This is a genomic window from Streptomyces sp. NPDC060028 (genome assembly GCF_042736725.1).
Classification (GTDB): Bacteria; Actinomycetota; Actinomycetes; order Streptomycetales; family Streptomycetaceae; genus Streptomyces.
Window position 1 is genome coordinate 57672 of sequence record NZ_JBHWVJ010000013.1, and the last position, 57671, is coordinate 115342.

38 protein-coding genes and 7 pseudogenes (1 of these 45 only partly in view) are annotated in these 57671 nt (G+C 70.7%); 29 read left to right on the forward strand and 16 right to left on the reverse strand.

The features are described from left to right. Positions 1 to 204 precede the first annotated feature (204 nt). The 3 genes from ACFWBF_RS09700 to ACFWBF_RS09710 all read left to right on the forward strand — a co-directional run bounded on the left by ACFWBF_RS09700 (position 205) and on the right by ACFWBF_RS09710 (position 5074). Entirely contained in the window at positions 205 to 1218 is a 1014-nt protein-coding gene (locus tag ACFWBF_RS09700) for a LacI family DNA-binding transcriptional regulator (protein WP_385597829.1), read from the forward strand. Between the two features lie 170 nt (positions 1219 to 1388). Beyond that, a complete protein-coding gene (locus ACFWBF_RS09705) occupies positions 1389 to 3608 on the forward strand; it encodes a glycoside hydrolase family 3 N-terminal domain-containing protein (RefSeq protein ID WP_385597832.1) in 2220 nt (739 codons plus the stop codon). Then, the gene (locus ACFWBF_RS09710) at positions 3605 to 5074 is read left to right on the forward strand and encodes a glycoside hydrolase family 43 protein (protein ID WP_385597837.1); all 1470 of its coding nucleotides are present in this window, start codon (positions 3605 to 3607) and stop codon (positions 5072 to 5074) included. Before ACFWBF_RS09705 ends, ACFWBF_RS09710 begins: the two co-directional genes overlap by 4 nt. Positions 5075 to 5337: 263 nt before the next feature. Here the strand turns inward: ACFWBF_RS09710 and ACFWBF_RS09715 are convergent, their stop codons facing one another. After that, on the reverse strand, positions 5338 to 5706 hold the full coding sequence (locus ACFWBF_RS09715) for a substrate-binding domain-containing protein (RefSeq protein WP_385597954.1): 369 nt from the start codon (positions 5704 to 5706) through the stop codon (positions 5338 to 5340). Here ACFWBF_RS09715 and ACFWBF_RS09720 point away from each other — a divergent pair. The 5 genes and pseudogenes from ACFWBF_RS09720 to ACFWBF_RS09740 form a co-directional block, all read left to right on the forward strand. Continuing rightward, positions 5611 to 5850 (forward strand): annotated as a pseudogene (locus ACFWBF_RS09720) (glycoside hydrolase family 6 protein); the annotation flags it as partial. The gene ACFWBF_RS09715 and the pseudogene ACFWBF_RS09720 sit on opposite strands and share 96 nt — an antisense overlap. Before the next feature lie 435 nt (positions 5851 to 6285). Beyond that, positions 6286 to 7716: an endo-1,4-beta-xylanase gene (locus tag ACFWBF_RS09725; RefSeq protein ID WP_385597841.1), complete on the forward strand. Its 1431-nt coding sequence runs from the start codon at positions 6286 to 6288 to the stop codon at positions 7714 to 7716. A 94-nt stretch (positions 7717 to 7810) separates the two neighbouring features. Then, positions 7811 to 9109 (forward strand): RICIN domain-containing protein, encoded by a 1299-nt coding sequence (locus ACFWBF_RS09730; protein ID WP_385597957.1) that lies wholly within the window; start codon positions 7811 to 7813, stop codon positions 9107 to 9109. 140 nt (positions 9110 to 9249) lie between these two features. After that, the gene (locus tag ACFWBF_RS09735) at positions 9250 to 10362 is read left to right on the forward strand and encodes a glycoside hydrolase family 2 TIM barrel-domain containing protein (RefSeq protein ID WP_385597844.1); all 1113 of its coding nucleotides are present in this window, start codon (positions 9250 to 9252) and stop codon (positions 10360 to 10362) included. After that, positions 10359 to 10496, forward strand: a complete 138-nt coding sequence (locus ACFWBF_RS09740; RefSeq protein ID WP_385597847.1) for a hypothetical protein — start codon at positions 10359 to 10361, stop codon at positions 10494 to 10496. The genes ACFWBF_RS09735 and ACFWBF_RS09740 overlap by 4 nt, the downstream gene beginning before the upstream one ends. A gap of 52 nt (positions 10497 to 10548) precedes the next feature. Here the strand turns inward: ACFWBF_RS09740 and ACFWBF_RS09745 are convergent, their stop codons facing one another. Both ACFWBF_RS09745 and araD read right to left on the reverse strand, forming a co-directional pair. After that, positions 10549 to 13020 (reverse strand): glycoside hydrolase family 9 protein, encoded by a 2472-nt coding sequence (locus ACFWBF_RS09745; protein ID WP_385597851.1) that lies wholly within the window; start codon positions 13018 to 13020, stop codon positions 10549 to 10551. A gap of 362 nt (positions 13021 to 13382) precedes the next feature. Then, the gene (araD, locus tag ACFWBF_RS09750; RefSeq protein WP_385597854.1) at positions 13383 to 14120 is read right to left on the reverse strand and encodes an L-ribulose-5-phosphate 4-epimerase AraD; all 738 of its coding nucleotides are present in this window, start codon (positions 14118 to 14120) and stop codon (positions 13383 to 13385) included. A gap of 320 nt (positions 14121 to 14440) precedes the next feature. On the opposite strand from araD, the gene ACFWBF_RS09755 reads away from it, so the two are divergent. Beyond that, complete coding sequence (locus tag ACFWBF_RS09755) at positions 14441 to 15517, forward strand: LacI family DNA-binding transcriptional regulator (protein WP_385597857.1); 1077 nt, start codon at positions 14441 to 14443, stop codon at positions 15515 to 15517. A gap of 221 nt (positions 15518 to 15738) precedes the next feature. Here the strand turns inward: ACFWBF_RS09755 and ACFWBF_RS09760 are convergent, their stop codons facing one another. The 5 genes from ACFWBF_RS09760 to ACFWBF_RS09780 all read right to left on the reverse strand — a co-directional run bounded on the left by ACFWBF_RS09760 (position 15739) and on the right by ACFWBF_RS09780 (position 21751). After that, positions 15739 to 16869, reverse strand: a complete 1131-nt coding sequence (locus ACFWBF_RS09760) for an aldose epimerase family protein (protein WP_385597860.1) — start codon at positions 16867 to 16869, stop codon at positions 15739 to 15741. A gap of 107 nt (positions 16870 to 16976) precedes the next feature. Further along, positions 16977 to 17999, reverse strand: coding sequence for a galactofuranose ABC transporter, permease protein YjfF (yjfF, locus tag ACFWBF_RS09765; protein WP_385597863.1), 1023 nt, complete (start codon positions 17997 to 17999; stop codon positions 16977 to 16979). Next, entirely contained in the window at positions 17996 to 19096 is a 1101-nt protein-coding gene (locus tag ACFWBF_RS09770; RefSeq protein ID WP_385597866.1) for an ABC transporter permease, read from the reverse strand. Before ACFWBF_RS09770 ends, yjfF begins: the two co-directional genes overlap by 4 nt. Then, positions 19093 to 20658: a sugar ABC transporter ATP-binding protein gene (locus tag ACFWBF_RS09775; protein ID WP_385597869.1), complete on the reverse strand. Its 1566-nt coding sequence runs from the start codon at positions 20656 to 20658 to the stop codon at positions 19093 to 19095. The genes ACFWBF_RS09770 and ACFWBF_RS09775 overlap by 4 nt, the downstream gene beginning before the upstream one ends. A 94-nt stretch (positions 20659 to 20752) precedes the next feature. Next, entirely contained in the window at positions 20753 to 21751 is a 999-nt protein-coding gene (locus tag ACFWBF_RS09780) for an ABC transporter substrate-binding protein (RefSeq protein WP_385597872.1), read from the reverse strand. Between the two features lie 553 nt (positions 21752 to 22304). Between ACFWBF_RS09780 and ACFWBF_RS09785 the strand changes: the two genes are divergently transcribed. Continuing rightward, entirely contained in the window at positions 22305 to 23999 is a 1695-nt protein-coding gene (locus ACFWBF_RS09785) for a ribulokinase (RefSeq protein ID WP_385597875.1), read from the forward strand. Between the two features lie 82 nt (positions 24000 to 24081). Beyond that, positions 24082 to 25596, forward strand: coding sequence for an L-arabinose isomerase (araA, locus tag ACFWBF_RS09790; protein ID WP_385597878.1), 1515 nt, complete (start codon positions 24082 to 24084; stop codon positions 25594 to 25596). Positions 25597 to 25746: 150 nt separating this feature from the next. On the opposite strand, the gene ACFWBF_RS09795 is transcribed toward araA, so the two are convergent. Then, positions 25747 to 28365 carry an RICIN domain-containing protein gene (locus ACFWBF_RS09795; protein ID WP_385597881.1) on the reverse strand — a complete coding sequence of 873 codons (2619 nt, stop codon included), beginning with the start codon at positions 28363 to 28365 and terminating at the stop codon, positions 25747 to 25749. 254 nt (positions 28366 to 28619) lie between these two features. Here ACFWBF_RS09795 and ACFWBF_RS09800 point away from each other — a divergent pair, with 254 nt between their 5' ends. The 6 genes and pseudogenes from ACFWBF_RS09800 to ACFWBF_RS09825 form a co-directional block, all read left to right on the forward strand. Continuing rightward, entirely contained in the window at positions 28620 to 30176 is a 1557-nt protein-coding gene (locus tag ACFWBF_RS09800; protein WP_385597883.1) for a sigma-70 family RNA polymerase sigma factor, read from the forward strand. A 435-nt stretch (positions 30177 to 30611) separates the two neighbouring features. Continuing rightward, a complete protein-coding gene (locus ACFWBF_RS09805) occupies positions 30612 to 32816 on the forward strand; it encodes a non-reducing end alpha-L-arabinofuranosidase family hydrolase (RefSeq protein ID WP_385597886.1) in 2205 nt (734 codons plus the stop codon). A 123-nt stretch (positions 32817 to 32939) separates the two neighbouring features. Next, positions 32940 to 33143 (forward strand): annotated as a pseudogene (locus tag ACFWBF_RS09810) (ATP-binding protein); the annotation flags it as partial. An 11-nt stretch (positions 33144 to 33154) separates the two neighbouring features. Beyond that, entirely contained in the window at positions 33155 to 34180 is a 1026-nt protein-coding gene (locus tag ACFWBF_RS09815) for a non-reducing end alpha-L-arabinofuranosidase family hydrolase (RefSeq protein WP_385597889.1), read from the forward strand. Positions 34181 to 34617: 437 nt separating this feature from the next. Next, positions 34618 to 34908 (forward strand): annotated as a pseudogene (locus ACFWBF_RS09820) (beta-galactosidase); the annotation flags it as partial. A gap of 157 nt (positions 34909 to 35065) precedes the next feature. Further along, a pseudogene (locus ACFWBF_RS09825) lies at positions 35066 to 35293 on the forward strand (beta-galactosidase); the annotation flags it as partial. Positions 35294 to 35350: 57 nt separating this feature from the next. Here the strand turns inward: ACFWBF_RS09825 and ACFWBF_RS09830 are convergent. Then, positions 35351 to 35578, reverse strand: a pseudogene (locus tag ACFWBF_RS09830) (beta-galactosidase trimerization domain-containing protein); the annotation flags it as partial. Between ACFWBF_RS09830 and ACFWBF_RS09835 the strand changes: the two are divergent. Further along, positions 35574 to 35942: a GNAT family N-acetyltransferase gene (locus ACFWBF_RS09835; protein WP_385597892.1), complete on the forward strand. Its 369-nt coding sequence runs from the start codon at positions 35574 to 35576 to the stop codon at positions 35940 to 35942. The pseudogene ACFWBF_RS09830 and the gene ACFWBF_RS09835 overlap by 5 nt on opposite strands. 31 nt (positions 35943 to 35973) lie before the next feature. Here ACFWBF_RS09835 and ACFWBF_RS09840 read toward each other — a convergent pair whose 3' ends face one another. Both ACFWBF_RS09840 and xylB read right to left on the reverse strand, forming a co-directional pair. After that, positions 35974 to 37188, reverse strand: a complete 1215-nt coding sequence (locus tag ACFWBF_RS09840; protein WP_385597895.1) for an ROK family protein — start codon at positions 37186 to 37188, stop codon at positions 35974 to 35976. A gap of 14 nt (positions 37189 to 37202) precedes the next feature. Further along, positions 37203 to 38633: a xylulokinase gene (gene xylB / locus ACFWBF_RS09845; protein WP_385597898.1), complete on the reverse strand. Its 1431-nt coding sequence runs from the start codon at positions 38631 to 38633 to the stop codon at positions 37203 to 37205. A 92-nt stretch (positions 38634 to 38725) separates the two neighbouring features. Between xylB and xylA the strand changes: the two genes are divergently transcribed. The 7 genes and pseudogenes from xylA to ACFWBF_RS09880 all read left to right on the forward strand — a co-directional run bounded on the left by xylA (position 38726) and on the right by ACFWBF_RS09880 (position 46209). Next, positions 38726 to 39898: a xylose isomerase gene (gene xylA / locus ACFWBF_RS09850; protein ID WP_385597901.1), complete on the forward strand. Its 1173-nt coding sequence runs from the start codon at positions 38726 to 38728 to the stop codon at positions 39896 to 39898. A 282-nt stretch (positions 39899 to 40180) separates the two neighbouring features. Continuing rightward, positions 40181 to 40846, forward strand: coding sequence for a response regulator (locus ACFWBF_RS09855; RefSeq protein ID WP_385597904.1), 666 nt, complete (start codon positions 40181 to 40183; stop codon positions 40844 to 40846). Then, a complete protein-coding gene (locus tag ACFWBF_RS09860; RefSeq protein ID WP_385597907.1) occupies positions 40843 to 41970 on the forward strand; it encodes a sensor histidine kinase in 1128 nt (375 codons plus the stop codon). The genes ACFWBF_RS09855 and ACFWBF_RS09860 overlap by 4 nt, the downstream gene beginning before the upstream one ends. A 79-nt stretch (positions 41971 to 42049) precedes the next feature. Then, the gene (locus tag ACFWBF_RS09865; protein WP_385597910.1) at positions 42050 to 43318 is read left to right on the forward strand and encodes a cation:proton antiporter; all 1269 of its coding nucleotides are present in this window, start codon (positions 42050 to 42052) and stop codon (positions 43316 to 43318) included. 352 nt (positions 43319 to 43670) lie between these two features. Further along, positions 43671 to 43862: pseudogene (locus ACFWBF_RS09870) on the forward strand (DUF418 domain-containing protein); the annotation flags it as partial. A gap of 186 nt (positions 43863 to 44048) precedes the next feature. Further along, positions 44049 to 44288 carry a hypothetical protein gene (locus ACFWBF_RS09875; protein WP_385597913.1) on the forward strand — a complete coding sequence of 80 codons (240 nt, stop codon included), beginning with the start codon at positions 44049 to 44051 and terminating at the stop codon, positions 44286 to 44288. A gap of 133 nt (positions 44289 to 44421) precedes the next feature. Beyond that, a complete protein-coding gene (locus ACFWBF_RS09880) occupies positions 44422 to 46209 on the forward strand; it encodes an ABC transporter ATP-binding protein (RefSeq protein ID WP_385597916.1) in 1788 nt (595 codons plus the stop codon). 70 nt (positions 46210 to 46279) lie between these two features. On the opposite strand, the pseudogene yicI reads toward ACFWBF_RS09880, so the two are convergent. Then, positions 46280 to 47911: pseudogene (gene yicI, locus ACFWBF_RS09885) on the reverse strand (alpha-xylosidase); the annotation flags it as partial. Between the two features lie 267 nt (positions 47912 to 48178). Here yicI and ACFWBF_RS09890 point away from each other — a divergent pair. From ACFWBF_RS09890 to ACFWBF_RS09900, 3 genes are all read left to right on the forward strand, one after another. Continuing rightward, positions 48179 to 49084, forward strand: a complete 906-nt coding sequence (locus ACFWBF_RS09890; RefSeq protein WP_385597919.1) for an expansin EXLX1 family cellulose-binding protein — start codon at positions 48179 to 48181, stop codon at positions 49082 to 49084. Positions 49085 to 49209: 125 nt separating this feature from the next. Further along, a complete protein-coding gene (locus tag ACFWBF_RS09895) occupies positions 49210 to 49743 on the forward strand; it encodes a SigE family RNA polymerase sigma factor (RefSeq protein WP_385597922.1) in 534 nt (177 codons plus the stop codon). After that, positions 49740 to 50582, forward strand: a complete 843-nt coding sequence (locus tag ACFWBF_RS09900; protein ID WP_385597925.1) for a hypothetical protein — start codon at positions 49740 to 49742, stop codon at positions 50580 to 50582. Before ACFWBF_RS09895 ends, ACFWBF_RS09900 begins: the two co-directional genes overlap by 4 nt. Positions 50583 to 50697: 115 nt before the next feature. On the opposite strand, the gene ACFWBF_RS09905 is transcribed toward ACFWBF_RS09900, so the two are convergent. From ACFWBF_RS09905 to ACFWBF_RS09915, 3 genes are read right to left on the reverse strand one after another with little or no spacing between them, the layout of a single operon-like run. Continuing rightward, positions 50698 to 51609, reverse strand: coding sequence for a DUF4436 family protein (locus tag ACFWBF_RS09905; protein WP_385597928.1), 912 nt, complete (start codon positions 51607 to 51609; stop codon positions 50698 to 50700). A gap of 38 nt (positions 51610 to 51647) precedes the next feature. Beyond that, on the reverse strand, positions 51648 to 53255 hold the full coding sequence (locus ACFWBF_RS09910; protein ID WP_385597931.1) for an alpha/beta fold hydrolase: 1608 nt from the start codon (positions 53253 to 53255) through the stop codon (positions 51648 to 51650). 12 nt (positions 53256 to 53267) lie between these two features. After that, positions 53268 to 54818 (reverse strand): alpha/beta fold hydrolase, encoded by a 1551-nt coding sequence (locus ACFWBF_RS09915; RefSeq protein WP_385597934.1) that lies wholly within the window; start codon positions 54816 to 54818, stop codon positions 53268 to 53270. A 737-nt stretch (positions 54819 to 55555) separates the two neighbouring features. On the opposite strand from ACFWBF_RS09915, the gene lanKC reads away from it, so the two are divergent. Beyond that, positions 55556 to 57671: the 5' portion of a class III lanthionine synthetase LanKC gene (gene lanKC, locus ACFWBF_RS09920; protein ID WP_385597937.1), read on the forward strand. Its footprint extends 506 nt past the window's final position; the window shows 2116 of its 2622 coding nt (coding positions 1–2116); its start codon is at positions 55556 to 55558; its stop codon lies off the right edge, out of view.

The window sequence follows — 57671 nt, forward strand, 5'->3', positions numbered from 1 at the left end:
GCGCTCGAAAACATTTCGCAACACTCTCGAATTCTGTGCTGCCATAAACTAGGAACGCAGGGCTTCTCGGTCAAGACCTCTCACCGATATATCCACCAACAGCGGCTTCTCTAGTGCTTGACAAGCAGGTCGCGCCGACCGGAAACTCTTCGAAAGTTTGCGATACCTGTCGTCAGCCCAAGGCGTCCGTGCAGAGGAGAGAAGTTGAGCGAGCAGCGTCCGACCCTGGCCGTCATCGCCGCGGAGGCAGGGGTCTCCCAGGCCACCGTGTCCAAGGTGATCAACGGTCGCTCCGACGTCGCACCCTCGACGCGCGAACGGATCGAGAGCCTGCTGCGATCTCACAACTACCTCCACCCCGGCCGGCAGGGCAGGGCCCGCAGGTCGGGCCTGGTCGACTTGATCATCGGCGGTCTGGACAGCGCGTGGGCGGTGGAGATACTGCGCGGCGTCGAGGCCGAGTGCGCCCAGCGGAGCGTCGGCACCGTCGTGTCGCTCGTCCCGCCGGGCGAGGCCACGCCGTCGAGCTGGGCCGCACTGCCGGTCCTGCACCACAGCGACGGCGTCATCCTCGTCACCGCCTCGGTCACCCAGGCCCAGCGCGCCCAGGTCGAACAGGCCGGGGTGGCGCTGGTCGTCATCGACCCGATCGACCTGCCGGGCAACGGTGTTCCGAGCATCGGCGCGACCAACTGGGCGGGCGGCCTCGCCGCCACGGAGCACCTGCTGGAGCTGGGGCACCGCCGGATCGCCACGATCGGCGGGCGCAAGGAGATGCTCTGCAGCCAGGCCCGCATCGACGGGTACCGGGCCGCGCTGGAGCGGGCCGGGATCGAGGTCGACCGCGACCTGATCCGGTTCGGCGACTTCCAGCACGAGGGCGGGTTCCAGCGCGCCCAGGAACTGCTCGCCCTCCCCGAGCCGCCGACCGCCATCTTCGCCGGGAGCGACCAGCAGGCGATGGGCGTCTATGAAGCCGCCCGGCAGGGCGGCTTGAGCATCCCGCAGGACCTCAGCGTGGTCGGCTTCGACGACCTGCCGATGTGCGAATGGCTGTCACCACCGCTGACGACGGTGCGCCAGCCGCTGGAGGAGATGGGTCGGCTCGCCGCCCGCACCCTTTTCCAGCTCCTGGACGGCCAGCCCCTGGTCAGCCCCCGGATGGAGCTCTCCACCGAGCTCAAGGTCCGGCTCTCCACCGCCCTGCCCCGTCTCTAGTGCTGTGACCGGCAAGGTTCACCGTGTCACGGCGCCCGGCACGGCACCTCGCCGTGTTGTCGGGCCGCCCGAGTACGTCCAGTACAAGCGGCGGCCCTCCGCCTTGCGATGCACCGCACGGAACACCGCGACCCGGCAAACCTTCCCGGCCACAGCACTAGGAGAACTCCTTGACCGAGCCCTGGCGTGACCCCCTGCTGCCCGTATCCGTGCGAGTTGCCGATCTGTTGAAACGGATGACGCTGGAAGAGAAGGCGGGTCAGCTCACCGGCTTCTGGGCGCTGCCTTCGGATCCGGGAACACCGGTCGCGCCGATGGAGGACGATTCCGGCGAGTCCGCGCCCGGCCTCGACGACATCGTCGCCCACGGGCTCGGCCAGCTCACCCGGGTGTACGGCACCGCGCCGATCACCGCGGAAGCCGGCATGGCGCGGCTCGCCTCGCTCCAGCAGCAGGTGACCGGATCCGGCCGGTTCGGGATACCGGCGGTCGCTCACGAGGAGTGCCTGACCGGGTTCATGACGTTGGGGGCGACGGTCTTCCCCGCGCCGCTGGCCTGGGGCGCATCCTTCGACCCCGGGCTCGTGCGCCAGATGGCCGCCGCCATCGGCGCGGGGATGCGGCGGGTCGGCGTCCACCAAGGGCTGGCTCCGGTACTCGACGTGGTCCGCGACTACCGGTGGGGCAGGACCGAGGAGTGCATCGGCGAGGATCCCTATCTCGTCGGAGCGATCGGCACCGCCTATGTGCAGGGCTTGGAAGGCGCCGGGATCGTGGCGACGCTCAAGCACTTCGCCGGGTACTCGGCCTCGCGCGGCGGCCGGAACATGGCTCCCGTCGCCTCGGGGCCGCGCGAGTTCGCCGACGTGCTGGTCGAGCCTTTCGTACGGGCACTGCGCGAGGGAGGCGCCCGGTCGGTGATGAACAGTTACACCGACGTGGACGGTGTCCCGGTGGCCGCCGACGAACGGCTGCTGACCGAACTGCTCCGGGGTGAGCTCGGTTTCAGCGGTGTGGTCGTCGCCGACTACTACGCGGTCTCTTTCCTGGAGACCCGGCACGGCGTCACCGGATCGCGCGGCGCGGCCGGCGCGCTGGCGTTGACCGCCGGAATCGACGTCGAGCTGCCCACGGCCCGCTGCTACGGCGAGCCGCTGACCGAACTCGTGCGGTCGGGAAGCGTACCCGAGGAGCTCATCGACCGGGCCGCGGAACGGGTCCTGGTGCAGAAGGCCGAGCTCGGCCTGCTCGACCCCGACTGGGAACCCGTCACGCCCGAGCCGGTCGACCTCGACCCGCCGGAGAACCGGGCACTGGCCAGGCTCCTGGCCGAACGGTCCACCGTGCTGCTCGCCAACGACGGCACCCTGCCGCTGCAACCGTGCCGGGTCGCGATCAGCGGGCCGTACGCCGACGACCCTCGCTCCTTCCTCGGCTGCTATTCCTTCCCCAACCACGTCGCGCTGCCCGGCGACCTCGGGCTGGAGATCCCGACGCTCGGCGAGGCGCTCACCGCTGCCGGGTTCACGGTCACCGCGGACGATCCGGACGTGAACGTGCTGGTGCTCGGGGACCGGGCGGGCATGTTCGGCCGGGGCACCTCCGGAGAGGGCTGCGACGCCGACACCCTCGACCTGCCCGGCGACCAGGCCGCACTCGCCTCCGCCGTTCTGGACTCCGAGGTGCCGACCGTCCTGGTCCTCGTCTCCGGACGGCCCTACGCGCTCGGCACGCTGGCCGAGCGCGCAGCGGCCGTGGTGCAGGTCTTCTTCCCCGGCGAGGAGGGCGGGACGGCGCTGGCCCGGATCATCAGCGGGGCCGCGGAACCGTCCGGGCGGCTGCCCGTCTCCATCCCCCGCCGGGTCGGCGGCCAGCCCGGCACCTACCTGCACGCCAGGCTCGGCGGGCACACCGACTGGAGCTCGGCGGACCCGACCCCGCTGTTCCCCTTCGGACACGGGCTGAGCTGGACCAGTTTCACCTGCTCGGAGCTCTCGGTGGATCCCGTCGCCGCGACGGACGGGGCCGTCGCCGTTTCGGTCACCGCACGCAACGTCGGCGAGGTGACCGGGACCGAGGTGGTCCAGCTGTACCTCTCCGACCCCGTGGCGTCCGTCGTCCGGCCGCAGCGGTGGCTCGCCGGATTCGCCAGGGTCGAGCTGCAGCCGGGCGCGGCCGCCCGGATCACCTTCTCCGTCCATGCCGACCGGACCTCCTTCACCGGGCTCGACCTGCGCAGAAGAGTGGAGCCCGGGGAGATCGGCGTGGCCGTCGGACGGTCCAGCGGCGATCTTCCGCTCCAGGGCTCCTTCACTTTGGAGGGCCCCGTACGCCACCCGGCGGCCGACCGGGTGCTGTCCGTGCCGGTCGAGATCGTCCCGGTTCCATGACCGGGGTCTTCGGTGATCCCGTGCTGCCCGGGTTCCGGCCCGACCCGTCCGTCTGCCGAGTGGGAGCGGACTACTACCTGGTGACGTCCAGCTTCGAATGGTTCCCAGGCCTTCCCGTGTTCCACAGCCGCGATCTCGTGAACTGGCGGCGCATCGGCTCCGCGCTCGACCGGGCGTCTCAGCTCGACCTCAACGGGTGCGAGCCCTCACGGGGCCTGTTCGCACCGACGATCCGGCACCATGACGGGGTCTTCCATCTCGTCTGCACGCTGATGGACGGCCCCGGCCATTTCGTCGTCACGGCGACCGACCCGGCGGGGCCGTGGTCGCAGCCGCACTGGCTGGACGGCGAGGGCTTCGACCCGTCGCTGTTCTTCGACGACGGACCGGACGACAGCGACGGCCGGGCCTGGTTCACCGCCGCCCGCGTACTGGACGAGGCCGCCGGCCGCACCGAGATCTGGATGCGCGAATACCTTCCCCGCGAACGACGGCTTACGGGACCCGAGCACGTCCTGTGGTCGGGAAGCCACCCGGGCGCCCGATGGGCGGAAGCCCCGCACCTCTACAAGATCGACGGCACCTATCTTCTGCTCACCGCCGAGGGCGGCACCGACGTGGACCACAGCGTGGTGGCCGCCCGCGCCGACCGCGTGACCGGCCCCTACGAGAGCGCCCCCGGCAACCCGGTGCTACCAGCCGCCAAGGGACCGGTCACCTGCACCGGGCACGCCGACCTCGTCCAAACCCCGTACGGCGACTGGCGGGCCGTCCTCCTGGGCGTCCGCCCGGGCTCCGCCCTCGGCCGCGAGACCTTCCTCAGCCGGATCACCTGGGACGACGGCTGGCCGGTCTTCTCCCCCGTCGTCCACACCGACCTTCGCCGCCCCCTCCACGACGGCTTCGACACCCTCTCCGCCGACTGGAGCACCCTGCGCACCCCGCCCGCGCGGTTCTGGACCACCGGCGACGGGCTCCGCCTCCAGCTCCGCCCCGAACGCCTCGGCGAACGCACCACCCCGTCCCTCCTGGCCCGCCCCCAGGAACAACCCGACTGTGACGTCTCCACCGAACTGCACTTCACCCCCGCCGCACCGGACGAACAGGCGGGCCTCGCCGTAGTCCTCGACGACGACACCCATCTCCTCTTCCTTCGCACCGCGGAAGGACTCAGCCTCCGCCGCGGGCCCGAGGTCCTGGCCGGCGTTCCCGTCCCCCCGGGCCCCGTTCGCCTCGGAGTCCGCATCCGCGGCTTCAGCCACACCTTCGCCTACGCGGCACCCGGCGGTGCCTGGCAGGACCTGACCACCGTCGAAGCCACCTTCCTCACCCCGCTGTTCACCAGCATCCAGCTCGGCCTCTACGCCACCTCCAACGGCCGCCCCTCCACCACCCAAGCCCACTACACGTGGTTCGACGTCACGTACCCGGGCCGACAGGAACCGCCGGGACACCAGCGTCGATGATGCCCGCGGTCCGTCCCGGATCCCGGTCGGCGTCCCGGCGGACCAGTCCGCCATCTGCCGGTGGCAGCAGCCTCGCGGAGCCGATACGGAGAACCACCTCCTCAGCGTCTGACCCGCGCCCCGCCCTGACCCGGAACCGCCCTGCCCCGAACTTTGGGGCCCCGGTACGGGGCCGTGCGTGACCCTGCCGGAAGCGCCCACCGATCAGGCCGACGCGGGCAGACCGGGGGCGGACTCGCGCACGGTCAGGCGGGTCGGGAGGATCAGCGGCTGGGGCGGTTTCCTTCGATGGCACTGACCAGCATCCTGGCCCTCTCCTGCCCCAGCGCCCGCACCGGCTGATGGACCGTGGTCAGCGGCGGGCTGGTGTGCCGGGCGCTCGCCAGGTCATTGAAGCCGATCACCGCGATGTCCCCGGGCACCCGGAGCCCCCGTTCCCGCAAGGTGCGCAGAGCGCCGATGGCCATCGCGTCGGAGGCCGCGAACACCGCATCGGGATCAGCAGCGGCGACCCGCAAACCTGGTGCAACGCTCCCGGTCGCGGCATCGGCGACCGGCCGACCGCGAACACCGGCGTCCCGCTCGTCGACGCCTACGTGTGGATCAAGACCGTCGGACAGTCCGACGGCCAGTGCAACCGCAGCATCCCGGGCGGCACCATCGACCCGGAGTACGGGATCGTCGATCCCGCGGCCGGCGTGTGGTGGCCGGAGCAGGCCAAGTCCCTCGTCAAGAACGCCAACCCCGCACTGGAGTTCCACACGGTCCTACGCTGACCGGCCCCCGTGATCGACGTGGCCGGCGCCCGCCCTGGCCTCCGTCCTGCGCACCGCGGCCCATTGCACGCGCAGTCCCGGCTCCCGGAAGTTTATGGCGGGATTGGTTGCCCGAAAGTGAATGCGATGGATGTCCAGGGGACAACACGAGTCTCGAAATACTTTCGGTGAGGATCGCGCAATGGAAAGCGGCAACGGGGCTGCATCGAGGGAGGGTTCTCGAAATTCTTTCGAAACTCTTGACATGTTTCGGCGGGGTTTCCAGACTGAGGCCCGAGGCGGTGCCGCCCGTCTGTGTCCGGGTGCCGGGTGCCGGCCTTGGATCTTTACGCCCTTGTGGTGAGCGTCCTTTGTCAATGGACGCGGGCGTCGTTCACGCGGATTCACTCTGCCGCGCTCCAATCCTTCCGTGATTCCTGTCCTGGAGGCTCTTTCATGGGCTCAAATGCCATTCCCCCACCCACCGTCCGCCGGAAGATCGGCCGTCTTCGTACGGCCCTGGTCGTCGGCGTCCTCGGTTCGGCCGCCGTGCTGGTGGCTCCGCTGACCTCACATGCCGCCGAGAGCACGCTCGGTGGCGCGGCGGCGCAGAGCGGCCGTTACTTCGGCACCGCCATCGCCTCGGGCAGGCTCAACGACTCGGCGTACACGACGATCGCCGGCCGCGAGTTCAACTCGGTGACGCCCGAGAACGAGATGAAGATCGACGCCACCGAACCCCAGCAGGGCCAGTTCAACTTCACCGCCGGTGACCGCGTCTACAACTGGGCGGTGCAGAACGGCAAGCAGGTACGCGGCCACACCCTGGCCTGGCACTCCCAGCAGCCCGGCTGGATGCAGAGCCTCAGCGGCGGCACGCTGCGCCAGGCGATGACCAACCACATCAACGGCGTGATGGCCCACTACAAGGGCAAGATCGTCCAGTGGGACGTCGTGAACGAGGCCTTTGCCGACGGCAGCTCGGGGGCCCGGCGCGACTCCAACCTGCAGCGCACCGGCAACGACTGGATCGAGGTCGCCTTCCGCACCGCGCGCGCCGCCGACCCGGCCGCCAAGCTCTGCTACAACGACTACAACGTCGAGAACTGGACCTGGGCCAAGACCCAGGCCGTGTACGCCATGGTCCGAGACTTCAAGCAGCGCGGCGTGCCGATCGACTGCGTCGGCTTCCAGTCCCACTTCAACAACGACAGCCCCTACAACAGCAACTTCCGCACGACCCTGCAGAGCTTCGCCGCCCTAGGCGTCGACGTGGCCGTCACCGAACTCGACATCCAGGGCGCCTCGGCCACGACCTACGCCAACGTGACCAACGACTGCCTGGCCGTCCCGCGCTGCCTCGGCATCACCGTCTGGGGTGTGCGCGACACCGACTCCTGGCGATCGGAGCAATCGCCGCTGCTGTTCGACGGCAACGGCAGCAAGAAGCCCGCCTACACCTCCGTGCTCAACGCACTCAACGCCACCTCCCCTACCCCTTCGCCCGGTTCTGGACAGATCAAGGGCGTCGGGTCAGGCCGCTGCCTGGACGTGCCCGGTGCCAGCACCACCGACGGCACCCAGCTCAACCTGTGGGACTGCAACAACCGCACCAACCAGCAGTGGTCGTACACCGCCGGAGGCGAGCTCAGGGTCTACGGCAACAAGTGCCTGGACGCCGCCGGCACCGGCAACGGCGCCAAAGTCCAGATCTACAGCTGCTGGGGTGGCGACAACCAGAAATGGCGCCTCAACTCCGACGGATCCATCGTCGGCGTCCAGTCCGGCCTCTGCCTTGACGCCGCCGCCAACGGCACCGCCAACGGCACCCTGATCCAGCTCTACTCCTGCTCGAACGGCAGCAACCAACGCTGGACCCGCACCTGACCTGCCCCAGCGAAAGGGTGAACCGATGAAGACCCACGGTGCGGCTTCCCCCGCCCCTCCACAAAGCCATCGCTGGTGGTCCCGGTTCGCCGCCGTGGTGGCGGCGACCCTCGCGATCGGCATGCTCGTCGCCGTGAAGCCGACGCCCGCCGAGGCGGCGACCGTGGACACCAATGCCTGGTACGTCCTGGTCAATCGCAACAGCGGCAAGGCGCTGGACGTCTATGGCGTGTCCACCGCCGACGGCGCGCGGGTCACCCAGTGGACGCGCAGCGACGGAGCCAACCAGCAGTGGCAGTTCGTGGATTCCGGCGGCGGCTTCTACCGGCTCAAGGCCCGGCATTCGGGCAAGGTTCTCGACGTGGCCGGCGCCTCGACCGCCGACGGTGCCGCGATCGCGCAGTGGGCCGACGGCAACGGGGCCAACCAGCAGTTCCGCCTGGCCGACTCCGACGCAGGCCACGTCCGGTTGATCAACCGCAACAGCGGCAAGGCCGTGGAGGTACAGGGCGGCTCCACCGGCGACGGCGGCAACGTCGTCCAGTACACCGACTGGGGCGGCGGCAACCAGCAATGGCAGATGATCAAGCTGTCGTCCGGCGGCAGCGGATGCGGCAGCGCCCCGACCCTGGCGAGCGGTACGCACACGATCCAGAGCAGCGGTAAGAGCCGCAGCTTCATCCTCAGGGTTCCCGCCAACTACACCAACAGCCGGCCCTACCGGCTGATCTTCGCGTTCCACTGGCGGGGCGGAACCGCCGGCGAAGTCGCCTCGGGCGGAACGAGCGGGAACGCCTGGTCCTACTACGGCCAACAGGAACAATCGGACAACACCGCGATCCTCGTCGCCCCCCAGGGCCTCGGCAACGGCTGGGCCAATTCCGGCGGTGAGGACATCACCTTCGTCGATGGCATGATCCGGCGGATCGAGGGCGGTCTCTGCGTCAACACGGCGCAGCGTTTCGCCACGGGTTTCAGCTGGGGCGGCGGTATGAGCTACGCGCTCGCATGCACCCGGGCGAACGTCTTCAGGGCTGTCGCGGTCATCTCCGGCGGCGAGATCAGCGGGTGCAACGGCGGCGCCCTGCCCATCGCCTATTTCGCAATCCACGGCGTCAGCGACTCCGTCCTCGACATTGCGCAAGGACGCTCCCTACGCGACAGATTCGTCAGCAACAACGGCTGCACTCCCCAGAGCCCGCGCGAGCCTACGCCGGGCAGCCGGACGCACATCACCACCACCTACTCGGGCTGCCGTGCCGGGTACCCGGTCCAATGGGCCGCGTTCGACGGGGGCCACATGCCCGGTCCGGTCGACGGCTCCCCCGACGAGAGCGGCGTCGCGACCTGGACCAAGGGAGAGATCTGGAGGTTCTTCGCACAGTTCCAGTGACACACCCGCACCATGGAGTGGAGCCAGGGTGACCTGGCTCCACTCCAACAGACGGTCGGCGGGAACCAGGCGGGAGCGGCTGAACCCGCAGCCCGCCGAATGGAGCGGGACCCGCCGACGAGGCCGACGCGGACGCGCCGGTGCGGATCGGCATCCCGGTCCTCGGGATCCACGACCAGCCGGTCGGGGCCGAGTTCGCCTTCGCGGCGGTACGGCCCTGGAGCGCGGAGGATCCGCAGCTCTACGAGGCGTACCTGGCCACCGGCAGCGAGCGGGTCCGGATCCGGTTCGGGTTCCGTAGCGTGGCCGTCGACGAGGCCGGGGTGCTCCGGGTCAACGGCCGCCGGGTGGTGCTGCGCGGGGTGAACCGGCACGAGTTCGACCCCGATCACGGCCGTGCGCTCTCGCTCGAAACCATGCGCCGCGACGTGGAGTTGATGAAGCAGCACAACGTCAACGCGGTGCGCACCGCGCACTACCCGCCGCACCCCGCGTTTCTCGACCTGTGCGACGAGCTCGGCCTGCGGGTCATGGTCGAGTGCGACCTCGAGACCCACGGCTTCGAGTACGCCGACCCAGAGCGCTGGCAGCGCAACCCCTCCGACGACCCCCGCTGGCACGACGCCTACCTGGACCGCATCGAGCGGACCGTGGAACGGGACAAGAACCACCCGAGCGTCATCCTGTGGTCGCTCGGCAACGAGGCGGGGGACGGCCGCAACCTTCGGGCCATGTCCGAGTGGGTTCGGCGGCGCGACCCGTCCCGCCCGATTCACTACGAGGGCGACCGGCTCGGCGAGTACACCGACGTCCACGGCGAGATGTACCGCCCGCCCGCCGCCGTCGCCCGGATCGGCCGGGGACAACTGCTGCCGGGCGAGGTCTCCTACCCCGCCCGCGCCGGCTCCGGCGACCCCGCGGACGATCCGCGCAACCGCAAGCCCTTCCTGCTCACCGAGTTCGCCCACCAGGGACTGCGCACCCGTGACGCCCAGGGGCGCGAGTTCTTCTGCTACGGCGGCGACTTCGGCGAGGACCTGCACGACGGCAACTTCATCTGCGACGGCCTGGTCCTCCCCGACCGCACCCCCTCCCCCGGTCTCCTGGAGTACGCGAAGGTGATCGCCCCCGTCCGAATCGGCCCCGGCCCGGAGGCGGACACCCTCGCGGTGGAGAACCGCTACGAGGTGCTGGACCTGTCCCATCTGCGGTTCACCTGGTCGCTGGCCCGCGAAGGGGTCCGGGCCCGGTGATCCACCTCCACACCGACCACGCCGTCCAGGGCCTCGGCAGCGCCGCTGTCGGACCCGGTGTCCTGCCTCAGTACCGGCTCGAACTCGCGTCGGCGGACTTCGCGTTCATCCTGACTCCCCTACAGCGGAGCTGAGAGCACCGAGCGGTCCGCCGCACCAGAGTTCCTGGTGCGGCGGGCCACTCGTTCAGGAGCAGAGTGCCCCGTTGAGCGTGTAGCGCGCCGGGAGCGCGTTGGTACCCGAATACGTCGCCTGGAAGCCGAAGCTCACGCTGCCGCCGGGCGCCAGCGTGCCGTTCCACCCGGCGTCCCGGGCGGTGACCGTGCTGCCCGACTGGCTCACCGTGGCGTTCCAGGCGTTGCTGATCCGCTGATCACCCGTGAAGCTCCAGCCGAGGGTCCACCCGGAGATCGCCGAGGTTCCGGTGTTCCTCACGGTCACCGTCGCCGTGAAGCCGTTGCCCCAGGCGTTGTCGATCCGGTACGCCACCGTGCAGGGGGCCGCCGACGCGTCGTCGTCCGCCTCCGTCGCCGTGAACGTCGCCGGCCGCACGCCAGGACCACCGACCGTGAAAGTCGCGCTGCCCGACAACACGTCGGCATCCTGCGCGGCCGATACCGAAACCTGCTGCGCCGTCGCCCAGTTGGCCGGCGTGAACACCAGGGTCGCGGCTGCGGACAGGTCCTGGTCACCGGAGCTCCGGGCCACCGTCAGTGTGACGTTCTGCGCGGGCGCGGCCGACAGGCGCACGCCCGTCGGCGCCGAACCGCCCTCCGGGACCGTCACGGCCGCCGGTGTCACCTGGACCTCGGGCATCCCCGGGGTGCCGCGCCGCTCAGCCGCGAATGCCGCCAGCCAGGCCAGTGAGGCGTTCCAGTTGATGGCCACCTCGTTGGTGGAGTACGAGCCGATGTCGTCCACGTAGCACGCCGCCGGTGCGCAGCCCGCGAGCTTCTCCTTGGCCACCGGGTCCTCCAGCCCCGCGTTCGGGCCGCCCGCGAAGGAACCCGCCGGCGGGTGCGGCAGCGAGGAGTCGTTCTGGTGCGACCAGAACCGGTGGTGCTGGTTCTCGGAGGAGCGCTCGCCGTAGCCGGTGACGTAGGAGAGGTCGAGCGCGTTGCGGCCGAGCAGGTAGTCCAGGGACTCCAGCGCCCCGGCGCGGTACCGCTGTTGACCGGTGAGCTCGTACGCCACGGCCAGCACCATCGCGTTGTTGGTGACGGAGCTGTTGGAGCCCCACACGTACCCGGTGGCGGGGAGCGACACCGGGTAGCCCTGGCCGGCCATGGTGGACAGGTGGCCATCGGCGGCCGCGGTCAGCAGGCCACGCAGCCGGGCCGTGTCGTCAGCGGGCAGGGCCACGCCGGGGACGGTGGCGAGGGTGATCCGGCCGAGCGTCGCGGTGCCGCCCCACCAGAACCCGTCGACGGGCTTGGTGTGGTGCGGAGAGGAGGTGACGGCGTCCCGGTACTGTGACTCTCCGGTGGTGGCCAGGAGTTCCGCCGCCGCCCAGTAGAACTCGTCGGAGACGTCGGCGTCCTCGTACGCACCGCCGCCGGTGTTGTCGGTCGCCAGGGCGAGCACGTTCGGGTTGGCCTTGGCAGCCGTCCAGGCGCGGCGGGCCGCGTCCAGGCAGCGCGCGGCGAACGCGGCGTCGTACGGCGCGTACACCCGGGCGCACTGCGCGGCCGAGGCCGCCAGGTTCAGCGTCGAGGCGGTCGACGGCTTGTGCAACTCACGCTGCTCGGCGTCGGCTTCGGGCCGAGTCGGCAGGGCGGTCCACTTGGCGTCGTGCAACTTGTGGAAGGCCATCCCGGCCATCGGCTTCCCGGCCGGGACCTGCATCCGCAGCAGGAACTCCAGCTCCCAGCGGGCCTCGTCCAGCACGTCCGGCGTCCCGTTGCCGCGCTCCGGCACCCGCAGCGTCGCATCGCCGAGCGCCGCGTCGCCGCCCGAACGGCGGGCCCGCTCGAAGGAGTTGACCATTTCCCAGACGGAGATGCCGCCGTTGACCACGTACTTGCCGTGGTCGCCCGCGTCGTACCAGCCGCCACGCACGTCCAGTTGGTAGTCGCACACCCCGGCCTGGCAGGGCACACCGGTGTCGCCCTTGTTCGGGGCGACGCCCAGGTGCCCGGCGGGACGGGCGTAGGCACTGCCTCCCGCCAGGGCTGCGTCGATCGCAATACCGCTGCGCTGCTGGTAGAAGAACGACATGCTGTCGGCGCGCAGTCCGTCGTACAGCGATGCGGAGATGTCGAAGGGGTGGCTGGTCTGGCCGCCGACGCCCAGGGTGTAGCCGGTGCCGGTGCCGGTGTACGCGCCGAAGTCCACCAGGTGCGTGGACTGGCCGGACGCCTGGTCGGCGCCGCGCACCGTGGTGGTGCCCGAGGCGGCCACCGTGCCGGAGGCGTCGCGCAGTTGCCAGGCGAGCGGAGCGGTCGCGGAGCTGGCCACGGTGGCCCGCTTGGGGCCGTCGGGCAGGTAGCCGAGCTGGTTGACGCGGACGGGCGTGTCGGCAGCGGCGGCCACTGTGGCGGCAGCCGCGACCGGAACGGTCAGGGCGGCCGTGGACAGGCCGCCGACGGCCAGCGCGAAGCCGGCGAGCACGGCGGCCGCGCGACGTGGCACGCCGCGGGCGGAGGTGACAGGAGGCACGGGTGGAGCCTTCCTTGGTGGGTGGGGGACAAAAAGTGGGAGCGCTCCCAATCAAGCCAGCAGCCGGACTGCCCCGTCAAGACGCTTGGTTGCACGGGTAGTTGACCTGCCTTTTTGGCGCGACATCGACGTGCGTCCGGGACGGTGTCGGCCGTCGCGGTGCGGACGCGGGACGGTCGCGCCGGCCGCTGCGGTGCGTCGGCGCCGGCCAGGCGGCCGGCTCCCGGGCAAGGTCGCACCCCGGCACGGTGCCGACGCAGGCGATCCGGCCCCCGCCGCTGCGGCGGATGGTGAGGGCGGCCCGGCATCGGAACACCGAGGCGCAGCAGCCGCCGGCCGCGTCGCCGAGGCGGTGCGCGGCCTCAGGCGCCCGGGGCGTGCGGGGTGTTGCCGTAATACGCGTCCGGGCCGTGCTTACGGGTGAAGTGCCGCTCCAGCAGATGCCTCGGTGGTTCGGAGGTGTCCCCGAGGCGGGACCCCAGCGCCAGCGTGTGCAACGCCATCTCCGCCACGGCCTCGCAGACGACGGCGTTCTCCAGCGCAGCCTTCGCGGTGGCGCCCCAGGTGAAGGGGCCGTGTCGTGAGACGAGCGCTCCGGGGACCTCGTCGGCCCGACGGGGGTCGCCGTCGAGCCGGGCGACGATCACCTGTCCGGTGTTGTACTCGTAGTCCTGCGCGCACTGCTCGGCGGTGAGATCCGCCGTCACGGGGACGGGCCCGTTGAAGGTGTCGGCGTGTGTCGTGCCGAGCACGGGGATCGGGCGGCGCGCCTGGGCGAAGGCGACGGCGTGCGCCGAGTGCGTGTGGGTGACGCCGCCGATGGAGGGGAAGGCCCGGTAGAGGCACCGATGGGTTTCGGTGTCGGTGGACGGCCTCAGGTGCCCGTCGACGATCCGCCCGTCCTCCAGTGCCACCGCAACCAGGTCCTCCTCGGTGAGGTCGGCGTAGGAGACCCCGGATGGCTTGATGACGAAGACGCCGGCGTCTCGGTCCACTCCGCTGACGTTTCCCCAGGTGAGGGTGGCCAGACCGGCCTCGGGGATGCGCAGGTTGGCCGCGAGGACCTCGCGACGGAGGTCCTTGAGGATGGTCTTGCTCACTACGCTCTCACCGTCTCTCCGACATCCGCGGCAGTTTCTCGGGACCGGTGTCCGGCAGGCCCCGCAGTCGCGCATGAGTGGGCTGGACCGATCGGGGGCACGCGCTAGGCATGGCGGCTGCGCGACCGCAGCTGTCCCGGTCGAATTGTGAACGCTAACACGCTGAAATCTCAAGAGGCACGAGAAGATTGCTGCCCACAACATGCGGTCATCGCTGCATAATGTGAACGCCAACATCAATACCCCGTCGACAATCTCCCGATCGGCCCGAGACGTGTGCGGGCCTCGGCTGGTTCGGCACCTTGAGGGAAGGCCGCTCGATGAGGAAAGGAAGAGAGTTGACCCAGCTCCCAGACGTCTCGCGAGCGCCCACGATGACGGATGTCGCGCGCGTCGCCGGCGTGTCCCATCAGACCGTTTCACGGGTGCTCAGTGACCACCCGAACGTCAGCGCCAAGACCCGGGCCGCCGTGACACAGGTCATCGAGCAGCTGGGCTACCGCCGTAACTCGGCAGCCCGGGCCCTGGTCACCCGCCGGACCCACACGCTGGGCGTCATCGCGGTGAACACCACTCTGCACGGGCCCGCCAGCACCGTGGCGGGCGTTCAAGAGGCGGCTCGGGACCGCGGCTATCTGACGTCCGCCGTCACGCTTCGGACCGCCACGCAGACAGCTCTCGCCGAAGCCATGCAGCACCTCGCCGGGTGGGGCGTGGAGGGGATCGTCGCCGTCACTCCCCAACGCGATGCGGTGAGGGCCCTGGCGGCATTGGAAGCACCGTGCCCGGTCGTCACCGTGGAAGGCGGCCACACCCTGGACCTGCCAGGGGTGTCGCTGGACCAGAACCTCGGCGCTCGCATGATCACGGAACATCTTCTCGCGTCGGGCCACGCCACCGTATGGCATGTCGCGGGCCCTCCCGACTGGCTCGAGAGCGAGGCCCGCACGCAGGGGTGGGAGGACGCGCTACGAGAGGCCGGCGCCGAGGTGCCACCCCTGCTGCGCGGCGACTGGAGTCCGCTGTCGGGATACCAGGCCGGCCAGCAGCTCGCGGGCCGGGTCCGGGCTTCACGAGGGCGGGGAGCGGACCTCACCGCTGTGTTCGTCGCCAACGACCAGATGGCCCTCGGTGTGCTACGGGCCTTGCGGGAAGCGGGCCTGAGCACGCCAGAGGACGTGGCGGTCGCCGGCTTCGACGACATCCCCGAGGCGGAGTTCTTCCCGCCCCCGCTGACGACAATCCGTCAGGACTTCGCCTCGCTCGGCCGCGACAGCATCGGGCTGCTCCTGGACCACATCGAAGGCCGGACTGACGACTCGACGCACCTGGTGGTGGCGCCCGAGCTCATCGTGCGCGCCAGTACGGCCCGCAGGAGCTCTCCCCCCGGTAAATGACCCCCACCGCGCCCAGGGCCCTCCCCGTGACGAGCGGGGCCCCGGGCACCAACAGCACTTCGTACGGGGAAGGTGCCGGAGGCGTTCGCCGAGGGCGCGCCCCCGCAGTACGGCGACCCGGGCAAACGTGCGGGCGAAGCGGTCGGCGGAGGAGATCTTCGCGGCTCAGGATGGGCAGGCGACGACCGTACCGACCGCGGAGGCGGCCGGCGCCGCCCCTCTCAGGCAGTGACCGTGGTGAAACTGTGGATCGTGGTGGACCGGTACAGCTCACCCGGGCGCAGGAGGACCGTCGGGTAGTCGGGACGGTTCGGGGAGTCGGGGAAGTGCTGGGTTTCCAGCGCGACCCCCGCGTAGGCATGGTAGGGCCTGCCTCCCTTGCCCGTGATGTCACCGGTCAGGCCTTGGGCGGTGTAGACCTGGATGCCCGGTTCCGTTGTGAGCACGTCCATGCGGCGGCCGGATGCAGGGGCGTACAACACGGCGGCCTTCCGAGGACGGGCTCGCCGGGCGCCGTCGAGGACCCAGTTGTGGTCGAAGCCGCCACCGGCGAGAGCCAGTTGCGCATCCGTATGGGTCAGGACGTCGGAGAGCCGCCGGTGCCGGCGAAGGTCGAACGGGGTGCCGCTGACCGGGCGGTGAGGGCCGTCGGGGATCAACTCGGCGTCGACGGGGGTGTAGAGGGGGGCCGCTACCTGGAGGTGGTGGGCCAGGACGTTGCCGCGGCCCTCTCCTTCGAGGTTCCAGTAGGCGTGGTTGGTGAGGTTGACGATCGTCGGCGCGTCGGCGACCGCCTGGTACGACAGGGTCAAGTTGTCATCCCGGTCCAGCGTGTAGGTGACGCGGACGTTCAGGGCACCGGGGAATCCCTGGTCGCCGTCGGGGCTGTGCAGGAACAGGCGGACACCGGTGTGGTGCGCGGAGTGGAAGGGTTCGCACCGCCACACGCGCTGGTCGAACCCGTCGGGACCGCCGTGCAGCGTGTGCCCGTTCTCCTGGGTGGCGAGCCGGTGGGTGACGCCGTCGACGACGAGCCGGCCGCGCGCGATGCGGTTGGCGTAACGGCCCACCGTCGCACCGAAGTAGCGTGCCGAACCCTCGGAGGTGGCGGGGTCCTGGGCGGCGAGCACCACATCGGCAGTGTGGCCCCAGCGGTCCGGCAGGATCAGGGAGTGGAGGCGGGCTCCGCGCGTGTGGACCTCCGCGCGGGCCCGGCCGGGGAAGCCGAACCGCCACCTCTCCCCCGTTCCTTCATCGGCCATGCGCAGGGGACGGCCCGCCGCGGACAGGCGGGGGCCGGGAGTCTGCCTGGGATCAGCGGCCTGGCCGGTAGATTCGTATGCGTGTTCCATGACGGTGTTCCCTGGAAGTCGGTCCATCGGAGAGCATGCCGGGAAGCAAGGTGTGATCGCGGCACTCGAACGCTGTGGCAGGGGCTGACAGGCAGAGCAGCCGGGAATCAGTCGGCGGCTGGGCGGCGGCCGCTCATCAGACGTTGCAGCACGATGAACACGAGCAGCAGGGCGCCGATGACGATCCGGGTCCACCAGGAGCTGAGCGTGCCCTGGAAGTTGACGACCGTCTGGATCATGCCGAGGACGAGCACGCCGAGGGCGGTGCCCAGGACGAAGCCGGAACCTCCGGTCAGCAGCGTGCCGCCGATCACGGTGGCGGCGATCGCGTCGAGTTCCATGCCCATGGCGTGGAGGGCGTAGCCGGAGAGCATGTAGAAGGTCAGCAGTAGGCCGCCGAGTGTGGAGCACAGGCCGCTGACGGCGTACACGGCGATCTTGGTGGAGCCCGCCGGAAGACCCATCAGGCGTGCGGAGGACTCACTGCCGCCCAGCGCGTACACGTTGCGGCCGAAGCGCGTGTGGTGCAGTACGACGAAGGCGACCACCAGCACGGCCAAGGCGATGACCACCGGGATCGAGACGAACAGTCCCCCCGGGCCGTACAGCCGGGTCTGCGCGATTCCCGCCGTGGTGGGGTCGCTGATCGTGATGGATTCGGTGCTGATCGTGTAGCAGAGCCCGCGGGCGAGGAACATGCCGGCCAGGGTGACGATGAACGGCTGGATCTCGAAGGTGTGGATGATCCAGCCCATGAGCGCCCCGCTCGCGGCGCCGACCAGCAGGACCAGTGGAATGACGGTGGCCAGGGGCCAGCCGTGCGACTCGACGAGCCAGGCGGTGAGCATGGTCGACAGGGCCACCATGGAGCCGACGGACAGGTCGATGCCGCCGGTGAGGATGACGAAGGTCGCCCCGACGGCGACGACCAGGAGGAATCCGTTGTCGATCAGCAGGTTCAGCACGACTTGCGCGGAGAGGAAGCCCTCGTAGCGCACCGATCCGACGCTGAACATGACGACCAGCAGGACGGCCGTGACGATCAGTGGGATACGGGTGCGGGTGCGCGGGGACACGGCCGCGAAGGGGCGGGTGAGCCCAGCGGCGGCGCTCGCGATGCCGGTACTCATGCGCGTACCTCCTGCTGCTGCGGGGCGGCGCCCGCCGTGGTGTGGGAGCGGGGAGTGGTCGTCCTGCGGCGGCGCAGGACCTTGGCCCGGAAGACCGGGGACTGCACGAGGCAGACGACGATGACGACGAAGGCCTTGAAGACGAGAGTGGTCTCGGGTGGGACGCCGAGGGTGTAAACGGTGGTGGACAGGGTCTGGATGATCAGGGCGCCCAGGACGGTGCCGCCGAGGGAGAAGCGTCCGCCGGTCAGGGCGGTGCCGCCGACGACGACGGCGAGGATCGCGTCGAGTTCGATCCACAGGCCGGCGTTGTTGCCGTCGGCGCTGGAGACGTTGGAACTGATCATCAGCCCGGCGATGGCGGCGCACAGCGCGCTGAAGACGTAGACCAGGGCGAGCAGACCGCCGGCGCGGATGCCGACCAGGCGGCTGGCCGCGGGGTTGCCGCCCACGGACTCGATCAGCATGCCGAGTGCGCTGCGACGGGTGATGAAGGCGGTGAGCGCGACGAGGGCGGCTGCCAGGAGGACGGCGAACGGGAAGGTCAGCCAGTAGCCGCCTCCGATCATCTTGTAGGGGGCGCTGGTCACCGTGATGATCTGGCCGCCGGTGATCAGCTGGGCGACGCCCCGGCCCGCGACCATGAGGATCAAGGTGGCCACGATGGGCTGCACTCCCAGCCCGGACACCAGGAAGCCGTTGGCGAGGCCCAGCACGAGCGCGACGCCGAGTGCGAGGGCGACGGCCGTGAGCATGGTGGCGACGCTGCCGGGATGTGCGGCGGTGGAGATGTGCCCGCAGGCGAGGGCGCCGGCGATGGCGACGGTGGAACCCACCGAGAGGTCGATGCCGCGGGTGGCGATGACGAGGGTCATGCCGAGCGCCACCAGGGTGAGGGGCGCACCGAACTGGAGGATGTCGATGAGGCTGCCGTAGAGGTGGCCGTCGCGTACGCGGACGGAGAAGAAGTCGTGGTGGAACGCGAGGTTGCCGAGGAGCAGGGCCAGCAGGATGAGCGTCGGCCACAGCAGGCGGTGGCCGGCCAGCCGTCTCCCGATTCCGCCGACCGCCTTGGACTTGGCAGGCTGGGGGGTCATGAGTCCGCTCCGGTGGCGATGGTGGTGAGGATGCGTTCGGGCGTGACGCTGTCGTCGTTCGTGAGGGTGGCCACCATGCGGTGGTCGCGGAGCACGGCGATGTGGTGGCTCAGGCGCAGGACCTCTTCGAGTTCCGCCGAGATGAAGAGCACGGCGGTGCCTTCGCCCGCCAGGCGGGCCACGAGTTTCTGGATCTCCGCCTTGGCCCCGATGTCGATGCCCCGGGTGGGTTCGTCGAGGATCAAGAGCCGGGGTTCGGTCAGCAGCCAACGCGCGAGGAGGACCTTTTGCTGGTTGCCTCCGCTGAGGTGGCGTACCTGCGCTTCAGGGTCGGCGGGGCGGATGTCCAGGGCTTCGATCCAGTGCCGTGCCAGTTCGTCCTGTTTCGCACGGGCCAGCGGCCTGGTCCAGCCGCGGGCGGCCTGCAGAGCGAGGATGATGTTCTCGCGGACCGTGAGCTCGCCCACCAGCCCCTCGGACTTGCGGTTCTCGGAGCAGAACGCGATGCCTCGGGCGATGGCGTGGCGGGGGGTGCGCAAGAGTACCTTCTTGCCCTCGATGCTCACTTCTCCGCCGTCCGCGCTGTCCGCGCCGAACAGGAGGCGCGCCACCTCGGTGCGGCCTGAGCCCAGGAGGCCGGCCAGCCCGATGACCTCGCCGGCATGGATGTCGAGGTCGTACGGTTCGATCGAGCCGGTGCGGGTCAGTTGTCGTGCCTGGAGGAACGGCTCGCTGGTCTCCCGTTCGGCCGCTTCCTCGTGGGCACGTTCGGACAGCTGGTCGAGGGTGGCCAGTTCGCCGCCGATCATGCGCTGTACCAGCGTCACCGGAGTGAGTTCACCGATGGGGTACTCGCCTTCCAGCCAGCCGTTGCGCAGGACGGTGACGCGGTCGCAGAGATCGAATACCTGGTCGAGGAAGTGCGTGACGAACAGGATGGCCGCACCGCGGTCCCGCAGGCGCCGCACCAGCGTGAAGAGCTGGGCGACCTCCTCGCGATCCAGGCTGGAGGTGGGTTCGTCCAGGACGAGCACCTTCGCCGAGACGTCCACCGCCCGGACGATGGCGACCAGCTGCTGCACCGCCAGGGAGTGCGAACCGAGCAGACTGGTGACGTCCAGGTCGAGGTCCAGTCCCGTCAGCAGCTCTGCCGCCCGCTGCCGCATCGCGGACCAGTGGATGAGACCGAACCGGCGCGGTTCGCGCCCGATGAGGATGTTCTCGGCGACCGAGATGTTCGGGCAGAGGTTGACCTCCTGGTAGACGGTGCTGATTCCGGCCTGCTGCGCCTGGAGGGGGTCGCCGAACCTGTGGGGCCGGCCGTCGACGAGGACGGTGCCGCCGTCGGCGGGGTGGACACCGGTGAGCACCTTGATCAAGGTGGACTTCCCGGCGCCGTTCTCGCCCATCAGGGCGTGCACCTCACCGGGGAAGAGCCGCAGGGCGACTCCGTCGAGGGCGAGCACGCCCGGGAACTGCATGCGGATGCCCTGGGCTTCCAGGACCGGCCGCGGCTGCGGGCCGCCGACGTCCGTGGGCCGCGGGGTGGACGGGGATGCCATCCGCCCTCCTCTCATGGGTGGGGTGGTGGAGCGGGCTCCGGACGGTGGAGGAGGCACCGGGGCCGGGCCTCCTCCCGCACCGGAACGTGCGGTTTCAGTAGTTCCGGGACGGCAGCGCGGCCGCGGCCTTGTCCTGCGGGAAGACACCCTCCGCGGTCTCGACCCGAGCCGGCACGCTCTCCCCGGCCGCGACCTTCTTGGTCAGCTCCATCAGCTGGTCACCGAGCAGCGGGTTGCACTCCACCACCACGTTGATCTTGCCCTCGGTCATCGCGACGAAGGCGTCCTTGATCCCGTCCACCGAGATCACCTTGATGTCCGTCCCGGGCTTCTTGCCGGACTCCTCGATGGCCTGGATGGCGCCGAGGGCCATGTCGTCGTTGTGGGCGTAGAGGACGTCGATGTCCTTCTGCGACTTCAGGAACGCCTGCATGACCTCCTTGCCCTTGGCGCGGGTGAAGTCGCCCGACTGCGAGGCAACGATCTTGAACTTGCCGTCGGCACGGATGACGTCGGCGAAGCCGGCCTTGCGGTCGTTGGCGGGTGCGGAGCCCGTGGTGCCCTGGAGCTCGACGATGTTGACCGGGCTCTGCTCGTTCGCGTACGCGCCGGTCAGCCACTCGCCCGCGGACTTGCCCTCCTTGACGAAGTCCGAGCCCAGGAAGGTCTTGTAGAGGGAGGTGTCCTTGGTGTCCACGGCGCGGTCGGTGAGGATGACGGGGATGCCTGCGTCCTTGGCCTCCTTCAGCACCGTGTCCCAGCCGGACTCCACGACCGGCGAGAAGGCGATGACGTCGACCTTCTGCTGGATGAAGTTGCGGATCGCCTTGATCTGGTTCTCCTGCTTCTGCTGCGCGTCGGAGAACTTGAGGGTGATCCCGGCCTTCTTCGCCGCCTCCTGGACGGACTTCGTGTTGGCGGTACGCCAACCGCTCTCGGCGCCGACCTGGGCGAAGCCGAGGGTGATCGTGCCCTTGGAGCCTCCCTTGGCTGCCGAGGAGGGGCCCGGGGTGGGGCTCTTGGTCGAGCAGGCGGTCAACGCCGAGGAGGCGAGAAGGGCGGCGGTGAGGACGAGAACTGCTCTGCGGGCCATGTCGAGTGTCCTTTCAGGGTGTACGGAGAAGGCGCCGCACGGCCGGGGCCGGGCTTTGCCCAAGAGGGGTCCCAGGGGTGCCGCGCTGCGCGACGGCCGGGGCGGGCGGCGTCGGGTCGGGCGGCGGGGCGGGGCGGGGTCGGCAGACGAGGGATCCCCTTGGGGCGGGGGCGCTGTCGCATTGTGAGCGCTAACAAGCCGTGTTCTCAACCCCCTTGCGCGCGTTACCTGTCCGTTACCGCGTCGGGTGCGGCAAGGAGGCGGACTCCCCCCTCTTCGCGTCGCCATCGACTCCGGCCCCGCCACCGGAACGGTGCCCCAACCCGCGCCGCGTCGAAGGCAGATCCACTCGGGCCGCCCGAGGTCTACGGAGGTCACTGCGCTGCCGGAGCTCACATACGACTCGCGCGGACCTCTTGCCGATCGACATTGTTAGCGCTCACACTACGAGGGGACCACCCGCCCGGCCGCCAGGATCGCGGCGGGCAACTCCGCCTGCCGGGCCGCCTGCCGCGCCGCCTGCTGCCCCACGGCTCCTTCGAAAGGCACTCTGTTGACGTCACCCCATCACCTTGCGCCCACCCCGTATTCCGAGGAATCGGAGCAGTACACGGTCGGCGTCGACTTCGGCACACTGTCGGGCCGCGCCGTGGTGGTGCGGGTTCGCGACGGTCAGGAGCTGGCCGCGGCGGTCCACGCCTACCAGCACGGAGTCATCGACCGGCAGCTGCCGCACGGCGGTGCGCAGCTGCCTCCGGACTGGGCCCTGCAACACCCCCAGGACTGGCGGGACGTACTGCGCCGCGCCGTCCCGGAGGCCGTGGCGGCGGCCGGGATCGACCCTGCCGCGGTGATCGGCATCGCCACCGACTTCACCGCGTGCACCGTCCTGCCCACGCTGGCCGACGGGACTCCCCTCGCCGAGACGGAGCTCGCCGGACGACCGCACGCGTGGCCCAAGCTCTGGAAGCACCACGCGGCCCAGTCGCATGCCGACCGCATCAACGAACTCGCCCACGCCCGCGGGGAGAAATGGATCGCCCGCTACGGCGGCCGGATCTCCGCCGAGTGGCAGTTCGCGAAGGCACTCCAGGTCTTGGAGGAGGATCCGCTCGTCTACGAAACCTGCGCGCGGTGGATCGAGGCCGCCGACTGGATCGTGTGGCAGCTCACCGGAACCGAGTCCCGCAACGCCTGTACCGCCGGATACAAGGGCATCCACCAGGACGGCGCGTACCCGAGCGAGGAGTACCTGGCCGCGCTGAACCCCCGGTTCGCCGACTTCGCGCGCACCCGCCTCGAATTCCCCCTCTCCGCGCTGGGCTCACGAGTGGGCTCGCTCAGTACCGAGGCAGCAGCTTGGACAGGCCTGCGCCCCGGCATCGCCGTGGCCGCGGGCAACGTCGACGCCCACGTCACCGCAGCGGCGGCCCAGGCCGTCGAGGACGGTCAACTGCTCGCCATCATGGGCACCTCCACCTGCCACGTCGTGAACACCCCCGTCCTCGCCGACGTCCCCGGCATCTGCGGTGTCGTGGGCGGTGGGATCGTCGAGGGAACCTACGGCTACGAGGCCGGCCAGAGCGCGGTCGGTGACATCTTCGCCTGGGTACTGGACCAGGGCGTCCCGTCGGACTACCTCGCCGAGGCCGCCGACCGCGGCGAGGACCTGCACACCCTGCTGACCCGGAAAGCCGCCCGTCAGCCGGTCGGCGGCCACGGACTGGTCGCCCTCGACTGGCTGAACGGCAACCGTTCGGTCCTCGTCGACCACCACCTCTCCGGAGTCATCGTGGGTCTCACCCTCGCGACGCGCCCCGAGGACGTCTACCGCGCGCTGCTCGAAGCCACCGCGTTCGGCACCCGCGTCATCGTGGAGGCCCTGGAGGCGGGCGGCGTACCGGTGCACGAGTTCATCGTCGCCGGCGGACTGCCCAAGAACGAACTGCTGATGCAGATCTACTCCGACGTGCTACGCCGCCCCGTCTCCCTCGCCGCGTCCGACCAGGGCCCCGCCCTCGGGTCGGCCATCCACGCCGCCGTGGCCGCCGGCGCGCACACCGACGTACGAGCGGCCACCGCCGCCATGGGCCGCCGACGGCCCGCCGTCTACACGCCCGACGCCTCCCGGGCCGACGCCTACGACGCCCTCTTCGCCGAGTACCGGCTCCTGCACGACCACTTCGCCTCCGGCGGCCTGCTGCACCGCCTGAGGAACATGCGCGACACGACCCACACCGCGGGCTGACCCCGCCCCGCCGTTCGTTCCCGCTTCCCCACCCGCCCGCCGCCCTCGCCACCGTCGCGGGACGTCACCTTCAGGAGTCCATGTGCCCAGCCGAGCAGCATCCCCCACCCAGGAAATCTGGTTCCTCACCGGCAGCCAAGGCCTGTACGGGGAGGAGACGCTGAAGCAGGTCGCCGACCAGTCGCGGCAGATCGCCACCGCGCTGACCGACACCTCCGGCATTCCCGTGCGCGTGGTGTGGAAGCCGGTACTGACCGACGCCGACGCCATCCGCCGGGTGTGCCTCGACGCGAACGCCGACGACCGGTGCATCGGGCTCATCGCCTGGATGCACACCTTCTCGCCGGCCAAGATGTGGATCGCCGGACTGGACGCGCTGCGCAAGCCGTTGCTGCACCTCCACACCCAGTCGAACGTGGCCCTGCCCTGGGACACCATCGACATGGACTTCATGAACCTCAACCAAGCCGCCCACGGAGACCGCGAGTTCGGGCACATCCAGGCCCGTGTCGGCGTACCCCGCAAGACCGTGGCCGGCCACGTCACCGACCCGGTGACGACCGCACGCGTCGCGATCTGGGCGCGGGCGGCGGCCGCACGATCCGAACTGGCCACCCTCAAGGTCGCCCGCTTCGGCGACAACATGCGCGACGTGGCCGTCACCGAGGGCGACAAGGTCGAGGCCCAGCTGCGCTTCGGCGTCTCCGTCAACACCTACGGCGTCAACGACCTGGTGGAGGTCGTCGACAGCGCGGACGAGACCGAGGTGACGTCCCTCGTCGAGGAGTACGCGGACCTGTACCACCTGGCGCCGGAACTGCGAACGGGAGGCGATCGGCACGACTCGCTGCGTTACGCGGCCCGCATCGAAGCCGGCCTGCGCACCTTCCTCGCAACGGGCGGCTTCGGGGCCTTCACCACCAACTTCGAGGACCTGGGCGGACTGCGCCAGCTGCCCGGCCTCGCGGTCCAGCGGCTCATGGCCCAGGGGCACGGCTTCGGAGGAGAGGGCGACTGGAAGACCGCCGTCCTGCTGCGCGCCCTCAAGGTGGCCGCCACCGGCCTCCCGGGCGGCACCTCCTTCATGGAGGACTACACCTACGACCTGACAGCGGGCAACCAGCTCATCCTCGGCGCGCACATGCTGGAAGTCTGCCCCACCATCGCGGCCGCCAGGCCCAGCTGCGAGATCCACCCCCTCGGCATCGGCGGGCGGGAGGACCCGGTGCGCCTGGTGTTCGACGCGGCCCCCGGCCCGGCCGTGGTGGTCGGGCTCGCCGACCTCGGCGACCGCTTCCGCCTGATCGCCAACGACATCGACGTGGTGGCACCCCCTCACCCGCTGCCCGCCCTGCCCGTCGCCCGCGCGGTCTGGCGGCCCCGCCCCGACCTGCGGACCTCCACCGAATCCTGGCTGACGGCCGGAGGACCGCACCACACCGTCCTCAGCACCGCCCTCACCTGCGACCACCTCGACGACCTGGCGGAAATGCTCCGCCTGGAACTCGCCCTCATCGATGAGACCACCACCCCGAAGCAGTTCCGGCGCGAGCTCCGCTGGAACCAGGCGTACTACCGGCTGGCACGGGGACTGTGAACCACCCCAGGCCGGTCCCGAGCCACGGGCCGCACCCTGCGGGATCCGGGGCCCGCCCGTGGGCATGAAGGAAGCGGGCGGGCCCCGGACGGGGTGGGCGCGTGCACACGGTGGTGCAGGCGCTCCTGCGGCACCGCTCGGGCGTCGGGGTCAGGACGGGTCGCCGTACTGGAGGCCGCGTCCGTTGGTGCCGACATAGACGCGCCCGTAGGTGTCGGGGTCGCCGGTGATGACGCCGACGCCGCCGATGCTGCCCCACTGGTGGGCGTCGTCGTTGACGCGTAGCCAGGTGGCGCCCTTGTCGGTGGAGCGGAAGACTCCGGTGACGTCCTTGACGGTGCCGATCAGGTACAGGGCCTGATAATCGGCGCCCGGCGCGGCCTTGCCGAAGCCGAGCGCGGAGGCGGACTGCACCGTTTTGAGCGTGGTGAAGGTGCGGCCGCCGTCGGTGGAGTGCAGCAGTCCCGTGCCGCCGCCGGAGATCCACAGGTCTCCGGCGATGCCGGGGACGGCCGTGAGCCGGCCGGCGGGCAGGTTGGTGGCACGGGCGGTGAAGGTCGCGCCGCCGTCGGTGCTGGCGTAGAGCGCGCCGTCGGCCAGTGAGTAGAAGGTCTTGGCCGAGGAGCGGTCGGCGACGACCACGGCGCCGGTGCCCAGGCCGCTGACCTTCGACCAGCTCGCCCCCTTGTCGGTCGAGCGGTACGGGGCCTGACCGGCCTCGGTCCAGACGATCGCGGAGCCGTCCGCCCCGAGCGCTACATGGCCGCTGTCGGCGCTGCCCACCGGCTCTGACGTGAAGCCGTTCCAGCTGCTGCCGCCGTCGGTGGAGTAGGCGCCGTCCTTCGTGCCGCCACGGCCGACGCGGACCATCAGCGCAGGGTTGGACTGGGCGAAATCGATGTCGGTGCTGGTGATCATCATCGGGTTGTCCAGCCGCCCGGCGGGCACCTTCGTCAGGGAGTCGTGGCGGAAGCCGCCCAGGTCGCCCATGCCGGTGATGACGGTGGCGCCGCCGGGCGGGGCGATCGCGTCCATCAGCGAGGTCTCCTCCAGCCCTCGGGACCCCACGATCCAGTGGCTGGTGCCGCCGTTGTCGGTGGCGGTGGCGTCCTTGCTGCGCCAGATGCCGCTGCCGGTGCCGTACAGCACGTGCCCGGAGTTGAAGGGGTCGATGGCCAGGGCGGTCATCCAGTGCCCGATGCCGGTACCGACGTAAGGCGCGCCGGAGGCGTCCCGCTCCGATTTCGCGGCCTGTGCCTTCCAGGTCGCGCCGCCGTCGGTGCTCCGGTACAGCTCGTCCTGGGGCCACCAGCGGTGAAGGGTGGTGACCATCACCGTGGACGGCTTCTGCGGGTCGACGGCCAGACCGGAGAACCCGTAGTTGCCCTGGGACGGGGAGACGTTCTTCCATGCCCCGCCGGCCGGCGTGTACTTCCACACCGAACCCGCCGTCGCGTCGCCGATTGAGTTGGCGTAGGTCAGGTACAGCGAGCCGTCACCGGAGACCACGCCGTGCTGCGGCATCTCGCCGGTGGGCTGCCCGGAGACGGCCTGCCAGGTGCTGCCGCCGTCGGTGGAGCGGTACAGGGAGGTGGACTTGTCGGCGACGCCGACGTAGACCGTCCTGCTGCCGGCCGGGCCGTACGTCACGAAGGCGATGCCCGCGCCGCTGCTCGCCCCGTCCTTGACGGGGAACGAGGAGACCTGGCTCCAGGTCACGCCGTGGTCGGTACTGCGCCACAGGCCGTTCTTGCGGGTACCCAGCAGCAGGGTGCCGTTGTCCGAGGGGTTGATCGCCAGCCGCTCGCCCGCCCCGCGGCCGTGTTCGTTGGCGCCCAGCTTGAACGGCAGAGCGGTGCGCTGGAAGGTGCGGCCCCGGTCCGTGGAGCGCAGCATCTCCGCGTTGCCGGCCCAGTCGTTGGTGTAGGTGCCCGCCGCGACATAGAGCCGGTTGGGGTCGACGGGGTCGGTGGCCAGCGAATCGATGCCCAGCAGGTTCCAGTCCTTCTCGCCGGCCCAGTCGGTCAGCGGGATCCACTGCTCGGCCGCGGAGTCCCAGCGGTAGGCGCCGCCCATGTCGGTGCGCGCGTACAGCAGGCCCTTGTCGCGGGGGTTGAACACCAGCCCGGTGACGTAACCGCCGCCCATCACCTGGGCGTTGTTCCACACATACGGTCCGGCCCCGGCCGCCTGGGCCTTGGCCGCTTTCACCAGCTTCCACTGCTGGTTCGTGCTGCCCTTGCCCTGGAACTGGATGACTGCCGCGCCGTCGGCCGTGGAGTCCCCGGAGACGTCCAGGACCCGGCCGCTCCTGCGGGAGGTGAAGGTGACGGCGTCGGAACCGCTCACCTCGTCGATCCGCCACTCCTGGGACGTGGAGGAGCTGTCGGTCTGCTGCTCGGCGGCGGCGGCCTGGGCGGTGGAATCGCCCGCCATGCCCAGCACTTTGCCGCTGTTGCGGTTCACCAGCTCGTAGTAGCCGTCCCCGCTGGGTCTCAGCTTCCATTGCTGATTGGCGGTGTTCTGGTCGGTCCACTGCTGGATGCGGGTGCCGTCGGCGGTGGAGAAGCCGTTGACGTCCAGCACCTTGCCGCTGCGTACGGAAACCAGCCGGTAGTAGGCATCGCCGTCGACCGTCGCGGCCTGTGAGTCCTCCTGCACGAACAGGAGATACGGCACGAGGACGGCGGGCACGCCGACCAGCAGACCGGTCGCGGTCCAGCGACGGCGGTGACGCCCGCGGCGCCCGCCGTTCGTGGGGTTGTTCATGGGGGGTGTTCTCCTTGCATGCCACCAGAGGAAAGTGGATCCGGCGACCGAAACGGCCGGATCCGACTCCTTGTGGTCACAGGCCCCGCAAAGGGTTGCCCTGAGCCGGGAGCTTTTTTCACGCGCGGTACCGGGCCCTCCAAGTCGGCGCGGGCCAGTCCGGTGATCCAAGGCACAGGCTTTGGCCGCATACCCTTGCCGACGCCAAGGTGCGGCGCCGTACTCGGCGGATCGCTCCCCTGAGGGAGGTTGGAATGGGACTCATGGATGCGGACCACGCGGGGCTGGTCGTCGCGGCGCAGGCCGGTGACGATCGAGCGCGCGAGGAGCTGATCGCCGCGTACCTGCCGTTGCTCTACAACATCGTCGGGCGAGCGCTGAGCGGACATGCCGACGTTGACGACGTGGTCCAGGAAACCCTGCTGCGCGTGGTGCGGGACCTGCCTGCCCTGCGTTCCCCGGAGAGCTTCCGGTCCTGGCTGGTGTCGATCACGCTCCGCCAGATCAACACCCACTGGCACCGGCAACGCGCCTTCGCCGACCGGACCACGGTCATCGACGAGGCACTCCAGATACCGGACGCCGACGCCGAACCTGAGGACCTGACGATCCTGCGTCTGCACGTGTCGGACGAGCGCCGTCAGGTTGTCGAAGCCGGCCGGTGGCTCGACCCGGACCATCGGGTGCTGCTGTCGCTGTGGTGGCAGGAATGCGCCGGCTCGCTGAGCCGTGACGACATGGCCGCCGCGACGGGGCTCACTGTCGCCCACGTCGGAGTACGCCTGCAACGCATGCGCGAGCAGCTGGAACTGAGCCGGACGATCGTCGCCGCGCTGGAGGCCGACCCGCGCTGTCCGCAGTTGGACGAGACCGTCGTCGGCTGGGACGGTCTCCGTGCATCGGTGTGGCGCAAGCGGATCGCGCGGCACACCCGCGGCTGCCCGGTCTGCATGGCGACTACGACACAACGGGTTTCGGCCGAACTGCTACTCCTCAGCGTCGTGCCGCTGGCCGTCCCGGCCGGACTCATCGCCGCGCTGGCCGCCAAGGGCCTGCTGTCGGGTAAGGCCGCGAGCGCCGCCGGGCTGGCCATGGCACCCGTCGCCGTCGGCACGGCGACGGGGGGAGGCAGTCTGCACAGCGCGCTGATCGGCAAACTCCACGCGGTGACCGCTCATCCGCTGGTGAGCCTCGCCACCGGCGCCGTGCTCATCGCCGGGACCGCCACCTACGCGACCTGGCCCGAACCGGCGCACCGGGTGCCCGGCGTCATCGCCGCTCCGACGGTCGGCAATCCCACGCCGACACCGTCGCGCACCACCACGTCGGCCGGACCGTCCCCGGTGAGTCCGTCCGCCGCAGGCACTGTTCCGCTGGGCGCACAGTCGCTGGAGTCCGTGGACGAGCCCGCCCTGTACCTCACGTACGCCGACGACTTCGCGACGCTCGGCCGAGTCTCGGCGTCCAGCAGCGTGCAGACACGGCAGCGGGTCACCTTCACGGTCATCGGGGGGTTGGCCGACACACGGTGCGTCACCTTCCGCGCCGCCGACGGCCGCTATCTGCGCCATCGTGACCTGCGGCTACGACTGAGCACCAACGACGGCAGCGAACTGTTCCGTGAAGACGCCACCTTCTGTCCGCACCCCGGGTCGGTCACCGGGTCGGTAACCCTGCACGCGCACAACTATCCCGGATCGGTCCTCCGCCACCGCGACGGTGGCATCTGGCTCGATGGCTCCGACGGCACTCGGGCCTTCGCCGGCCAGGCTTCCTTCATCATGCGCAGGGCCTGGGCCACCGCTCCTTGATCCGCCACGGCAACCGACCGCGGGGCTTGGCATAACGTTTTTTGCCTGCGAGATGCATCACTGAGCAATCGTGCGGACGGCGCGACTTTTTTGTTACGAGACCGCGAGTTCGGAGGCCTCCATAGCGTGGGGTGCCCTTCCCGCCGCTCACCATGCGTGCCGGCTTGGGAGGTTCCCCGACTTCCCCCGTCGACGCATCTCCTGAAGAAGGCCCTCCCATGACGCGACACACGAACACGGCACCCAGGGTGACCCGCGCCCCCCGAGGAGAATCATGAAGGGCCTGCACCGGCTCGGCCGGCGTCGCCGGACATTGACGATAGGGCTGTCGGCCGCGGCGCTGGTGGCCGGAGTCGTGCGCTCCTCCCCAGCTCCGCCGGAGCCGCGAACCTGGGTACGCAGGCGGCCCCCTCGGGCAGGTACTTCGGCACCGCCGTGGCCTCCGGCAGGCTCGGCGACTCGACGTACGCCGCGATCTCGGACCGGGAGTTCAACATGATCACCCCGGAGAACGAGATGAAGTGGGACGCCATCGAACCGTCCCGCGGCAATTTCAACTTCGGCCCCGCCGACCAGATCGTCAACCATGCGGTGGCACACGGCCAGCGCATGCGCGGCCACACCACGGTCTGGCACTCGCAGCTCCCGTCCTGGGTCAGCTCCATCGGCGACGCGAACACGCTGCGCAGCGTGATGAACAACCACATCACCACCGAGATGACCCACTACAAGGGCAAGATCTACGCCTGGGACGTGGTCAACGAGGCGTTCGCCGACGGCTCCACCCAGCACCGCGGCTCGGTGTTCCAGAACGTGCTGGGCAACGGCTTCATCGAGGAAGCGTTCCGCACCGCCCGGGCGGCCGACTCCTCGGCCAAGCTCTGCTACAACGACTACAACATCGAGAACTGGTCGGACGCCAAGACCCAGGGCGTCTACAACATGGTCAAGGACTTCAAGTCCCGCGGCGTACCCATCGACTGCGTCGGGTTCCAGAGCCACTTCAGCGCCGGCGGCCCGCCGTCCAGCTTCCAGACCACCCTGTCCAACTTCGCCGCCCTGGGCGTTGACGTCCAGATCACCGAGCTGGACATCGCCGGCGCCTCTTCCACCCACTACGCCAACGCGGTCAAGGCCTGCCTGGCCGTGGGTCGGTGCACCGGCATCACGGTATGGGGCATCCGCGACAGCGACTCCTGGCGCAGCGGCGACAGCCCCCTGCTGTTCGACAACAACGGCAACCCCAAGGCCGCCCACACCGCCGTGGTGAACGCGCTCAAGGCCGCCCCCGGTGCCACCGGCGGGACCGGTACCGGAGCGATCAAGGGCGTCCCCTCCGGTCGGTGCATCGACATCAACGGCTCCACCACCGCCAACGGCACCCAGGCGCAGCTGTGGGACTGCAACGGCCAGGCCAACCAGCGCTGGACCTACACCTCCGGCAAGCAGCTGATGATCTACGGCAACAAGTGCCTGGACGCCAAGTCAAAGGGCACCAGCAACGGCACCGCTGTGGTCATCGAGGACTGCGACGGCAGCGCCGGCCAGCAGTGGAACGTCAACACCAACGGCACGATCGCCGGCGTCCAGTCCGGGCTGTGCCTCGACGCCGTCGGCGCGGCCACCGCCAACCGCACCAAGATCCAGCTGTACTCCTGCTGGACCGGCACCAACCAGCAGTGGACCGGCCTGTCCGGAACGTCGACCCCGACAACGCCCACGCCGACGCCGGGCAGCACGTGTGCACTTCCGTCCACGTACCGGTGGACGTCGACGGGTGCGCTGGCGCAGCCGGCGAACGGGTGGGGCTCGGTGAAGGACTTCACCAACGTCGTGTACAACGGCAAGCACCTGGTCTACGCGTCGAACACCTCGGGATCTTCGTACGGCTCGATGATGTTCAGCCCCTTCGCGAACTGGCCGGACATGGCGTCGGCCGGCCAGACCGGGATGAGCCAGACCGCGGTGGCGCCCACGCTGTTCTACTTCGCGCCCAAGAAGATCTGGGTGCTGGCGTACCAGTGGGGTGCGTGGCCCTTCATCTACCGCACGTCGAGCGACCCCACCAACCCCAACGGCTGGTCCGCGCCGCAGCCGCTGTTCACCGGCAGCATCCCGGGCGCCGCCCCGATCGACCAGACCCTGATCGCCGACGACCAGAACATGTACCTGTTCTTCGCCGGTGACAACGGCAAGATCTACCGGGCGAGCATGCCGATCGGGAACTTCCCGGGCAACTTCGGCTCGACGTACACGACGGTCATGAGCGACACCGTGAAGAACCTCTTCGAGGCGCCGCAGGTCTACAAGGTTCAGGGCCAGAACCAGTACCTCATGATCGTTGAGGCTCGGGGTGCGAATGAGCAGCGCTACTTCCGCTCGTTCACGGCCTCCAGCCTGAACGGTTCGTGGACCCCGCAGGCCGCCAGCGAAAGCAACCCCTTCGCGGGCAAGGCCAACAGCGGTGCCACCTGGACCAACGACGTCAGCCACGGTGACCTGGTCCGCAACAACCCCGACCAGACCATGACCATCGACCCCTGCAACCTGCAGTTCCTCTACCAGGGCAAGTCCCCCACCGCGGGCGGCCCCTACGACCAACTCCCGTACCGGCCGGGGCTCCTCACCCTGCGGCGCTGACCTGCCCGATCCACGCTGATCGTGATTCGGGGCGAACCGAGGAACCCCAGCCGTGCGTCGGCTGGGGTTCTTCCCTGGAGCCGTAGACCTTTGCGCGGGCATGCGTACCCGGCCCGGGGGTCGCCGATCAGGCTGCGGCTGGTTCGCGATACTTCCCTGTTCTGGGAGGTCTGCGACGCGAGCAACACCGCTCCGCACCTACGCCGGGCCCGCGCCTTCGACGAGGGCGGCCGGGGCCTGTTGCTCGTCGCCCAGCACACCCAGGGCTGGGGCACCCGGCAGACCACCAGCGGCAGGACCATCTGGTGTGCGCAGGCCCTTCCGTAGCCGAGCCGCGCGTGGATCACCAGCCTGTCGGCAGCAGCGCGCTGCCGTCGACCTTCCGGTGGTCCTCCAGAGGCGTCCTCGCCGGTCCGAAGCCGGACGCCCGGCACGCGGACGTGGCGGCGATCAAGGACTTCTCGATCGTGCGTTACAACAACCAGTGGCTGACCTTCGCGACCACCCCCAGCCCGTCCGGCTGGGGTCTGGCGCAGTTCAGCTTCAGCGACGCCGCACTCGCCGACGCCTCACTGACCCGCTACCGGCCCAACGTCGTGACCCTGGAGATCGGCACCAACGACCTCAACGGGAGCTACCAGCCCGCCACGGCCGCCGCCCGGCTCAAGTCGCTGGTCAACCAGATCACCGCCGCCGCCCCTGACGCGACCGTCCTCGTGGCCTCCCTGGTCGTGTCCACCAGCGGCTCGGAGGAGCAGTACCGTGCCGCGTACAACCAGGCCGTCCCCCAGATCGTGAGCGAGGCACAGGCCGCGGGCAAACACGTCGCGTACGTGGACATGAGCAGCCTGACCACGGCCGACCTGGCCGACACCCTCCATCCCAACGACACGGGCTACCAGAAGATGGCAGACGCCTTCCACCGCGGCGTCCAGGCCGTGGACGCCGCCGGATGGCTGAAGAACCCGGCCCCCGCCGCCGCACGCGTGGAGTCCGGCATCAGCGGCAAGTGCCTGGACGTCAACGGCGCCGGCACCGCCGACGGGACCGCTGCCCAGATCTGGGGCTGCAGCGGCGGCGCCAACCAGCTCTGGTCCGCCTACACCGACGGCACCCTGCGCTCCATGGGCAAGTGCCTCGACGCCGCCGGCGGGGGCACCGCCAACGGCACCAAAGTGCAGATCTGGGCCTGCCACGGCGGCGCCAACCAGGTCTGGCAGCCCTACAACGGCGGCTACCGCAACTCCGCCTCCGGCCGCTGCCTCGACGACCCGGGGTTCTCCACGACCGACGGCACGCAGCTCCACCTGTGGGACTGCCAAGGCAGCTCCAACCAGAAGTGGACCACGCTGACCGCCGGATGACCCCCACTCCCGGGAGATCGGCGCGTGGTCGTACAGCGGACCTCGCGCCGTCCAGCGTGTTCCGAACCCGGGTGTGGAGCTGGATCTGAAGCATGGATGTCGAAGCGCTTCGACACCGCTTAACATCCTGATGGGTCGTCAATAGTCGTTAGAGGTACCCCTCTCCTGGCGGAGACCTCGTTTCATACGAAACTTGTCCGTTACTTTTTGTCGCCTGAAGTGCAGCGCTTCGACAGCCGTCACAGGAAGGCCGTCGCCGAGCGCTGCGTCCATCGACTCTGACGCTTCGCCAGAAGACGACTCGACTCTCCGTACCCGAGGAGCCAATGGTCATGACGACTCGCAGCATCAGCGACCGCCTGGGTGGCCTGGCCTTCGGCGGGGACTACAACCCCGAGCAGTGGGACGAGCCGGTCTGGAAGGAGGACGACGAGCTCATGCGCCGGGCCAGGGTCAACCTGGCCACGGTGGGCGTCTTCTCGTGGGCCCTGCTCGAACCGGAGGAGGGACGCTACGACTTCACCTGGCTCGACGCCCACATCGACCGCCTGCACGCGAACGGCGTGGCCGTCGACCTGGCCACCCCGACCGCTTCCCCGCCGCCCTGGCTCACCCTGGCCCACCCCGTTGCGCTGGCGGTCCGGGCCGACGGCACCCGCCTCGTCCACGGCAGCCGCGACACGTACTGCCTCGCCTCCCCCGCCTACCGCAGCGCGGCCCGCCGGATCGCCTCCGCGCTCGCCGAGCGGTACGGCGACCACCCCGCCCTCGCCCTGTGGCACGTGCACACGAGTACGGCACGCTCTGCTGGTGCGACCACGCGGCCGCCGCGTTCCGGGTCTGCCGCCGCGCGCGACGCAGTACCACAAGAACCCCGGCCAGACAGTGGACTTCCACCGCTTCTGGGGCGACGAGATCATCGCCGCGTACTGCGAACAGCGCGACGCGATCCGCGCGCACAGCGACCGCCCTGTGACGACGAACCTGATGCTGCCCTACTACCTGAGGCTCAACCTGTGGGCCTTCGCACGTGAGCTCGACGTCGTCACCTCCGACCAGTATCCGTCCGAACCGGGCCTGGACTCCTCCGCCCACGTCGCCTTCTACGCCGACCGCTCCCGCTCCCTCGCCGGCGGCCGCCCGTGGCTGCTGATGGAACAGGGAACCAGTCGCCTGCCAGAGGGCTCGGTGCCAGGCGCGCAGGATGTCCGGGTAGTCCACCTGGTCGGACGGGCGGCCGTCCTGGGCGCCCGCCCATCAGGCGTTCCAGTCGTGCAGGACCGCGATGTCCGCGGTGATGTTCCGGCCGGTCACCTCGGAGGCGATCCGCTCCAGCTCCGCGCCGAGCTGCTTGACCTCCTGGTAGGTACGGCCCTCCTCCCCGGCATGGCTGATGACCTGTCACCTTGAACCGGAGCTCATCGAGGTGCCGGCCGGTTACACGCTCACCCGTTGGACCCGGGGCGGCGTCAGCCGGGTGCTGGTCCGCACGCGCGACGGGCACTTCGCCGCCCGTGGACAGATCGCCCATGTCGGCGACCACGTCGTGGTCGACCAGGTCGAGAGCGCCGCCGAGCACCGGCGCAAGGGCCTCGGCCGCCTGGTGATGCGCACGCTGCGGAGCACCGCGTACGAGGCCGGCGCGAGGACGGGCGTCCTGGTCGGCACGCCCGAGGGCCGGGCGCTCTACTCCTCGCTGGGCTGGACCGTGTGCTCCCCGATGACGAGTCTCTGGTACGAGCCGTCGGATGCCGCCCAGTGAGCTGAGTCTGATGCACCGGACCGCCACAGCACTAGGAGCGGTCAGGCAGGCGGGTGGGATCGGCGATGATCCGCCGGACGGTCGACCATGCCGCGCCCAGCACCGGTCCGCGCCGCCCCAGGGCGGAGGGTCGGACCGCCTCCGGGGTCCAGGGTCTTACGGTGATCCGGTCGGCGAGTTCGGCGCGTATGGACGGGAGGAGCCAGTCGGCGAGTTCGGCGTAGGCGCCGCCCAGAACGAGGCCGTCCGGGTCGATCAGGTTCACCGCCGAGGTGAGGGCAAGGCCCAGCGCCCGTCCCGCACGGTCCAGGGCGCGCAGGGTCGCCGCGTCCCCGGCACCTGCCCGCTCGGCCAGCAGGGCCACCGGGTCGCCGACGTGCGCGAGCCCGGCCTCGCGCAGCACGGCCGCTTCGCCCGCGTACTGCTCCAGGCAGCCGCGTGCCCCGCAGGCGCAGCGGGCGCCCTCCGGGTGGACGGGCAGGTGGCCGAGTTCGCCCGCGAAGCCGCGGGCGCCCCGGAACAGTTGCCCGCCGACGACCAGTGCGGCACCGATTCCGGCCTCGGCGGAGACGTGTACGAAGGTCTCGGCGGGGTGTCCCTGGTGCCACTGCTCGGCCAGCGCCCCGAGGTTTGCCTCGTTCTCCGGCTCGGGCACGGTGTCGGGGTCGGGCCAGTGGTCGGCGGGGCGGACGGCTTGCCAGCCGAGGTTGGGGGCGTTCGCGACCAGCCCGCTCGGCTCGTTCGGCACCACCCCGGGCACGGCCAGTACACGGCCCGCGACGCGCAGGCCGAGGGCGGCGGCCTCGGACTCCGCCTCGGCGCCCAGGGCGGCGGCCTCCGCCAGCACCTGCCCGGCCGGCCGGCCCGCGTTGGCCCGCTCCACCCGACGCCAGACCCGGGGTTCACCGCGCAGGTCCACGACGCACGCGGCGAGATGGGTGACGCCGACCTCCAGGCCGAGGCCCGCGGGACCCCGGTCGCTCAGCTCCAGCGCCCGTCCGGGGCGGCCGACCCGTCCGCTGGGCGCGGTGTCCGTCTCGGTCAGCGCTCCGCGACCGATGAGCTCGTCGACCATGGAGGAGACGGCCGGCCTGGTCAGGCCCGTGTGCGCGGCGACGTCCGCCCGGGAGAGCGGGCCGTGCGCGGCGACCGCGCCGATCACCACCGCGAGGTTCTGCCGACGCATCCCCTGCTGCGAGGCGGGCACGGCCTCCACGCCCCCGCTCGCCCTGCCGATCCCCGCCATTGAGCCGACCCTCCCTATCGTTCTGCCGGCGGGAGCTCCTGCAAGGCCCGCGCCCGCCGCAGCGTACTGGTGATCCGTTCGAGCGTGTCCTCGTCACGGGTCACGGGTTCCAGCACCCGGCCCTCGGCGGTCCCCCAACGCCGGGCGACGGCGTCGGCAGGCTCACCCGTGAGCAGTGCGGCGGCCTGGGCGGCGGCCCCGAGCGCGACCAGTTCCCGGGCCTCGGGCACCTGGACCGCTCGGCCGGACAGTCGCAGGACGGTCCGCTGCCAGGCCCTGCCGCGGGCTCCGCCGCCGATCAGCAGCAGCGGTTCGTCGAGGGCGGGGCTCTCGCCTCCGGCGCGCAGCACGTCGTCCAGGGCCGCGAGCAGGGCCTGGGCGGCGCCGTCGTAGGCGGCCTGGAGCAGCTGGCCCGGCGTGGTGTCGTGGCGCAGGCCGTGGACCAGGCCGGAAGCGCCCGGGAGGTCCGGAGTGCGCTCGCCGTCCAGATAGGGAAGCACCACCACCGTGCCGCCTGCCTCGACGTCCTCGCGGTCGCGGCCGACGAGGGCGGCGAAGCGGTCGACGGCGAGGGTGCAGTTGAGCGTGCAGGCGAGCGGCAGCCAGCCGCCGAGGGCATCGGCGAAGCCGGCGACGGTTCCGCTCGGGTCGGCGGGCCGGGTCCGGCCGACGGCGTAGACGGTACCGGAGGTACCGAGGCTCAGCACCGGCCGTCCAGGGGTCAGGCCCAGCCCGAGGGCGGCGGCCATGTTGTCACCGGTCCCGGTGGCCACCAGCGCGCCCTCGCGCAGGGGCATCCCGGCCCGGACGGCGCCCGCCCGGGCGCCCGGCGGGAGGACCTGTGGCAGCAGCCCGGGGTCGAGGCCGATCCGGCCGAGGACGTCCTGGTCGTAGCCGTCCGGGCCCCACCAGCCGGTTCCCGACGCGTCACCGCGGTCCGTCACCGCCTCGCCGGTCAGCCGCTCCGTCAGGAAGTCGTGGGGAAGCCGGACAGCCGCGACGCGGTCGGCGGCGGCACGCTCGTTCGCGTGCAACCAGGCCCACTTGGCGGAGGTGAAGGCGGCCGTCGGGACGCTGCCGGTGCGGCGGGCGAGCTCTGCCGGGCCGAACGCGGCTCCGAGTTCGGCGGCCTGTGGGGCGGAGCGGACGTCGTTCCACAGCAGCGCCGGGCGCACCGGCCGGCCGGCCGTGTCGAGGGTGACCAGGCCGTGCTGCTGGCCGGCGATCGAGCAGGCGGCGGCGCGATCCGCCCAGCCGGTGCCCGCCACGGCCTCGCCGAGCGCCGCCCACCACTGTTCGGGGTCGCTCTCGCGTCCGGCGCCCGCGCTGACGGCGTGCGAGGCACGGCCCTCGCCCAGGACGGCGCCGGTTTCCAGGTCGACGGCGAGGGCCTTGGTGGACTGGGTCGAGCTGTCGACACCGATCACGACACGCTGAGCAGACATGCGTTCCTCCGGTGGGGTTCCTTCTGGCGTCGCGGCATACTAATTTGTTTTTCGTCATTACAAATAGACCTCGGCCTGATCCGGAGCGCCTCATGAGCAGCGACCCGCTCGTCCCCACCCCCGCGCACAGGTTCACCTTCGGCCTGTGGACCGTCGGCTGGCAGGGCCGGGACCCCTTCGGCGACGCCACCCGATCCGCCCTCGACCCGGTCGAGACCGTGGAGCGGCTGGCCGAACTCGGCGCCTACGGCGTCACGTTCCACGACGACGACCTGATCCCCTTCGCCGCCGGCGACACCGCCCGCGAGCAGGCGGTCAAGCGGTTCCGCACCGCACTCGACACGGCCGGGCTGAAGGTGCCGATGGCCACCACCAACCTCTTCACCCACCCGGTGTTCAAGGACGGCGCCTTCACCGCCAACGACCGTGACGTCCGCCGGTACGCGCTGCGCAAGACGATCCGCAACATCGACCTGGCCGTGGAACTCGGTGCCTCGGTCTACGTCGCCTGGGGCGGCCGCGAGGGCGCGGAGTCGGGCGCGGCCAAGGACGTGCGCCTCGCCCTCGACCGGCTGAAGGAGGCCTTCGACCTGCTGGGCGAGTACGTCGAGAACCAGGGTTACGACCTGCGCTTCGCGATCGAACCCAAGCCCAACGAGCCGCGCGGCGACATCCTGCTGCCCACGATCGGCCACGCCCTGGCGTTCATCAACGAGTTGGACCGGCCCGAACGGGTCGGCCTCAACCCGGAGGTCGGCCACGAGCAGATGGCCGGGCTGAACTTCCCCCACGGCATCGCCCAGGCCCTGTGGCACGGCAAGCTGTTCCACATCGACCTCAACGGCCAGACCGGCATCAAGTACGACCAGGACCTGCGCTTCGGCGCGGGCGATCTGCGCCAGGCCTTCTGGCTGGTCGACCTGCTGGAGTCGGCCGGCTACGACGGCCCCCGTCACTTCGACTTCAAGCCGCCGCGCACCGAGGACGCCGCCGGCGTCTGGGTCTCGGCGGCCAGCTGCATGCGCAACTACCTGCTCCTGGCGGAGCGTTCCCGCGCCTTCCGGTCCGATCCGGAGGTCCAGGCCGCGCTCGCCGCCTCCCGACTGCCCGAACTCGCCCTCCCCACCGCCGAGGACGGCCTGGCCGGGCTACTGGCCGACCCGTCCGCCTTCGACGAGTTCGACGTCGATGCCGCCGCCCGCCGCGGCATGGCCTTCGAACAGCTGGACCAGCTCGCCCTCGAACACCTCCTCGGCGCCCGCTGAGCCGGTGTGCCCCTGAGTCGGGCCGTGCCGCCCCACGACCCGGCTCCGCTACGCCCGGACACCGGCAACAACACCGCGACGGTAGCCACCCGCATCGCCTGATCCGGGACTGACCCGAACCCTGCCGGTCGGCGCGGTGTCGGACACGTACCGCTGCCTCCGCCGACTGGCGGGAATGGGCCCCCCGACCGGCTGGAACCGGGCGCGCGACCTCTCCGGATCCGGTGGGGGACCTTAGGGTCGAGCAGGACAGGGATCGATTGACGACGGGGTGCGACGCACGTGATTCGGGTAGTGGTGGTGGATGACGAGGCGCTGGTCCGATCCGGTTTCGGCCTCATCCTGGGCGCGGCACACGACATCGAGGTCGTCGCCACGGCGACGGGCGGGGACGCCCTCGACACGGTGCGGGAACACCGTCCCGATGTCGTCCTCCTCGACATCCGGATGCCGGACGTGGACGGCCTCACGGTTCTGGCTCAGCTGCGCGCCCTGCCCGCTTCCCCCGCTGTGGCGATGCTCACCACTTTCGACACCGACGAGTACGTCCTCACGGCCCTCCACTCGGGCGCGGCCGGCTTCCTCCTCAAGGACACCGAGCCGGATCAACTGGCCCAACTCGTCAGGACGTTGGCCGCCGGCGGCGTGGTGATGTCCCCCAAAGCCTCCCGGAGCCTGCTGCGCACGCATCCTGCTGCCGGGCCTGCGGCCGTGGACGAGGAAGCGGCCCGCGTGAAGCGGCTGAGCGACCGGGAGCGGGACGTGCTCGTGCTGCTGGCGCAAGGTTTGTCCAACGCCGACATCGGAACCCGTCTGCATCTGGGCACCGGCACTGTCAAGGACCATGTCAGCGCCATCCTCACCAAACTGCGGGTGACCGGCCGGGTCCAGGCGGCGCTGCTCGCCCAGCGAGCCGGGCTGCTGGATGCCGGCCAGGAAGGCCGATGAGCGCCGCGCCCGAGAGGAAGCGGCTGTGGAACCGGGTACCACCACCTGCGCGGGATGCCGGTCTGGTCGCCCTCGCCGCGCTGGACGCATGGCTCAGCCTCTGGAACGGCACCCCGCTCGGCCTCGCACTCGCCGCGATCGCCTGCGGCGCCCTGGCCCTACGTCGGCGGTTCCCGCTGGCCGTCTTCCTGCTCACCCTGCCGGCCACCCTGTTCCAGGACATCCTGGTCGCCCCGGTCGCCGCCCTGTACACCCTGGCCGAACGCTCGCGTGACCGTCGCCTGCTCGGCGTATGCGCCTTCTTGTCCGCGATCGCCATGGCGGTGCAGCCTCCGCTGAACGGTGACCCGTCGAGCAGCCGGGCATGGACGCTGATCTTCTTGCTGTACAACCTGGCGACGGCCACCGCGCCGGTCCTCCTGGGGCAACTGGTCCAGGCACGAAGGGACTTGGCACGGCGTCTGGTGGAGATCGAGGAAGCGCGGGAGCACGAGCGCGAGCTGCACGCACAGGCCGTCCTGGCCCGAGAACGCGCCCAGCTGGCCCGCGAGATGCACGATGTCGTCTCCCACCAGGTCAGCCTGATCGCGATTCAGGCCGGAGGCATGCAAGTGGCGGCCAAGGACGCCGGCAGCAGGGAAGCAGCGCGCACCATCCGCTCCCTGAGCGTGGATACGCTCGACGAGCTGCGCACCATGGTCACACTGCTGCGCGCCTCCGGCGGAGCCGCGACGGAACTCACCCCGCAGCCCACCCTCGCCGACCTGCGCAAACTGGTGGCGTCCAGCGGCATCGAAGCGGAGCTCACGGGCGATCTCCCAACCTCTGTGGGCACACCCGCCCAGCGCGCTCTGTACCGCACGGTGCAGGAAGCGCTGACCAACGTCCGCAAACACGCCCCCGGAGCCACGGCGACCGTCGAGCTGTGGCACGACGGCGACGACGTCGGCGTGACGGTCACCAACAGCCCGCCGTCCCGCCCCTCCCTGCCCCTGCCCGGCGCACACCAGGGCCTGTTGGGCCTCAAGGAGCGCGCCGACATCCTGCACGGCACCTTCGAGTCCGGCCCGACCGGCGAGGGCGGCTACCGGGTCCGGATATGCATCCCCTCCCGCACAGACTGACGCGCGCACCGCGCCGACGCGAACCGGGCCGACTCCCTCTTCCCTCTGTTCTTGCCGTTGTCCCGAAACCGGAATCCACATGATCTCCACCTTGATCGTGATTACTGCTGCGGCCGCCGGGTGGTCGCTCGTCGCCGGATGGCTGGAGCAGCGGCACGTCAGGGCCCCTCTGGTGCTGGTCCTCGCGGGGATCATCACCGGGATGTGCACCCAGAGCGAGATCGCCGCCACCTTGAACTCCCAGATCGCCCAGCACGCGGCCGAGGTCATCCTGGCGGTCCTGCTCTTCGTTGACGCGACCGAACTGCCGGGCGGACGACTGTTCGGCAGCGACCCCGGCGCGGCCGCCCGGGCACTGCTGGTGGCGCTGCCCCTGAGCCTGGCCGCGCTGGTCCTGCTCGGCTCGCTGCTGCTGCCCGGGCTGCCCGCGGTGCTCCTGCTGCTGATCGCATGCATCGTCGTCCCGACCGACTTCGCCCCGGCCGAGACACTGGTACGCGACACGCGCATCGCCGCACGGGTACGCAACGTCCTCAACGTGGAGAGCGGCTACAACGACGGGATCGTGTCGCCCGTCTTCCTGTTCGCGCTGATCCTGGCCGGTTCGACCTCACAAGCCCACACGCCCATGCAGGCACTCGGCACGGCCGTTCCGTTCGCCGCGAAGGCACTCGCCGTCGGCATCACGCTGGGGCCGCTGCTCGGGTGGCTGATGAACTCGGCCGACCGTAAGAACTGGATGACCGCACAGTCACGCCGGATCCTCGTGCTGCTCGCACCCCTGCTCGCCTACACGGTGACCGTGGCGGTCGGCGGCAACGGCTTCGTGGCCTCCTTCGTCTGCGGAATCGCCTTCCGTTACGTCCGCCAGGCCCCGACCCGGCAACACGACGCCCAAGCCCCCGACGCCTCGGACTTCCGGCTGATCGAGGACACCAACTCGATCATGACCATGTGCATGTGGTTCTTCTTCGGAAACGCCGTGGTGCTCACGCTGGACGGCGGCGTTGACTGGCCCACCGTCGCGCTGTGCGTCGCCGCCCTCACCGTCGTACGCATCGTTCCGATCCTGCTCGCCTTCCTCGGCTCGGACTTCACCTGGCGCGAACGGCTCATGCTGGGAGCCCTCGGACCACGCGGCACCACCTCGATCGTGTTCGGACTGATCGCCTTCAACGCCCTCCCCGACGGGCCCTACGCGGATGCTGCCCTGTACGCCATGACACTCACCGTCCTCGGCAGCGTTCTGCTCCACGGCGTCGGCTCGACCCCCTTCGCCCGCCTGCTCACGCGCCCCTCGGCTCCGTCTTCCCCCAAGGCCACAACCGCGGAGCGGAAACGGCCATGACCCGGCGCGAGGCTGAGACAGAGCCTGGGCCCCGCCCCCCTCCAGCCGGCGCAGCCACTGGCTGGTCGTATGCCCCGGCCCCTCGGACCGCCACCCGGCGGGGCGCGGCCACCCGGGCATGACCACGCTGCTCAGTACTCCGCCGGACGCGGAGGTATCCCGGCACCTCCGACCCGCCAGGGGCCGCTCTCCCTCCACCAGTGCTGCGCACGGGCCGCCGCCTGGTTCCTGACCCGGTGGACGCCCAAGACCTGCTCCTCGACGTCCTCGGCATACTGACACCCGGCAGCGCAGCATCGTCGTACTGCGCCACTGGGCGCAGCTGAGCATCGAGGAGACCGCGCAACTGCCCGTCGGCCACTTCGTCGCGCAGTCCGTGCTGCCCATGCCCGGCGGGACCGACCCCCAGCAGTCCTGGGTGCCGCTGCTCGTGTTCATCCTCGGGGCGATCGTGTTCGCCGCGATCTGGTCCCGCTTCTTCCGCCGCGGACCGCTGGAGTTCCTGCTCAACGCCGCTACCAAGCCGGCGAAGTACATCCGATGAGAACCGGCCGGGGTGCCTCGCCTGCATCTCCCGCCCCGGCCTGGACGGCACACCCGTCCTGAGAGTGGCTCAGTCCCTGTCAGTGGGCATACCAGCCACTTGGGGGGTCTGCCCCAGCCACCTGGGGGGCGGGGTCCGGATGAGTGCCGGATACGCGTGGGCCTGCCGCTCGACCAGCCTGGACGCATGGACGACAAGCGAGTGGACCGAGAAGGCCGCGCACCGGCCCCGGCCGCCCCCGGCACGCAATCCTGCAAGGGGTGCGCGACGGGCAGGTGCTTGCCGCAGGGACATCTCAAGGGCGGCTGGGAAGCCGGCCTCATCGTTTTCCTCGCGACGGCCGGAGTCCTGGCCGTCGTCCGGCCTGATCTGTACGCCGGCCTGGTCCATCACGCCGGGGCGATCTCCGCAGGGCTGTCCGGCTGAGCCAGCACTTCGACCCCCCTTGACGCGCGGGCACGACCTGGTGCTCAGCTCAGCGCCGCGACCGCAGTGACCGGACCACCGGACGACCGGACGACCGGACGACCGGACGACCGGACGACAAAAGGACCCGACCATGACCGCGACCGACCCGTCGGCCGCCGACTCCGCACGCCTGACCGCCTCGGAGACGTTCAAGGCGATATACACCTATTTCCGACCGCACCGAAAAGCCGTCGCGCTCGCCGCCCTGCTCACCCTGATCGGGGCCACTGGCGGCCTGCTACAGCCCTTGGCCACGAAGGTCCTCGTGGACCGGCTGTCATCCGGCGAGACGATCGCCGGGATCCTCCTCGCCCTCACCGCACTCGTGGTGGTGGGCACGGCGATGGGGGCCCTCGGGGTCTACACGCTCGAACGGACCGCAGAGTCCGTCGTGCTGGCCGCCCGCCGCACCCTCGTCGGGCGACTGCTGCGACTGCGTCTCACGGAGGTCGAGCGGACCCAGCCGGGCGACCTGATGTCCCGGGTCACCTCCGACACCACGCTCCTGCGCGCCGTCACGACCCAGGCGATCGTCAACGGTGCCACCGGTGCCGTGACCCTGGCCGCGGCCGTCGTCATGATGGCGCTCATGGACGCCGTGCTGCTCGGCGTCACCCTGGGGGTCATCGTGCTGAGCGGCGGGGCCGTGGCCCTGATGATGCCCAGGATCGCGCGGGCCACCGAGCGTTCGCAGGAGGCGGTCGGGGAGGTGTCCTCCGTTCTTGAGCGGATGTTCGGCGCGCTGCGGACGGTCAAGGCGTCAGGTGCCGAACAGCGCGAGACCGCGCTCGCCGACGCGGCGCTGCGGCGGGCCTGGCGGCACGGCGTGACGAGTGCGAAGTGGGAGTCGTTGGCGGAGGCGTCGGTCGGTCTGGCCGTGCAGCTGTCCTTCCTCGCGGTACTCGGCGTCGGCGGGGCACGCGTGGCCTCCGGGGCGATCCCCGTGTCCACCCTGATCGCCTTCCTGCTCTACCTCTTCTTCCTCATCGAGCCGGTGGACAGGCTGACCGAGGCAGCCTCCAAGTACCAGGAGGGATCAGCGGCCATCGCCCGCATCGCCCAAGTGGAGCGGCTTGAAACCGAGCCCCTGGAACAGGAGCACCCCGAGCGGCCCGGGACATCGGCGGCGGCCGACGGCCCGGCGTCGGTCCGCTTCGAGGACGTGAGCTTCCGCTACCGCGATGACCTTCCGCCCGTCCACCACCAGGTCGACTTCGAGGTGCGGAGCGCCGGGATGACGGCTTTCGTCGGCCCCTCGGGGGCGGGCAAGTCGACCGTCTTCGCGCTGATCGAGCGGTTCTACGAGACGACCGGAGGCCGGGTCCTGGTCGACGGCAAGGACGTCCGGGACTGGTCGCTGCCGGAGCTGCGGGGCGCCATCGGATACGTGGAGCAGGACACGCCGGTCCTGGCCGGGACCCTGCGGGAGAACCTGGTCTTCGCGGCGCCCGACGCCACCGACCAGGACGTCCGCGACGTCCTGGCCCAGGCGAAGCTGGACACGCTTGTCGAGCGCCTGCCGGACGGCCTGGCAACCCCGGTCGGACACCGCGGCACCAAGCTGTCGGGCGGCGAACGGCAACGCATCGCCATCGCCCGCGCCCTGCTGCGCAAACCCCGGCTGCTGCTCCTGGACGAGGCGACCTCGCAGCTCGACGCCGTCAACGAACTGGCGGTACGCGACGTCATCACGCAGGCCGCCCAAACGACCACCGTCCTCGTCGTGGCACACCGTCTCTCAACGGTGACCCACGCCGACCGGATCGTGGTGATGGACGCAGGACGCGTACGCGCGGTGGGCACCCATACGGAACTGCTCGACCAAGACAGCCTCTACGCACGCCTGGCGGCCACCCAGTTCCTGGGGCCGACACGGTGACCCCGCACCGTACGACGGGCGGCGCGAGGGGCTGCCCGCAGCCGGGCGAGACGAGGAGCGGCCGCCCGGCTCAGGCCGGGCAGGCGACGCCGGTCTCCAGGGTGCCGGCTGGCTGGACGTGGACGGTTCCGGACGGCCCGCCGAACCGGAGCTGCCAGAGATGCGGGCTGTCGGTGGTCACGTGGAGGCGGTCGCCCCGGCGGCGCAGGTGGAAACGGGCCACCTCGCCGGGGCCGTCGCAGCGCGGGATCACCACGGTGCGCTCGGCGCCGTCGGCGAAGGCGTGTACCCGCAGTTCGACACCGTCCACCCAGGCGGACACCGGGCGCTGGTCGTCGGCGGCGAGCGGGATGACGGAGTCGGGGCGGGCCAGCAGCGGCAGGGTGTGGAAACCGTGCTGTTCGCGGACCCAGCGGGGACCGGTGATCTGAGCGCCGGTCAGAACGTTCGTCCACGTCCCTTCCGGCACGTAGTACTCGACCGTGCCGTCGTCGGTGAAGACCGGGGCGACGAGCAGGTCGTCTCCGAGCAGGTACTGCCGCTCGAGCGCGGCGGCGGCGGGGTCGTCGGGGAATTCCAGCACCATGGCGCGCATGACGGGGATGCCGGTGGTGTGGGCCTGTTGGGCGGCGCGCTGGAGGTAAGGGGCGAGGCGGTGCTTGAGCAGGGTGAACTCCCGGGTGACCTCGACGGCCTCCTCCCCGTAGTCCCACGGGACGCGGTAGGACTTGCTGCCGTGCAGGCGGCTGTGCGAGGAGAGGAGACCGAACTGCACCCAGCGCTTGAAGACGGTGGGGGTCGGAGTCCCCTCGAAGCCGCCGATGTCGTGGCTCCAGAAACCGAAGCCGGAAAGGCCGAGGGAGAGCCCGCCGCGCAGCGACTCGGCCATGGCGTTGAAGTGCGATTCGCAGTCGCCGCCCCAGTGCACGGGGTACTGCTGGCCGCCGGCGGTGGCGGAGCGGGCGAAGAGCAGTGCCTCGCCCTCGCCGCGTTCCGCCCGCAGCAGGTCGAAGACGGCCTGGTTGTAGAGGTGGGTGTAGTAGTTGTGCATCCGCTCGGGGTCGGAGCCGTCGTGCCAGACGACGTCCGTGGGGATGCGCTCGCCGAAGTCGGTCTTGAAGCAGTCCACGCCCTGGTTGAGCAGCGTCTTCAGCTTGCCGGTGTACCAGTCGCGGGCGGCCGGGTTGGTGAAGTCCACCAGAGCCATGCCGGGCTGCCACAGGTCCCACTGCCACACGCTGCCGTCCGGGCGCCGCACCAGGTAGCCCTCGCGCATGCCTTCCTCGAACATCACCGACTTCTGCGCGATGTACGGGTTGATCCAGGCGGAGATCCGCAGTCCCCGCTGCTTGAGGCGGGTGAGCGTGCCGGCCGGGTCGGGGAAGGTGTCGCAGTCCCATGCGAAGTCGCACCACTGGTAGCCGCGCATCCAGAAGCAGTCGAAGTGGAAGACGCTCAGCGGGATGCCGCGCTCGGCCATGCCGGCGACGAAGCGGTTGACGGTGGCCTCGTCGTAGTCGGTGGTGAAGGAGGTGGTCAGCCACAGGCCCAGCGCCCAGGCCGGGGGCAGGGCGGGGCGGCCGGTGAGCGCGGTGTAGCGCTCCAGGATCTGCTTCGGGGTCGGGCCGTGGACGACGAAGTACTCAAGCGACTGGTCCTCGACGCTGAACTGCACGTGACCGACCGACTCGGAGCCGATCTCGGCGCGTCTCCGCGCGGCATCCGTGCCGCCCGGCCCTTTTCCCCGCACTCCCCCGCCATGCCCCAGCCGTAGCCGTGGCCGTGGCCGTGGCCGTGGCCGTGGCCGTGGCGCCGACCGTGTGCCGCGCGCGACTCCCGGCGGGAATCCGCGGCAACCTTTTCGCATCCTGCGGCAACCAAGCAGTGCACCTCGACTCGAATCTTCGAACGGACGGACATGCACACTGCACGGCAGGCCGCGCGGCAGCGCAGACGTAGGCACAGGCTGATGATGGGAACGGCGGTGATGCTGACCGCCGCGGGCGTCCTCTTCTGCCTGGTGACGGCCGTGCTCCCCGGCCACGAGGCCGAGGCCGGGGCCGACGTGGCGGCCCCCGCCGCCACCCAGGTGGGAGCCACGTCCCCGGCCCCGACGAGCCCCGCGCCCCCGACGGAGAGCTCGCCTGCCGCGGAAACCCCGACCGCGGCCGCCAGTACGACCACCGCGGCGCCCCAGCCCTTGGCGAAGACAACCCCACAGTCGGCATCCACCACCACCGGCACCACCACGGCACCTTCGGCAGGACGCATCCAGCCCGAGACCACCTACAAGGGCGTCGCCACCGCCTACGCCGCCGGCGACGGCAACGGCGCCTGCCTGTTCGGCCCGAGCGACGACCTCATGATCGCGGCGATGAACACCACCGACTACGAGTCGTCCAGGGCGTGCGGCGCGTACGTGCGCGTCCGCGCCGCGAACGGCGTTTCGATCACGGTCCGGATCACCAACGAATGCCCGCTGCCCTGCGCACCCGGACAACTGGACCTCAGCGAACAGGCCTTCGCGAAGCTGGCCGATCCCAAGGTCGGCCGTATCCCGATCACCTGGAGCCTGCTGAGCCCCCACGCGTCCGGCGCACTCTCCATCCGGTACAAGACCGGTTCCAGCCCCCACTGGTGCGGCATCCAGGTGATCGATCACCGGAATCCGGTCGCGCGGCTGGAGGTACGCACCGAGAACGGCTGGCGGAGACTGCCGCGTACCGAATACAACTACTTCCTCTCCGCCGACGGCAGTGGGTGCGGCGGCGCGATGAGGATCACCGACATCTACGGAGAGCAACTGACGGTCGACGGGACCTCGCTGCTACCGAACGTCGCACAACGGACCCGGGTCCAGTTCGCCCCGCACTGATACCGCACCGCGGCCGGGCGGCGGCTCCGGTGGGGCGGATCGCAGCGCTCCGGGTCGTACCGGGCGCTGGTACGCTGCCGCCCGGATGTTAACGCACACATTTGCGGAAGGGGCGACCGTCGGACATGGTCCTCGATGACGCGTCCGCGGAATTCCACGACTTCTTCGAACGCCACTACGCCGAACTCGCCCGGTTCGCCCATCTCCTGACGGGCGAGGCGGACGGCGGCGACGATCTGGCCGCGGACGCCCTGATCGCACTGTGGCAGCGCTGGGACCGGCTGCGCCAGGCCGAGTACCCACTCGCCTACGCCCGCGGCGTGGTCGCCAACCTGGCACGGTCACGGATCCGCAGCGCGGTTCGCGAGCGCCGCCGGATCGCCCTGTTCTGGTCCCGCGGTGCGGAGCCGTTGGACGGTCCGGACGTGGCCGCCGTGGTGGACGTGCGCACTGCTCTCGCCCGGTTGCCGTTCCGGAAGCGGACGTGCGTGGTCCTGCGGCACGCCTTCGACCTGTCGGAGAAGGACACCGCTCTGGCGCTCGGAATATCGGTCGGTACGGTGAAGAGCCAGACCTCGAAGGGGATGGCCGAACTGGAACGGATGCTCGGCAGCACTGGAGCGGCCGGGGAACTCTTGGCGGGGAGGAGGAGCCGTTGAACGAGGAACTCACCGGGCGGCTGCGCACAGCCGCCGAGGCCCACCAGCCCGACCGCGCCCGGATCCTGGCACGCGTGGAACGCGGCATGTCCGGCGCCCCCGACCGCCACCGCGAGTCGTCCGGCGCGGGGCCCTGGCCCAGGGTCGCGCTCGCCTCCCTCGCCGCGGCCGGGATTCTGGCGGTCGGTGGTTTCGCCGTCGCCGCCATCGTCCAGTCCCCGCCCGCCCGGCCGGACCTCCCGGCCACCCCCGCCGCGCCGTCCACGCCGTCCACGCCATCCGCGTCGTCCACGCCGTCCGCGCCGTCCGCGTCCGGGACTCCCCACTCCACGCCGTCGGTGCCCGCCACCGGCGGCCCGACCGCGCCGGACCGCCCGTCCTCGACGAGCCCCAGCCCTGCGGTGTCAGGCGGCGCGGGCTCGGCCCGGCCCGGCGGCACGCGCGTCCAGGACGGACCTCTGTGGTCGGCCGGCTCCTTGGACCCGGGCAGCAACACTTACTGGGCGCAGAGCGACATCACCCTCAAGACCACCCAGCCGCTCACCGCGCTCACCGTGGAACTGCGCATCACGCAAACCGGCGGAGTGCAGAGCACCGGCAACTGGCGGACACTGCCCGCCGACGATTTCACCGTCACCGTGCAGCACGAGGGCGGAGCAGTGGTCTACCGCTGGATCCTCAAGCCGGGCCGCACTGTCCCGGCCGGACAGCATGTCTTCGCCGGCCAGTACAACCACGCCGCCGGCGAGCGCGAGGCCGGGCACGACGGCTACCGCGTCGACGCCAACGGTCCCCGCGGCGCCCTCGCGGTCTGGGGCGGCTTCACTCCGACACGATGAGGGCCGGTGAGCAGACCGAGGAGGCCGGTTTCTCCACCCCGGACAAGCCCATGGAGCGATCACCGTGACGCCCGCCTCTTCGCCGGGACGTCCGACTCGCGCAGACGTACGGCGCCTACCTGGGCATCGGACCTGTCGTCCCCGCATCGCGGTCGTCGTGCTGCAGGGCGGTGCGCACTCCGGTGATGACCACGGCGATCAGGCAGAGGGCGATGACCGTCTCGGCCCACAGGAAGGCGAACCAGTCCATCACGCAGCCGATCGGGGGCGTGCCGGGAGCATTGTTGCGGAACGCCGAGAGGGCGAACAGGGTGGCGGCCATCCAGCCGAGGGCGGCCCAGACCAAGCCCTCTCTGCGGGTCGTCATGTACCAGGCCCCGATGAGCACGGAAGCTGCCAGCGCCCACATCACGATCATCATGAAGACCGCGAAGACGAGCAGGCTGCCCGATCGGGCCAGCCGCAGCGCCGTGCCGGCAGCCTCTTGCCCGGACGGGGCGGGTGTCGCGGAGATCGAGAAGAGCGTGTCGCTGTTGGAGAACAGCACCCGCACTGGCACCTGCTTGCCGTCCAGCTGTGCCCAGAATTCGATGTCGGTCTCGTAGGTGTCGAACGGGTAGTCGCTGATCGATCCATCCGTGATCGCGACCTGCACGTCCCTGATCGTGAGCCGCTCGTGCGCCTTGAACTCCAGATCGCCGAGGGTCTGCGCGGAGGTCTGGAGGCTGAGATCAGCCACCGGAGCGGTCCCGCCCTCCTCACCGAGGGTCCCGCGCGCAATGACCCGGACCCGCAGGGCCAGCTCTCTGGCCGCAGCGTCGACGCGTTGGACGTCGGCCTCCACGTCCACCCGGTCGGCGGCCTGGGATCCGACGGTGTGGACCGTGTCGAGCGCCTGCCGCTCGGTGAACTGCAGCCAGGACCCCACGGCCACCGCCACCACGATCAGGAGCACGAGGGGAAGCAGGACCGGCAGCAGCGAGGCCCCCGAGCGATACGGAAGACGGGATTCCCAGGTTGGGGCCATGATGACTCCGACGAGGTGGGAGCGGAGCACGAGCGGTTTCAGGGCGCGGTCTTGAACTCCGGCGCCTCCAGGCTCTTCAGGCATTCGGTCTTCGGCGCGTCCGGGTTCTCGAAGAACGAGACGGCGATGTCCTGGGCGCACTTCGACGTGGCGATCACCACGTGCGGCTCGTAGGGGATCGTGACGACTTTGGCCTTGCTCAGTGTGCGGGCGACGTACGGCCCGTTGTCCGCCCCGGTCTGGGCGTCGAACGCGCCCGACAGGGCGAGGGTGGGGATGTCGCTGGTCGTGACGTCCCGGATCGAGCGCGCGGCCGCGGGGATGTTCCAAGCGTCGCAGTCAGGATGGAGGAAGGTGAGCAGCGGGGCCTGGGCCTGCACCGAGCGGGGGAACGACGGGAACGCTTCCCGTCCGCCCTGGAGCGCCGCGTCCTTGCTCTCGTACGGCGTCCACTCGCTGCAGAAGATGCCGTAGGCGAGACCGTGCGAAACCACGCCGATGCCCTTGGGGTTGGTCCTCCAGCCCGCCCACTGCCGGGCGATCCGCTGCGGGTTGCCGTTCGCCAGCTCGTCGAGGGAGAGGGGTACGGCCTCCGCCGTGTGGGTGGCGGAGGTCAGCCAGTTGACCAGGGTTCCGCCGTCCAGCACGACCTTCACCGGCTTGTCGTTGCCGGGGAGCGTGACGGTGGTGGTGACCGGCTTGGCTTCGAGGTCGCTGACCAGCTTCTCGAAGGTGGCCGGCAGGTTCGGATAGCGCTTGTTGCAGGCCGGCTGGTCCGCGCAGGCTTTGAACAGACCGTCGACGCCTTGCCGGAAGCTGCTCCAGGTCGAGGCCGACCCGGACTTGGACGGCGGCAGGATGCCGTCGATGCCCACCGAGCGCAGGCCCTCGGGGTGCAGGCGCATGGAGACCAGTGCCAGGTGGGTGCCGTAGGAGATGCCGTACAGGTTCCACTGCTGGATGCCCAGCGCGGTGCGCAGGTCCGCGTAGTCGGCGGCGCTTTCGGTGTCGTTGTAGGCGCTGAGGTCCATCCCGCGGGCCGCCAGCTTGTCGCGGCAGGTCTTCGTGGCCTCGACGTGCAGGCGTTCGGTGGACGGGGCGTCGTAGACGAGGCCGACCACGCGGGCGTTGAACTCGTCGATGTTGGGGCACAGGAGCTCCGGGTCGGCCGAGTACGTACCGCGCTGGGACATGAAGATCACGTCACGGTCGCGGTTGAGGCCGCCGTCGACGGCCATCTTCGCCTCTCCCACCGCATCGTCTCCGGGTCCGCCCGCGAGCCACACGATGGGGTCGGGTTTCGGTGTGTCGGCCACGGCGGGCACGATCGCGACACCGAGCTTGATCGTCTTGCTGCTTGGTTTGGCGCGGTTCTCGGGCACGGTGAGCGTTCCGCAACGGGCCCCTTCCAGCTCCTCGACCGGTTCCGCCGTCTTCGGACAGGGACCCGGTTCGAAGCGGGCGTCGCCCACCGTCCGGGCCACCGTACCGATCGGCGCTCCGGGGCCGCCGGTCTCGGTGCGGGACTGCGCCTGGGCGGGCGCTGCGAGCAAGCCGGTGACGAGGAGACTGCTCGCCAAGCCGGCCTGCGTGGCCAGGAGCCGTCGTACGGTGCGGCGACGACGGGGCGCTCGGTGGCGTGTCATCTGCCCTCCCGGTTACTTCGGGATGATCGTGAACGGCTGGGGCTCGAGGTCGTCCACGCAGCTGGTGTCGGGCGCGGTCGGGCGAGCGAGGAACGAGGCCAGCACGCGTTGCGCGCAAGGCGACTGCGGGACCACCCAGTGGCCGATTCCGGGGACCTGCACGGAGGTCGAATTGGACAGGTTGCGGGCCACGCCCTTCGCCCAACTCGCCCCGGTCTTCACGTCGAACGTGCCGGAGATCACGAGGGCCGGCAGCGAGCTGAACGTGGGCACCCGCTGGACGGACGCGCGGTCCGGAACGTTCCAGATCCCGCACACCGGGTACTGGAAGGGCAGCTGCGGAGGCTGGGCCAGGACCGTGTCCGGCCACCCGGGGAAGGCCTTCTGCCCCGCCTTCAGCACGTCGGACTCCGAGTACCCCGGAGCCCATTCACTGCACGCGATCGAGTTCGTCAGGCCGTGCGCGAACACGCCGACCTTCTGGACCGAGCCGGCCGCGCGGGCCTTCGCGAAGCGCTCCGGGTGCCCCTTGCTGAGTTCCTCGAGCGCCGCGGGCATGTCCTTGGGCCGGGGAGTGAAGGCGACGATCAGATTCAGCAGCGCGCCCCCGTCGAGGACGGTCTTGACCGCCTTCCCACCGTCCGGCGGCGCGACGTTGAGCGTCATGGGCTGCGCCTCCAGCTTGCGGACCTGCTCCGTCAGCAGTTGGGGAAGGTCCGGGTACCGGTCCTTGCAGGCGGGCTGCGCCGCGCACGCCTCGAAAATGTTGTGGATTCCCTCGGCGGTGCTGCCCCATGTCCACGGCAGGGTCACGAACTGGGGAGGTGTGATCGAGTCGATCGCCACCGCCCGGATCCCCTCGGGGTGCAGGCGCAGGTACGTCAGGGCCAGGTTGCTGCCGTAGGAGTACCCGTAGACGTTCCACTGGGGGATGTCCAAAGCCTTCCGCAGGTCGGCGAAGTCCGCGGCGTTCTCCGTGCTGTTGTAGGCGCTCAGGTCGACTCCGTCGGCCATGAGGCGGGCCCGGCAGGCCGTCACCGCCTTCAGCATGATCTGTTCCGCCTGCTGCGCGTCGTAGCCCAGGCCCACGGCCTGGGCGTTGAACCGGTCGACCTCCGGGCAGGCGAGGTTCGGCTGGTCGTAGAGGTTGCCGCGCTGGGCCATGACGATCAGCTCGCGGTCCTTGTTCAGGCCGGATTTGATGAGGAACGGAATGTCGTCGAACGTGTCGGCGCCGGGGCCGCCCGCCATGAACACCAAGGGGTCCGCGGCGGGTTTGTCCGAGACGGCCGGGATCCTCGCCACGGCCAGCTTGATGGTCCGGCTGCCGTGGCCGGAGCGGTTCTCGGGGACCTCCAGGAAACCGCACCGTGCATCGCTCAGCGCTTCGATCGGCTCGGGCGGTTTCGGACAGGGACCGGGCACGAACCGGGACGAGCCTGCCGGCCCGGGTGGCCCGGCTGACTGCGCAACTGCTGCAGCGCTGCTCGGTACGGGGCCGACGGCTGCCAGGCAGATCAGTGCGGTCGCGGCGGTCGCCGCGTGGATGCTGTGCTTTGGCATGTGATCTCGTTCCTCTGCCGACAGAGGCAGCAGCCCTGCCGGGCAGGCCGCAGCGGTTTGCGCGGAACGCACGTCTTCAACGCTACCCGGCGGCGCGTCCACGCGCTCTCGGAGCGGTCACGCACCCGGCCAAGCGGCCGCGAGTCAGCCGCCTCCCGTCCCTGTGCGCCTCTTCGGACCACCCCGCACCGTTGAACGTGCATGCGTTCCGCCCGCGCCGCCACGACATCGCCCAGCGGGGTGGCCGACTGCTCGGCTGCCTTTACGAGGCCACCCGCCGCCGGCGCCCGCTATCCCTGATCGTTACTGCAGGTCAGCGGGCTGACTGCACCCAGTTCAAGCCGGTACTGGAGAAGATCCGTGTCCCGCGGAGCGGATCGGGCAGGCCCCGCACATCTGGCTGCGGGCGTGACACCTCGACAGACTCAGCCTGCCGATCGGCACGGCGACTGAGCCAGGACTACTTCACCAGCTCTGACAGAGGCGGCTCGGGCGCGACGGCCGACGCCTTTTCGGCGAACGCGGTCCAGTCCGGCCGCCCTTCACCCCCGCCACCGTCGACGAGCCCGGCGCACCACCACCGCTCGACCGCCGACAGCGAAACTTCAACGTGCCCCTGCGCAGCCACCATCACCCTTGCCGGTCGCATGCCGCCGATGAACCGTTTCCGTACCTGCCGGTCCTAGCGTCTGGCACGGCCGTTGCGGTCGCCCACCACCACCCTGCGAGGAGATTCCGTGCTCGAAGGCTTCGGCGAAGCGCTCGCGGACCGGGAGTACTACCTGCCGCTGCCCAGCGTGGCCGACCCCGGGCAGCGCTTCGCTCCCAGCGAGGTGCCGCCGGGCCTGCGCGGCGCCGCCCAGGGCATCTGGACGGCCTGGGGCAGTCCGCGGACCGGGCTCGCCGAGCAGGGCTGGAAGATCCACGTGTCGGCGCGGCTGGACCGGGCGCAGCACGTCCTCGACACGGTCGCCGGGATCTGCTTCTCCGAAGGCGTGCCGTTCAAGCACCTGAGCGCCCGGCTCTTCTTCCTGTTCCTCCATCACAAACACGCCGGGCGGGCCCAGGCGGGCAAGTTCTGCGCCGTCTACCCGCCGGACACGGCGACCGCCCGCCGGCTGCTGGAACGCCTGCGCGACGCGCTCGACGGGGAGGAGGGGCCGTACGTCCTCACCGACCGGCGCTTTCGCGACTCGCGGACGGTCCACTACCGCTATGGCTCCTTCGGTGCCCGCAGCCGGCTGCGGGCCGACGGCACCCGGGAGGGGCTGGTCCGCGACGGCTCCGGCCGCGAGGTCGTGGACCTGCGGCTGCCCGCCTTCCAGCTGCCCGCGGGGATCGCGGACCCCTTCGTCGAGCAGGAGGAGCAGCCGCACACGGGCCCGATCCTGATCCGCGACTACGAGGTGACCCGCGCGGTGCGCCTGAGCAACGCCGGCGGCACCTACCAGGCCCGGGACCGGCGGACCGGCCGCACCGTCTTCGTCAAGGAGGCCCGTGCCCACAACGGCCTGGTCTTCGACGGGACCGACGCGCAGCAGCGGCTGCGGCACGAGTACCGCGTGCTGCGCGAGCTGCACGCGGCCGCCCCCGGGGTGGGCCCGGAGCCGCTGGACCACTTCACGGAGTGGGAGCACGACTTCCTCGTCACCGAGTACGTCGCCGGGCAGCCGCTGGTGGGCTGGCTGAGCCGGTCCTCCCCGCTGGCCCGCGCCGACCGCACGGCCGAGTCCGTCGCCGCGTACTACGAGGCGTGCCGGCGCCTGCTGGCCGCGGTGGACGCCTCGCTGGAGCGGCTGCACGCCGCCGGCTACCGGTTCGGTGACCTCAGCCTGGGCAATGTCATGGTCACGCCGTCGGGCGGGGTCCGGCTGGTGGACTTCGAGGCGGCCTCGGCGCTGTCCGCGGCACCCTCCGGGATGGGCACCCCGGGGTTCACGCCGCCGCCCGGCCTGCTCCGGGCCGACACCGATCCGCTGCTGCAGGACCGGTACGGCATGTCGGCAGTCGCGTTCGCCTTCCTGGCGCCGTTCAACGAGATCGCCGAACACGCGCCCGGCAACCTCGCACTGCTGCGCCGCGACCTGGCGGACGTGGCTCCGCCGCAGGACCTGTGGCAGCGGGCTACCGCCTTCCACCTGACGGAGGGCCAGGCGCAGGACCAGGACGGTCCCGACCGCCTGCCCTCTCCCGCCGAGCTCGACACCGACCCGCGCGGCTGCCTCACCCGGCTGGCCGAGGAGGTGGCCGCGGGGCTGCTGGAGATGGCTGACGCCGACCGGCCGGACTGGGCCTTCCCGCCCTCGCCCGAGGCGTTCCGGACCAACAACCTGTGCCTGGCCTACGGCACGGCCGGGGTGGTGCACGCCCTGCACCGCGCCGGGGCTGCGGTGCCGGAGGAGATCCGCGAACGGCTGCGCCGCGATGCGCTGGCGCAGCGCGACGCGCTGCCCCCCGGACTGCTCGTCGGCTCGGCCGGCATCGCCCAGGTACTGGCCGGCCTCGGCCTGCTGGACGAGGCCGTCGACCTGCTCCGGGACGCCGACGACCACCCGCTCACCGCCTCCTGCGGCACGCTGGCCGGCGGGCGGGCCGGGGCCGGCCTGGGCTGGCTCGCCCTGCACCGGCTGACCGGGGAGAGCAGCCACCTGGAGCGGGCCGCCGCGGCAGGGGAGGGCCTGCTGCGCACCCCCGACCTGCGGGCCACCCTCGGCGAGCACGACGCCCGCGGCCTGCTGCACGGCCGCTCGGGGCTCGCCCTCTTCCTCCACCGCCTGGCCCGCGACACCGACGAGGCCCGCTACCTGGAGGCGGGCCGCCTGCTGCTCCACCAGGAGCTGGACCGGACCTTTC

Excerpts from the sequence above, each read along its gene's own strand:
- ACFWBF_RS09710 (WP_385597837.1), top strand. The coding sequence starts at position 3,605 with ATGACCGGGGTCTTCGGTGATCCCGTGCTGCCCGGGTTCCGGCCCGAC.
- ACFWBF_RS09725 (WP_385597841.1), top strand. The coding sequence starts at position 6,286 with ATGGGCTCAAATGCCATTCCCCCACCCACCGTCCGCCGGAAGATCGGC.
- ACFWBF_RS09755 (WP_385597857.1), top strand. The coding sequence starts at position 14,441 with ATGAGGAAAGGAAGAGAGTTGACCCAGCTCCCAGACGTCTCGCGAGCG.
- ACFWBF_RS09760 (WP_385597860.1), bottom strand. The coding sequence starts at position 16,869 with ATGGAACACGCATACGAATCTACCGGCCAGGCCGCTGATCCCAGGCAG.
- yjfF (WP_385597863.1), bottom strand. The coding sequence starts at position 17,999 with ATGAGTACCGGCATCGCGAGCGCCGCCGCTGGGCTCACCCGCCCCTTC.
- ACFWBF_RS09770 (WP_385597866.1), bottom strand. The coding sequence starts at position 19,096 with ATGACCCCCCAGCCTGCCAAGTCCAAGGCGGTCGGCGGAATCGGGAGA.
- ACFWBF_RS09775 (WP_385597869.1), bottom strand. The coding sequence starts at position 20,658 with ATGGCATCCCCGTCCACCCCGCGGCCCACGGACGTCGGCGGCCCGCAG.
- ACFWBF_RS09780 (WP_385597872.1), bottom strand. The coding sequence starts at position 21,751 with ATGGCCCGCAGAGCAGTTCTCGTCCTCACCGCCGCCCTTCTCGCCTCC.
- ACFWBF_RS09795 (WP_385597881.1), bottom strand. The coding sequence starts at position 28,365 with ATGAACAACCCCACGAACGGCGGGCGCCGCGGGCGTCACCGCCGTCGC.
- ACFWBF_RS09800 (WP_385597883.1), top strand. The coding sequence starts at position 28,620 with ATGGGACTCATGGATGCGGACCACGCGGGGCTGGTCGTCGCGGCGCAG.
- ACFWBF_RS09835 (WP_385597892.1), top strand. The coding sequence starts at position 35,574 with ATGACCTGTCACCTTGAACCGGAGCTCATCGAGGTGCCGGCCGGTTAC.
- ACFWBF_RS09840 (WP_385597895.1), bottom strand. The coding sequence starts at position 37,188 with ATGGCGGGGATCGGCAGGGCGAGCGGGGGCGTGGAGGCCGTGCCCGCC.
- xylB (WP_385597898.1), bottom strand. The coding sequence starts at position 38,633 with ATGTCTGCTCAGCGTGTCGTGATCGGTGTCGACAGCTCGACCCAGTCC.
- xylA (WP_385597901.1), top strand. The coding sequence starts at position 38,726 with ATGAGCAGCGACCCGCTCGTCCCCACCCCCGCGCACAGGTTCACCTTC.
- ACFWBF_RS09860 (WP_385597907.1), top strand. The coding sequence starts at position 40,843 with ATGAGCGCCGCGCCCGAGAGGAAGCGGCTGTGGAACCGGGTACCACCA.
- ACFWBF_RS09865 (WP_385597910.1), top strand. The coding sequence starts at position 42,050 with ATGATCTCCACCTTGATCGTGATTACTGCTGCGGCCGCCGGGTGGTCG.
- ACFWBF_RS09875 (WP_385597913.1), top strand. The coding sequence starts at position 44,049 with ATGGACGACAAGCGAGTGGACCGAGAAGGCCGCGCACCGGCCCCGGCC.
- ACFWBF_RS09880 (WP_385597916.1), top strand. The coding sequence starts at position 44,422 with ATGACCGCGACCGACCCGTCGGCCGCCGACTCCGCACGCCTGACCGCC.
- ACFWBF_RS09890 (WP_385597919.1), top strand. The coding sequence starts at position 48,179 with ATGATGGGAACGGCGGTGATGCTGACCGCCGCGGGCGTCCTCTTCTGC.
- ACFWBF_RS09895 (WP_385597922.1), top strand. The coding sequence starts at position 49,210 with ATGGTCCTCGATGACGCGTCCGCGGAATTCCACGACTTCTTCGAACGC.
- ACFWBF_RS09905 (WP_385597928.1), bottom strand. The coding sequence starts at position 51,609 with ATGGCCCCAACCTGGGAATCCCGTCTTCCGTATCGCTCGGGGGCCTCG.
- ACFWBF_RS09910 (WP_385597931.1), bottom strand. The coding sequence starts at position 53,255 with ATGACACGCCACCGAGCGCCCCGTCGTCGCCGCACCGTACGACGGCTC.
- ACFWBF_RS09915 (WP_385597934.1), bottom strand. The coding sequence starts at position 54,818 with ATGCCAAAGCACAGCATCCACGCGGCGACCGCCGCGACCGCACTGATC.